The organism is Kribbella sp. NPDC051137, from assembly GCF_040682535.1.
GTDB classification, from domain to species: domain Bacteria; phylum Actinomycetota; class Actinomycetes; order Propionibacteriales; family Kribbellaceae; genus Kribbella; species Kribbella karoonensis.
Genome location: NZ_JBFBBI010000002.1, coordinates 700,848 through 756,387, shown reverse-complemented (window position 1 = coordinate 756,387; position 55,540 = coordinate 700,848). Strand labels below are relative to the sequence as shown.

Below are 55,540 nucleotides of genomic sequence, written 5' to 3'. Positions count from 1 at the left end.
GCGGTGACTCGATCAGCGCCGTGATCCTTGCCGACGGCACCTTTTCCAGTACGGCGTGCACGTCCGCGGCGCTCTCCACCTTCGGCACCCGCAACCGGACCGACGGTACGGCGGAGATCGCGGCCAGGTCGTCCGCGATCCACGGTGAGCGCAACGCGTTCACCCGGATCTCCACCGGCCGCTGCGCGTTCGCGGCGACCCAGGCCACCGCCCAGCCGCGGGCGTCCGCCTTGTCGGCGACCGGTACCGCGTCCTCCAGGTCGAACACCACCAGGTCGGGCCCGGCGGCAACAGCCTTCGCGAACCGGTCCGGCCGGTTGGCCGGGACGTACAGTGCGGTCAGCACCCGGAACTCCCCCTCACACGACTCCTGCTGCTCGCAATGCGGCGAGCTGGTCGGGCGTGACGCCGATCTCGGCGAGCACCTCGTCGGTGTTCGCGCCGTGCGAGCGCCCGGCCCACTTGATCTCCCCCGGCGACTCCGACAGCCGGAACAGTACGTTCTGCATCTCGACCGGACCGCCGAGCTCGTCGTCGTCCACGCTGACGATCGTCCCGAGTGCGGCGTACTGCGGATCGCTGACGATGCCGCGGATGTCGTGCACCGGCCCGACCGCGGCCTCGGCCTTCTCGAACTCCGCCATCACGACGTCCAGCGGCCGCGCCGCGATCCACGACCCGACCGCGTCGTCCAGCTCGTCGGCGTGCTGGGCGCGCTCGCGCCCGGTCGCGAACCACGGCTGCGCGACCAGGTCCGGGCGCCCGACCAGCGTCACCACCCGCTCGGCGATGCTCTGCGAACTCGTCGACACCGCGACCCACCGGCCGTCGGCGGTCCGATACACGTTCCGCGGGGCGTTGTTCGACGACCGGTTCCCGAGCCGCGGCTGCACGTACCCGGTCTGCTGGTACGCCGTGATGCCGCCGCCGAGCATCATCAGGATCGGCTCGATGATCGCCATGTCGATCACCTGTCCCGCCCCGGACCGGTCCCGTTCGCGCAGCGCGACCAGGACCGCGTACGCCGTCGCCAGCGCCGTGATCCCGTCCGCGAGCCCGAACGGCGGCAGCGTCGGCGGACCGTCCGGCTCACCCGTGACCGCCGCGAACCCACTCATCGCCTCGGCCAGCGACCCGAATCCGGGCCGCCGCGACCACGGCCCGACCTGCCCGAAGGCCGTCACCCGCGCGATCACCAGCCGCGGGTTCGCCTCCAGCAAGACGTCCGGCCCGAGACCCCAACGCTCCAGCGTCCCCGGCCGGAAGTTCTCGACCAGCACGTCGTTCTGCTGAACCAGCGAGAGGAACACGTCCCGACCGCGCGACAGGTCCAGCGTCGCGAGCCGCTTGTTCCGGCCGAGGGTCTTGAACCACAGCCCGACCCCGTCCTTCGACGCGCCGTGCGTCCGCGCGGCATCGGGCCGGGACGGGTGCTCGATCTTCGTGACGTCGGCGCCGAAGTCGCCGAGGAAGGTCGCCGCCAGCGGTCCCGCGAACAGCGTCGCCGCCTCCAGCACCTTCACACCGTCGAGGGCAGCAGGTCTCATCCCGCGCACCGGAAGCCGATGTTCGCCGAGCGGTCCAGCCCGCCGCCGGTGAGCACGAGCTTGAAGCTGACCTCCGGCTCCTGCGGCCCGCCGTCGGCGTACCAGTCGGAGCCTTCGGCCAGATAATGCGAACCGCCCTTGAGTATGCAGAACCGGCTGCGGCCGTCGCGGTACTCGCTCTCGGTCAGGTTCCACACCAACGGGTCCAGGCGCCGGAACCCGTCAAGCCCGGCCGCGACCTGCCACTCGTCCTCGGTAGGCAGCCGGCCTCCGCGCCACGCGGCGTAGGCCCGCGCGTCCGGCAGTTCGACGTACGTCACCGGCCGGTCCTCGGTGCCGGGCTCCGGCGCGCCGTCGACCCAGTGCTGCAGGAACCGGTTCGCGACGAGCGGCCGGTAGCCGGTCGCACGCACGAACTCGAAGTACTCCCCGTTGGTCACCTCGGCCACGGCGACCGAGATCCCCGGCAGCGAGACCTCGCGGGTGACGGTCTGGAGGTCGTGCAGACGAGGCGGCAGCGGCTTCCATTCCTCGACGTACGGCGCGGTGTCGTACAGCCCGGTCTCGCGTCGGCGATGTTTCACCGTCAAGGTGCGAGGGCCGGCGGGTACGTCGACGGTCGCACCGATCGACGCGTCACCGGAGACCGCCGGTACGGCGACCAGCGCGGCCGGCCGCATCGGGAACGCGGACTCCGGCACGTGCGCCCGCGGCAGCGTCCCGAGCCGGCGTGCGGTCGCCCGGCAGGAGGCCCCGGCGGTCGCGCCGACCCGGACGATCCCGGCCACGCCGCGACCCGGTACGACGAGGTGCACGCCGTCGTCGTCGGCGGTGATCGGGACGCCCGACGTCACGTCGTACCAGTCCCCGACCTGGTCCTCGGAGCGCAGCACGATGCCCTCGAAGTCCTCCTCGTCGCGGTTGATCAACGTCCAGAACGTGATGTCGGCGAGGTCGAACCGGGAGCCGTAGACGCCGTGCGCGCGGGCCTTGTCCGGGATCTCCGGGGTCAGCTGGATCCAGTCGCCGTCGATCAGCACCGGCGCGAACGCCCGCTGCGCGGCGACCATCCGGCGCAGCGTCGCGCGGTCCCGGGCGTTCCAGCCGACCCAGGCCGAGAACACCGACTCCCAGACCAGCATGCCGACGCCGTTCACCCAGGCGGACTGCAGCTCGTCGCTGTGGTCGCGGTTCCAGCGGCGGGTGTGGTGCATCATGTGCCGGCGCTCGAACAGGTGCGCGCGCAGGACGCCGGGCGCGTGCGTGTCGGCGAACCACTGCGCCCAGGACAGCGCGTGGTCCCCGATCCTTGCCATCGGCAACCGTGACTCGCCCTCCAGGGCGATCGCCGGGTTCGCCGCCCGGATCGCCCGCGCGAACGCCGGGTCGCCCTCCTTCAGCGTGTCCAGGAAGACGCCGTCAACGTTGTAGTCGGTGACCAGCGCCGCGAACTCGTCCGCGTCCAGGCGGGCCGCCCGGCGGGTGCCGACGTCCCACGGGTTGTAGTCGAAGAACACCTTCAGACCGAGCTCGTGCAGGTCGTCGACCAACTGGCGCAGCCCGGGGACGTCGCGGTAGAAGTCGAACTGGTTCCGGTCGTCGATCCCGATCACCGGGTACGCGTGCCAGAGCACGATCGCGTCGTACCCGCCGAACTCCGCGACGCCGTGCTCGACGAACTTCCGCGGCGTGAACCTCCCGGTCCCCACGTCGTACAGCAGGTCGTCCCAGAGCCAGACGAGCGCCACCGAGTACGCCGTCTGGGTCCACTCGCGACCGGGCTCCGCATAGTGCGAACCGTCGTACCGGGTCCGGTCGAGAGCGCCGGCCTTCCACTCCGCGAGCGTGGCCCGCCACCGCGGCAGCTCGGCCGGGTCCTCCGGGGCGCCGATGATCTTGGCGTCGTCCAGGAAGGACACGTCGGCCGTCGGGTCCACCAGGGTCGGTAGATCGATCGGCCGCGGTTCGAGCGGGTTCACAGGTATACCTCCGCATAACGCGCGTCGATTGCATCCCCGTGAGGCACCGAGGAAATCGCCCCCGCGGCCTGAACACTTAATGAAGCAGCAACGTTAGCGCGTCGGACCGCGTTCGTCAGGTCGCTTGTCGTGACCGAGTCGTTAGCTGACGCGGCAGCCAAAGCCGCGGCCAGTACCCCGCAGAACGTGTCGCCGGCGGCCGTGGTGTCGACCACCTCGACCGGTACGCCGGGGACCGCGATCTCGGCGGCGTCCCGGATCAGGATCACCGCGCCCGCGCCACCCAGCGTGACCACCGCGGCCGGCACCTTCCGGAGCAGCGCGGACCGGTCCGGCCCGGCGATCGCCTCGGCCTCGGTCTCGTTCACCACCAGCAGGTCGACCTCGGCGAGCAGTTCGTCGGACAGCTCCGCGGCCGGCGCCGCGTTCAGGATGAAGTACGGCGCCGCCGCGGCCGCCGCCTGGACAGTGCCGAACGGGATCTCCAGCTGGGCCAGCACGACCTTGGCCCGACCGATCGCGGCCAGCGCGTCGCCAGACAGCGTCAGCTCCCCGTTCGCGCCGGGTGCGACGACGATCGAGTTCTCGCCGCTGTCCTCGACGGTGATGATCGCCGTACCGGTCGGGGCCTTGCTCGTGGTCGCCAGCGACAGGTCCACGCCGTCGAGCGCGTCCCGGAGCAGCGCACCGCCCTCGTCGTCGCCCAGCGCCACCACCATCGCCGTACGGGCGCCGGCCCGCACGGCCGCGACCGCCTGGTTGGCGCCCTTACCGCCCGGGCCGCGGGTCATCGGCCCCGCGAGCACCGTCTCTCCCGGCCGCGGGATCCGCTGCACCGGCAGCACGAGGTCGACATTCGCGCTACCTACTACAACAACTTCTGGCACCACCTCAGGCTCCACCCCGGGCCACCTCCACAGTCCGCCGCGCCAGCTCGTCGATCGCGATCTGGTTCATTCCGGGAAGGCTGGTGGCCACCCGGTTGTCCAGTGGTCCCGACCACTCTGCCGGAACCCCGCGCGTGGCGCCAAAAACCGCGCCCACGGTGGCGCCGGCCGAATCCGTGTCCCAGCCACCCATGACGGCGCGGCCGACCGCGGTCCCGAAGTCCGGAGCCGTCAGGGCGTAGGCGGTGAGAGCGGTGTTGTTCACCGCGTGCACCCAGTGCAGGTCGCCGTACTCCGCATGCAACGCGTCCAGTGCCTCGTCGAGACCGGCGTCCGCGAGCGACAGCCCGAAGCGGACCGCACGGGCGATCGCGCCCTGGGCGTCGACCGCCTCCAGGCCGGCGGTCGCGGCCTTCACCGGATCGTCCAGGACCACGGCCGCCGCGGACATCGCGGCCACCCAGAGCGCGCCGTCGACACCGGCGCCGGTGTGGCTGAGCCGGGCGTCGACGAGCGCCAGCCGGGCCGCCGCCGTCCTGTCGCCGGGATGCGCCCAGCCGTACGCGTCGGTCCGGATCTGCGCGCCGATCCACTCCCGGAACGGGTTGCCGACCACACCAGCCCGAGCGGGCTCGACGCCTTCGAGGAGGTTGCGGTAGGCAACACGCTCGGCGGTGAACACGCGGCCGGCCGGCAGGTCGCCGAGCCAGCTCTGCGCCACGTCCTCGGTGGTCAGGCCGGGCCCGAAACGCTCCATCATCAGCAGCGCGAGGATCGCGAAGTTGATGTCGTCGTCCTCGGGCATCCCGTCGATGACCTCGCGCAGGCTGGTCGGCCTCGACCGCCGGTTCCACGGCCAGCGCCGCTGGATCGCGTCCGGCACGCCGACCGCGGTGATGTACTGCGAGAGCGGCCACTGGCCGGAGCTCTCCAGGATCTCCCGGATGCCCGCACGCGGGATCTTCTCGACCGGCTTGCCCAGCAGGTTGCCGGCGCACCGGCCGAGCCACGCGGCCAGCGTGCGGCTCTCCAGGTCGCTCGGCTCCCCGAGCACCGGCAGCTCCGGGATCGTGGGCTCACGCCATTCCCCTGTCCTGGCGTCGAGCACCTCCAGCAACTCCCGGGCGAGCGCCCGCAGTGCGGGGGCGGCCGGCTCGTCGGAGGCACCCGACACCGGCGCGTCCGTCGTACCTCCGGCCGCCAGCCAGCGCGCCTGCACATCGGTGACGTCGATCCCCTCGGACCGCGCCTGGACCAGCTGGTGCGGCAGAAGGTCCTCCGGCTGCACCCAGGTCAATCTCATCGGGCCTCTTCCTTCCCCTGTTGCGCCAGGCGAAACGCACACCTGGATCGTCGCCTCGACACGGGCAGATACTCCCTGGCATGCCTCGAACAGCTGTCTCCCGCCGCAGCTTGCTGACCGCCACGGGCGCCGCCGCCGCGCTCGCCCTCACCGGTAACCTCCCCGATCTCGCCGATGCGGCAGGTATATCGCGCCGCACCGACAAAAGGCCGCTCTTCACCCTCGGCGTCGCCTCCGGCGACCCACTGCCGGACGCGGTGGTGATCTGGACCCGGCTCGCGCCCGGTCCGCTCGAGCCGTTCGGCGGCATGGACGACCGCGCCGTGAACGTGGACTGGGAGGTCGCCGAGGACGAGGCGTTCCGCACGGTGGTCCGGCGGGGTACGGCGCACGCGCGCCCGGAGTACGCCCACACGGTGCACGTCGACGTCCGCGGCCTGCGTCCGTGGCGGCACTACTTCTACCGGTTCCGCGCCGCCGGGCAGATCAGCCCGGTCGGCCGCACGCGTACCGCGCCGGCGCCGGCGGACGAGCCGGGTGTGACGATGGCGGTCGCGTCCTGTCAGGCGTTCTACGACGGCTTCTACACGGCCTACCAGGACGTCGTACGGCGGGAGCACGACGTCGTGCTGTTCCTCGGCGACTACATCTACGAGGTCGGCGTCGGCCCCACGGCCGGCGTCCGGAACCAGGCGGTCCCGGTGGACTTCGCCGGCGAGATCTTCACGCTCGACGAGTACCGGGCGCGGTACGCGCTGCACAAGACCGACCCGGACCTGCAGGCCGCGCACGCGGCGGCGCCGTGGGTGGTCACGCTCGACGACCACGAGGTCGAGGGCAACTGGGCCGGGTACGTCTCCGAGGACGGTCTGCCGTACGACGACTTCCTGGTCCGCCGCGCGAACGGCTTCCGCGCGTACTGGGAGCACATGCCGCTGCGCCTCGACCAGTCCCCCGACGGCCCGTCGATCCGCCTGTACCGGCACCTGCGCTACGGACGCACCGCCGACCTGAGCATCCTGGACACGCGGCAGTTCCGCGACGACCAGACGAGCACCGGCGGGTGGCTGCCGCCGGACCAGGTGTCGACCGATCCCGCGCGCACGATCACCGGCGACGCCCAGGAACGCTGGCTCCTGGACACGCTCGGCCGCTCGACCAGCCGGTGGAACGTCGTCGCCCAGCAGGTCGCGATGGCACAGCTCGACCGCAAGACCGGACCGGAGCTCGAGCTCCCGATGGACACCTGGAACGGGTACACCGCGTCCCGCGACCGCGTGCTCTCCGGCGTCCGCGACCGGAACGTGCAGAACTTCGTGGTACTCACCGGAGACCTGCACCGCAGCGTCGCCTCCGACCTCCGGGTGAACTTCGCGGACCCGGCCACGCCGGCGATCGGCACCGAGTTCGTCACGACGTCGATCTCGTCCGGCAAGGACGGTGTCGACGCGGACGCCACCGGTCGCGCACTGCTCGCCGAGAACCCGCACATCAAGTTCCAGAACGTGCAGCGCGGCTACCTCAGCTGCCGGCTCGACCGCACCGCGTGGACGTCGGAGTTCCGCATCGTCGACCGCGTCACCACCCGCGGCGGTACGGCGTCCACGCGCGCCACCCTGGTCGTCGAGAACGGCCGTCCCGGAACCCACCTCGCCTGAACGGACCAGCCGATGCCCCGACCCCGCAGTACCGTCCTGCTCGCCCTTCCCCTGGCCCTCCTGGTCCCGGCCGCCGCCGTTGCCAGCAGCAACGACCACGTCGAGATCAGCGCCACCCCGCAACCGGTCGAGGTCGTTCCGCTGCCGTGCTTCCCGTCCGGCAAGCTGACGCTCGGAATGACCAACACGGGCCGGAAGCCGACGATCGCCGACATGCACGTCTCCGGAGACCTGGCACTGACCTTGTCCCGGCACCAGTTCTCCAGCTACCTGCCGGTCGGCCAACTGGTGAAGGCGCCGCTCGAGATCACCGTTCCGCGCGGCACCGCGCCGGCGAACCACACCGTCGACCTCAGCATCGACCGGGACCACCTGAAGGTACCGGTCGTCGTCCAGCCGGTGCCGGTACGGGACAACGTGCTGCTCGGTGAGCAAGCCGTCGCCTCGTCCACCAACGGCGACATGAAGCTGTGCGGCGGCGTCGACGGCAACACCGACTCCGAACAATGGGGCGCCAGCGGCTGGCACGACGCCACCAAGGGCGTCTTCCCCGACACGTACGGCGTCGACCTCGTACAGCCGACCACGATCCGCCGGATCGTCCTGCAGACCCTCGACTCCCGGCGCTATCCGGCGGCCGTGATGGGCCTGCGGGACTTCGACGTCCAGGTCCGCGCGACCCAGGGCGGTCCGTGGACCACCGTCCAGGAGTTCCGCGGCAACACCACCGGCCGGCTCACCGTCACCTTCGAACCGATGGCGGTCGTCGCCGTCCAGGTGGTCGTCCACGACTCCAACGACCACGGCTACTCCCGGATCATCGAGCTCGAGGCCTACGACAACTGACATTCAGACCAGCACGTCCAGCACGGCCGTCCGCCGGGCCCAGCGCTCGGCGTCGGCCGCGCGGATGTCCTGCGCGACCGCCGCCATCACCCGTCCGGGCTGCACGAGATCGGTCTTGCTCGCCGTACCGATCTCCGTCACCCAGTCCTGCGGTACGCCGTCCAGGCCCTGGAGCGCACCGGTGACCGCGCCGGCCATCGAGGCGATCGAGTCCGCGTCGCGGCCGTAGTTCGTGCCGCCGAGGACTGCCCGGCGTACGTCGCCCTCGGAGACGAGCACGAACCCGAGCGCCACCGGCAGCTCCTCGATCGCCTTCGTGCGGCTGGGCCGCCGCGCGTCCATGGACAGCTCGCGGTAGTTCGGGCCGACGGTGTCGTACGGCTCGATCGCCTTCCGGAGTACCGGGATCGCCTGCTCCCAGTCGGTGATGCCCTGGGCCGCTTCGGCGACCGCCTCGACGGCCCTCCGAGTGCCGTCCTTGGCCAGTGCCGCCGCGGCCTCCACCGCGGACGCGGCCGTTGCCCCGGGCACCATCGCGGCGGCGACGGCGGCCGCGAACACGCCGGCCGCCTCCCGCCCGTAGCTCGACTGGTGCGCACCCGCGACGTCCAGCGCCTCGGCGTACGCCCCCTCGGGATCGCCCGCGTTCGCGATCCCGACCGGCGCCATGTACATCGCGGCGCCGCAGTTCACGATGTTGCCGACGCCGGCCTCGCGCGGATCGACGTGCCCGTAGTGCAGCCGCGCGACCAGCCACTTCTCGGCCAGGAACACCCGCTGCAGCAGCAACGCGTCCGCCTCGAGCTCCGGGACCCAGCGGGTCCCGTTCAGCATCTTCGGCACCAGCGACTCGGCCACCGCGTAGGCGTCCAGGTGCGTCCGGCGTTCGTCGTACACCTCGACCAGCGCGTGCGTCATCAAGGTGTCGTCGGTGATGTGCCCGTCGCCCTTGTGGTACGGCGCGATCGGACGCGCGGTCCGCCAGTCGTCGTACCACGGGCCGACGATGCCGGTCACCCAGCCGCCGTGCCGCTCCCGGATCGCCTCCGGGGTCCAGCCCTCGACGGCACCACCGATCGCGTCACCGACCGCGGCCCCGGCGAGGACCCCCGTTGCCTTCTCCTCGATCAAGGACATCAGTTGTTGACCTGACCCCATCCGTCGCTCAGCTTCTTGCCCAACGCCTGCAGATCGGTCTTGTTCGCCAGGAACTCCTGGAACGCCGGCGTCGCGATCTGGTCCTTCCACTTCGGGTAGTTGTCCACGCTCTGGAACGGCGCCTTGGTGAGCTCGGTGCCGGAGGCAAGCGTCTGCTCCCAGCCGTTCTTCCCGCCGGTCGCCTTCTGGATCGCGTCCCGGGCCGCCTGGGTGCTCGGGATCAGCTGGTCGCCCTGACCGACCGCGGCCAGGTTCTCGGCCTTCATGAAGTAGTCGATGAACTTCGCCGACTGCTCGACGTGCTTGCCCTCGGCCGGCACCGACAGCGTCTGCGGGTTCGCGGCCTGCTTGGTGCTGGTGCCCTTCAGCGGCGGCAGCACCTCCCACTGGAAGCCCTTCGGAGCCTCGGAGAGGATCTGCTGCGCGACGTAGTTGCCGGCCACGATCATCCCGTACTTGCCGGCGTAGAACCCGGGCAGTACGTCGGTGCCGCCCTGGGTCAGCGAGGTCGGGTCGATCGACTTGTCGTCGTACGCCATCGCGTGGATCCGCTTCGGGACCTCGAGCTCCGCATCGCCGACGACCGCCTTCGCGTCCTGGCCGGAGCCGTCGAAGTACTTCGCGTCGAAGTTCAGGCCGAGGTTCAGCATCGTCGCGGTCGGGCTCTTCAGACCCCAGCCGAGACCGTACTTGCCGCCCTTGGTCAGCTTCTTCGCGTCCGCGGCCAGGTCGTCCCAGCTCAGCGAGTCACCGGTCGCGGTGATCCCGGCGGCCTTGAGCATCGCCGTGTTGCCGAACACGACGTACGACTGCAGCAGCGTCGGCGCACCGTAGATCTTGCCGTCCTTGGAGACCGTGTCCCAGACGCCCTGGGAGACGGCGTCCTTGGTCTGCTGGCTGAGGTACGGCGAGAGGTCCGCCAGGTAGCCCTGGTTGATGAACCCGGTGATGTCGGCGGACTCGTCGTGAATGATGTCCGGCGCGGTGCCGCCCTGGAACTGGGTGACCAGCTGGTCGTGCACCGAGTCCCAGCTGCCCTGGACGTACTCGACCTGGATGTTCGGGTTGGCCGCGTTCCAGTCGTCGACGATCTTCTTCGTCGCGGCGACCGTGGTCTTCTGGAAGGCGAGGCTCTGGAACTTGAGCGTGACCTTCTCGTTCGAACCGCCCGAGCTGCTGTTGTCGTTGCTGTTGCCCCCACACGCCGCGAGCGCCACCAGTGCACCCGCCGCGAACAACGCGGTCATGACCTTCTTCATTACCTCTCCTAACCTTTCACTGCGCCGCTCAGCAGGCCGGACGTCAGCCGGCGCTGGAGGAAGGCGAAGAACACCAGACTTGGCACGGTCGCCAGCACCGAGGCGGCGGCGAGCGGGCCGAACTGCACCTGGCCCTCGGCACCGACGAAGCGGGCGAGTACCAGCGGGAGTGTCTTGAGCTGCGGGTCCTGCAGCAGGACCAGGGCGAAGAAGAACTCGTTCCACGCCGAGATGAAGGTGAACATCGCGGTCGCGATCAGCCCTGGCCGGAGCAGCGGCATCACGATCGACACGATCGTCCGCAGCCGGGAAGCGCCGTCCACGGACGCTGCCTCTTCCAGCTCACGCGGTACGGCGGCGACGTACCCCTGCAGCATCCACAGCGCGAACGGGAGCGACCAGACCATGTACACGATCACCACGCCGGGGATCGTGTTCGTCAGGTGCAGCGGGCGCAGGATCATGAACAGCGGGATCACGATCAGGATCACCGGGAACACCTGGCTGACCAGGATCCAGCCGTTCGTCAGCGGCCGCAGCCGGCTGCGGAAACGGGCCAGCGCGTACGAGACCGGGAGCGCGACGATCAGCACCAGGATCGTGCTGTAGATCGAGATCTGCAGGCTGTTGCCGAGACCGCGGACCAGGCCCTGCTCGCTCAGCGCGTCGCTGTAGTTCGACAGGTCGAAGTGCTTCGGCAGGATCGACGGCGTGATGCTCGCGAACTCCTGCGGCGACTTCAGCGAGCTGGAGATCAGCCACAGCAACGGGAAGCCGAGGAACACCAGGTAGCAGACGACCGCGACGTACTGCAGGAAGCGGGTTGCGGGTCTCGTCCTCATGCTTCGCTCCGGAGCCGGTTCCGCAGGTAGAAGAACAGGAACAGGATGATGATGACCACCATCACGTCACCCATCGCGGCGGCCATCCCGAAGTTGCCGTAGCGGAACGCCTCGTTGTACGCGAACAGCATCGGCAGCATGGTCTTGCCGCCCGGGCCGCCGGCGGTCAGCACGTAGACCAGGCCGAACGAGTTGAAGTTCCAGATCATGTCCAGGCTGGTGATCGCGACGATCACGGTCTTCAGCTGCGGCAGCGTGATGTTCCAGAACTGGCTCCACGCGCCGGCGCCGTCGACCGCGGCCGCTTCGTACAGCGTGCGGTCGATGCCCTGCAGGCCGGCGAGCAGCGTGACCGTGGTCATCGGCATGCCGACCCAGATCCCGACCACGATCACGGCCGGCAGCGCCGTGCTGAAGTCGCCGAGGAAGTTGATCGGGTGGTCGGTGAGGTGCAGCTTCTGCAGGATCTCGTTGACCGGGCCGTTCGTCGGGTGCAGCAGCAGCCGCCACATGATCGCGACCACCACCGGGGGCATCGCCCACGGGATCAACGCGAGCGTACGGGCGACGCCGCGGAACTTGAGGTCGGTGTTCAGCAGCAGCGCCAGGCCGAGCGCGGCGACGAACTGCAGAATCGTCACCGACAGCGTCCAGATCACGCCGATCCGGAACGAGTCCCAGAACAGGTTGTTGTGCAGGAGCTTGGCGAAGTTGCCGAAGCCGACGAAGTTCGTCTCGACGTGCAGTCCGGCGCGGGCGTCGGTGAAGCCGAGCGCGATGCCGCGGATCAGCGGGTAGACGCTGAGGATCAGCACCGGCAGCAGCGCAGGCAGGAACAGCAGGATCGCTTCCCTGTTCTGCTTGGGTTTCCCCGCCTTCTTCTTCACCGGCGCCGGCGCGGTCAACGTGGCCGTCACGGGGTGGACCTCCTGATACTCAAGGACGGCTGTACGACGATCCGCCGCGGCGTCCGGTCGTTGTCGTCGATCCTTGCCAGCAGCAACTCGGCGGCCCGCCGCCCCCGCTCCGCGGACCCCAGGTTCACGCTCGTCAACGGCGGGAAACTCTGCTCGGCCAGCTCACTGTCGTCCATCCCGACCACAGCCACGTCGTTCGGTACGTCGAGCCCGGCCGCCGCCAGCTCGTGCATCAAACCCACCGCGAGCAGGTCGTTCGCACAGATCACCGCGTTCGGCTTGGCACGCAGCACGTCACCGCTTACCCTCCGGCCGGCGGCGAACGTGAAGTCTGCGGCCTCGGCCACTGCGATCGGCTCGAGATCGTGGGCCCTCAGCGCTTCGGCGAAGCCCTTCGCACGCGCCGCGCCGGGGACCGTGTCGGCAGGCCCGTTCAGGAAGGCGATACGCCTGCGGCCGCAGTACGTCAGGTGGTCGACGGCGAGCAGCATGCCCTTCGGGGAGTTCGCCCGCACCGTGTCGACGCCCGCCTTGGACGGCACGCTACCGGCGACGACCACCGGCACCTCGCACGCGCGGATCGCCTTCACCAGGTCCTCGTCGACGCGGATCGGGCTGATCAGCAGACCGTCGGCGTACCCGCGGGCCATCCCCTGCACCAGCGCGACCTCGTCGACCACGTCCGGCCCGGTCGTCGTCACCACCAGCCGGTACCCGGCGGCGGACACGACCTCCTCGACCGCGCGCATCATCGTCACGTACACCGGGTTGCCGACGTCGGCGACCGCCAGCGTGAGCTGGAACGTCCGCCCGACCTTCAGCGACCGCGCCCGCGCGTCCGGCACGTACCCGAGCTCGGCGACGGCGCGCCGTACCCGCTCGGTCATCTCCTCGGTGGCCGGCAGCCCGTTCAGCACGCGCGACACCGACGCCACCGAGACCCCGGCTGCCCGGGCCACCCCAGCGATCGTCGGACGACTCACGCCGACCTCCTGTAATCGTTCTTGTAATCGTTTACAGGCCAGAGCCTAGGTCGCTGTCCGAGTCCCGTCAACACCGCACGGCCCGCAGCGGGCGTCGCTGCGGGCCGTGCGATCGAACTGTTGTCTCACCCCTTGCTCAACACCGCGTCCTCAGTTGCGGGTTCGGGAGTACCGGGCTCGTCGACGTGCCGCCGAACCGGGCCAGGTCCGGCGTGCCGTACTGCGCGGTCTTGCCGAAGTCCCGCACGGTCCGGTGCTTGATCACGTTGCCGAAGTTCCACGTACAGATTCCGGATCCCAGCGACGACCGGCCCAGACTCCAGAACGGGTAGAACGCGGCCCCTTGCGGGGGCGTCGTACAGCCGGCCCCGGTCTGGGTGTTGCAGAGGATCTCCGACGCGCCGACGTTCGTCTCGAACTGCACGGACGGATACGTGTGCCCGCCGCCGGTGAACGGCCCGAGATACTCGAACGAGGTCGGATGACCACGCGTACCGTCCGGCCAGTCGGCCTGGTACGACGACCCGTCGAAGTCCAGGTCGCCGTTCTGGAACACGTTCTCCTGGCACCCCGCGATCGGCCACCGATCGACCACCGCCTTGCCGTTCACCGTCGTGATCCGCGGACCCGCGATCATGCAGTTCGCACCGGAGAACTCACAGTTCACGCCACTCGCCGAGTCGTTGGTCGGACAGGCCGCACCGGTCTCGGTGGTCGCGTTCTGGCAGAGCCCGGTCGCCGGGTCGCACGGACCCTCGCCGGAACCGTTGCCCTCGGCACCACCGTTGCAGACCTGGTAGACGGTCGGATCCGAGAAGCTCTGCCCGTTCGCGAAGGTCGCGCTGACCGGCAACCGGCTCGACACGCTGGAGCACGCCTCGAAGTGCCCGAGCTCGTCCTGCATCAGCACGCCGCCTTCCAGCGCCGCCCACGGGACCTGGTTCTGCTGCTGCGCGCTGCTGAACTCCGGGTGGAAGTCGAACGGCGTGCCGCTGCAGTCGGCGATGTTGGTGTTCATGAACCCGTTCGCGGCACTGGCCACGATCGACCCGCTGCGACCGGTACTCAGATCGTCGATTCTCGCCAGCAGGCCGTGCGCGGTGTCGCGCATCACCACCCGGAGTACGTCGCCCTGCCCCATCTTCAGGGTCCGGTGGTTCCCCGTCAGCGTGGACACGTCGGTGAGCTGCGGACTCGGCGGCCCGGCCGGTACGCCGTCGGTCTGCAGGAACGCGAAGTTCACCGGCTCGATGCAGTTGTTGTTGCAGGTCGCGAACCCGAACGTGCAGGACAGGCTGTCGATCGTCAACGCCGCGCACCACTTGTTCGCGTCACAGCTCGGCGCGTCGATGAACGGAGTGAACCCCGGCGGGTAGAACTGCAGCTCCATGAACGCGGAGCCGGCCCCGTTCGGGTCGTCGATCGCGGAGCTGTTGGTGTCGCTGTCCGGCCTACACGGGTTCTGCGGGTACGACTTCGGGTCGCACAGCGGCAGCCCGAACCACGGCGCCGGGCTGAGCTCGGCGTACTTGCTCACCGCCGGGCTGTTCACGGTCGGTGTCGCGTGCGGATCCCTGGACAGCCGCATCAGATAGCTGATGTCGTTCGCGCTACCCGGCCGGCTGGAGATGAACTTGACCGACGGTTCGTCGTGACCGATGTAGTGCTCGTTGTCCTCGAAGCGCCAGGGCACCCCGTTCTTGTCGACGGCGACCGGGTCCGTACACAGCCCGCCCAGCCCGTTCTTCACCGACTTGTACTTCGGGCTGAACCCGTTGCAGTCCATCATCCCGATCGCGTTCGGCTTGACCGTGGCCGGAGCCGCGGCGGTTGCCTGCCACCCCAGAGCCGGCAGCATCGCGATCGCGAGTGTGACGACCGCGGCCCCTATGCCCCAGCGATTTCTCCACCGACTACTCGATCTGCGCATCGGCGTGCCTCCACCCCGCAGCAGGGGCCCGAGGCTGGGCCGGCGACGGCTCAGGGCCCCCTAGTGGACCGCCGTCGGTGCAACAAGGCCAGGCTTATTCCTCGTGTTCACCCGCTGTCAATAGGTGAACACGCTTCTCAGCGGGCGCTCAGGCGCCTGCTCAGTCCTCGTCTTCCTCGGCACCCGGACGCTCGGCCCACGGGCTCTCCTTGGCCGGCCGGACGACGATCAGTTTGTCGCCCGCGGCAAGCACCGAGACGTTCGAGTCGTAGTACCGGTGCACCTTGCCGTCCCGGACCACCGACACCACCCGGTCCGGCAGCGCCGACGGCGGCTTGCCGACCTCGCGCCCGAGCACCGGGCGCTCGGCGACCTCGAGGCCCTCGCCGTACGTCAGCAGGTCCTCCATCACCTCACCGAGGTTCGGGCTGACCGAGGTCAGGCCGAGCAGCCGGCCGACCGCCTCCGACGAGGTGACGACCGCGTCCGCGCCGCTCTGCCGGAGCAGCGGGACGTTGTCCTCCTCGCGGACCGCGACCACGACGTGCGCGTTCGGGTTCAGTTGCCGGACCGCCAGCGTGACCAGCACGGCCGAGTCGTCCCGGTCGGTCGTCACGATCACCTCGCGCGCGGTCATCACCTCGGCACGCCGCAGTACCGTCCTGTTGGTCGCGTCGCCGTGGAACGCGGCCATCTGGTCGTTGCCCGCGTCCCCGATCGCCTGCGCCCGCGGGTCGATCACCACGATGCTGTCGCGCTTCACCCCGTTGCTGATCAGCGTCTGCACCGCTGACCGGCCCTTGGTGCCGTAGCCGACGACGATGGTGTGGTCCTTCATCCGTTTCCTCCAGCGCGTGTCGCGCATGATCCGGCGACCCTCGTTGGCCAGCACTTCCAGTGTCGTACCGACCAGAACCACCAGGAACGCGATCCGCAGCGGCGTCACGATGAAGGCGTTCACCAGCCGGGCACCGGGCGACACCGGCGTGATGTCGCCGTACCCGGTCGTGGTGAGCGTGACGGTCGCGTAGTAGATGCTGTCGATCAGCCCGACTTTGTCGTCGTAGCTGTCGCGGTACCCGTCACGGTCGACCACCACGATCAGCACCATCACGGTCAGCAGCCCCAGCGCGATCAGGAACCGCGTGAAGAGCTGAAAGAGCGGCGAGCGTGTGCTCGCGGGCAGATTGACCAGGAGACCATGAGGGTTCCGACCGGGGGGAAGGGGTGGCACGATGACGACGATATTCCACCGCGGGCCGATCCACCTCATGCGACAGGCTCCGGTCGGACAGTGCGACACTCACCATCAGGCTGTCGCCGTCGCGGACCACCCGCGAACGCATCCGCAACCGCTCCAACGTCCGGAGCATCGCGTGGTTCTCCGGCTGCACCATGCACACGATCCGGTCCGCGCCGCGGGTGCGCGCCCCGTCGACCACCTCGCGCAGCAGCCGCAGCCCGAGCCCCTGGCCCTGCCAGCCGTCCTCGACCAGCACTGCGACCTCCATCGTCGTACTGCCGAGCTCCTCCCACGGCGCCGCCGTCGCCATCCCGATCACCGCGTCGCCGACGCACGCCACGATCGACACGCCGCCGGCCGGAGCGGACAGGTGCCGCGCCGTCCGGGCGGTGAGCTTCGGCATCGGCACGTGGTAGCGGCGCGTGCGGCTCTCGTACGAGCACCGGTCGTGCATCGCGACGACCGCGTCGGCGTCGTCGACGGTCGCGATCCTGGTGATCGGTACGCCGCTGCCGGGGCGCGGGCCCTCCGGCGTCTCGAAGCGCTCGGCCAACCGCCCCGCGATCTCCACCAGTACGTCGGCCCGCGCCCACTCCGCCGGCGTGTACTCGTCGAACCCCTGCAGGGCGCCGAGCTCGTCGTCGACCGACACCGGGTCGTCGATCAACCGCAGTACGGCGCGCAGGTACCGGGTCGGGGCGTCGTGGAGTACGGCGGCCTGGCACGGGCGGACCGTCGTACGGACGCATCCCGCCTCCGCGACCAGCGCGGCCAGGTCGTCGGCGGTCCAGCCGACACCGGTGGAGACGACCAGTTCGTCGATCGCACCGGTCTCGGAGGTGAAAACCTCCAGGTGAAGGATGTTGATGTCGTCCGCACCACACCGTGCAGCGAGTTCGGCCAGCGCACCGGGCCGGTCGGCGAGTTCGGTCCTGATCTTCCAGAGCATGCGGACGCCCTCCCTCGTGGAAACGTGCTTTCCACTCTGCGTCCGGCCTGTTGCCCCGCCGGGTCCGGGATGTTACGCCCGCGTCAACGTTTGCGCCGGATCCTCGGCAGGTGCGGGCGACTTCTGGGCAGCACGACCGGGGTCTCGCGTTTGTCGAGGTCGGCGTGCCGCAGCAGCTCCGGGTAGGTGGCCTGCGGTGCGGCGGGGTACGTCGTCACGATCGCGTCGCCGGAGAACACGAAGAAGATCGCCTGACCCTCCTTGATCACCTTCAGCAGCGTCCCGTCGCGGACCGTCAGCGCGTGCTCGAAAGCCTTCCGGCGCGCGGTCCGCTTCGCCCAGGCGGCCTGGACCGCCTGCTGCGCGGGCTCCCGCCCGTGCCGGACCGCCTCGACGAACAACGGGCCGTACCGCACGCCGTACTTCACCAGATTCTTGGCCAGTTTCCCGTTGGCTTTCCCCGCGCCTGCCATGGTTCGAGCGTACAGACCTCGACGGCCAGGACGGTCAGACGGCGGGCTTCCAGATGTACGGGACGGTGACCGACACCGGGCGAAGGCCGAGCCGGGCGAGGATGCCGCGGCTGTCCGGCGACGCGTCGACCTGCAGGTACTTGTAGCCGCGCTCGGCCGCGAGGTTCCGCCGGTAGGCGACGTGCGCGCGGTAGATGCCCTTGCCGCGCCACTCCGGCAGCGTCGAACCGCCCCACAGCGAGGCGAAGTCCGTACCCCGGTGCAACCGGATCCAGGACCCGCAGACCATCTTCGGGTCCTCCTCGTCGGTCTCCGCCACCAGCACCGTGCCCGGCTCGTCCGCGTTCGCGATGTCCGCGCTCAACGCGTCCGGCAGCCAGTCGTGCGAGTAGCCCCAGACCTCCTCCTCCATCGCCTGCATGCGTTCGAGGTCGGCGTACTCCGTGATCTCCCGCAGCCGGATGCCCTCCGGGAGCACGACCTCGGACGCCAGCTCGGCGATGTCACCGATCAGCAGGCACTCCTCGTCCTCCGGGACGAAGCCGGCCTTGGTCAGCCGCTGCGGGAGGTCCTCCGGCAGGTCGTGGGTGTAGTACTTCCACTCGAACTTGGTCCCGCGCTCCCCGAAGAACGTGACCTGGTCGGCGATCAGCTGGTCCAGCTCCGGGCCGTCGACGCCGCCGAGGTACTGGAGGAACCCGTTGCCTTCGATGCCGATACTGCGGATCACCGCACCGACCTGCTCCACGGTGTCGCGGCCCTTCCGGGTGCGGATCTGCTGGTCGTACGCGGTCCGGAGCGCGACGGCCTCCGGCGAAGTGTCGAGAGGAATCACGGGATCAGTAGACCAGGTGGCCGCAACCCGATATTTCGCGCGTCGGCATGCGGCTGTCGGTGGCGTCAGGCACCATGGAGGCCGTGAGTACGCCCAATCCGCGTCGGCCGGTCATGCCCGGCAACAAGCTGTTCGAGTCGCTGCCCGGTGCCGCCGACCCGGCCACCGTGACCGAGGCCGCGCACCGGACCGCCGAACTGCTGGTCCGCGGGGTGCGGAAGTCGGAGGACGCCGAAGTCCACGCCCGGGTGGTCAAACTCGCCGACGAGTACGGCCTCGACGAACTCGCCGAACTCTGGTCCGACTCCCCCGCCGACTCCCTGCCCGGCGCACTCTGGCGGCTGTACGTCCTGCGCTCCTGGGTGCACGCGAACGCCGACGAGGTCTCCCGCGAGTTCAGCACCGGCCGTTCGTACGCCGAAGTACACGCCGTCGTCGCCGGCGTCGCCGAACCCCCAGGTCCGCGCGAGGTCCGCGACATGGTCGACGCCGTCCTGCGCGGCGTCGCCACCGGCGACTTCGCCACCACCCTGGACCGCGCCGCCGCCTTCGCCCGCATCATCGCCACCGGCCGCGCCCACCTGGCCGACGACGGCCACGACCGCGTCCTGTCCGCCGCCAAACTGGTCGAGACCGCAGACCAGCTACAGACCGCCGCCCGGGCGGAACGCGCCGGACAACTCTGGTAGTTGCACGTCGGCCGAACGGATGCTATGGCGTCCCGAACCGCGAAATCCCAACAGGACAAGGCGTTTGAGCACCCGCTACACTGTTCGAGGTGCCGGGCCGGTGCAAGCCCCGGGTCCCAAATTAAGCCGCTACGAGCGGCCACGCGCCGTGAGGCGCTTCCCGGCCCGGCACCACCAAACCGCGATGGGCCACCTGATCTGCGTAGTTCTACCCAAGCGCCTAACCCCCCGCGCTGTTAGCTTCGTCGGCTGTGAAGCGGATTGCGGCAGGTGCGATGGTGCTGATACTGGCGGGCTGTTCGACCGTGCAGTCGAAGGACGTGCGGACGAGCGGAATCACCGCCACCTACGTCGTCACGCTCCCGGAAACAACCGAGGTCGCGGACGTGAGTGCGTCGTACCGGGTGGGCACGCTCACCTTCATCGAGCTCGGCGACGGTGAGTCGGTCACGACGTCCGGCGGTGGCAAGGAGGTCAAGCTCAAGCACCACAAGTCCGTGGGCGTCACCGACTACGACGGACAGCTCGACGGTGTGGTGGCCGCGGGGACCGAGATCACGTTCGACCTCACCCGAGGAAAGGCCGACGGCTCCGCGCCCAAGTCCACGGTCAAGCTCCCGGAACGAGTGAAGCTCACCGCACCCCAGACCGGTACGACGTACTCCCGCCGCGCCGCACTCCCCGTCCGCTTCGACAGCGGCCCGTCCGACCTGCCGTCGCTGGTCTCCTGGGCGGGCGACTGCATCCAGGCCGGCAGCCTGCAACTCGAAGCAGGCCGTACGTCGGTCAGCATCCCGCCCGGCTCGATCCACCCCGTCACCGGAACCCCCACCCCCGGCCGCAAGCCACCGACCACGTGCGACGTCACCCTCAGCCTCACCCGCCGTACCGCAGGCACCCTGGACCCCGCCTTCAAGGACGGCTCCATCACCGCTCAGAGCGAGTCCACCCGTCAAATCACCTCCGCACCCTGACCCCTTCGGGACAGACGGACAGGACATGTCCACCGGCTGGGTAGTGCACCCGAGCGTGATCCGGTCCGCGCGTACACCGTCTCGCGGGTGCACTACCTGTCGAGGTGGCACGGTCAGGGTCTGACCTCCGTCACGGTGGTGACGTCCTCGCCCCTGCGGAGGGCCTTGCGCTGTTTGATCGCGCCGTTCCCTTCTTTGAACGCACGGGCGATTCCGTCGCTCACCAGGTCCACCGCGTCGAGCTCGTGCAGGGCCGGCTCGACGCTCTCACGCAACTGGTCGATCACCTGTCGCATCGGCATCGCTTCGGCATGGAGTACGTCGAGACCTCGTGCGGTGAGACCGTCCCGCGCGGCCAGCCAGTACCCGGCCCGCAGTACCTCAGGTTCCAGCTTCGGTCCCCTCGTTCCGTCCGCCAGCGCGGTCATCACCACGGCCCGGACCAGCGTCGCGAGCAACACTGTCTCGTCCACCGTGAGCGGTACGTCGCTGACCCGTACCTCGACCGTCGGCAGATGGGACGACGGCCTGATGTCCCAGTAGACCATCTGCTCGTCGATCAGCGTCCCGGCCGCCAGGTGCATCGCGACCAATGCGTCGTAGTGCTCGACCGATTCCAGGTACGGCGGGGCGCCGGCGCTCGGCCACCGCGTCGTCATCAACCATCGCCAGCTGGCGAATCCGGTGTCCTGGCCGAGATAGACCGGTGAGTTGGCGGTGAGCGCGAGGAACGCGGGCAACCACGGACGAAGGTGGTTGCTGACCTTGGTGGCGGTGTCCCTGTCCGGCACCTCCACGTGCACGTGACAACCGCAAACACCTTGCTCCCGCGCCAGCAAACCCCATTCGCGGGCCAGCGCCTGGTACCGCGGCTTCTTCGTGATCGACTGCGCGGCGCGTCCCTGCGGAGGTACGGCGATCGCCAGCAACCGCGCGTCTTCCGCCGCCGCCGCGGCCGCCAGCTGCGACCGCATGTGCACGAGGTGGTCGTGGAGCTCGGTCGCGGACTGGCAGACCGGGGTGTTGATCTCCACCATCGCCCTGGTCAGCTCGAGCGCGACATCAAGTTCTCCCACGTCCGCGACCACGGCCTTGCTCCGCGGCAGCGGATCACCCGTGGCGGACACGAGGAGTAGTTCTTCCTCAACACCGAAGGACGGAGGCTTCACGCAGCACCAGTACCCATGCCCTAAGCTCTCGGGCGTGAGTTTGCCTGTGGTTACCGCGACACGGTACGTGTTGCCGCTGCGTGAAGGCGGGTCGCTGCCTGGAGTTGTCGAGGGCAACGATCTCGGCACGTACGTGATCAAGTTCCACGGCGCAGGCCAGGGGCCGAAGGCGCTGGTGGCCGAGGTGATCGTCGGGGAGTTGTTCCGGCGGCTCGGGCTGCGGGTGCCGGAGCTGAAACTGATCGAGCTCGACCCGGCGATCGGCAGGTCGGAGCCGGACTTCGAGATCCAGGAGCTGCTGATCCGGAGTGCGGGGCTGAACCTGGCCGTCGACTTCCTGCCGGGGTCCTTCGGGTACGACGGATCGGCCGGCAACCCGGGCGACGACGCGATGGCGCGGATCCTCTGGCTGGACGCGTTCGTCGCGAACGTGGACCGGTCGTGGCGGAACACGAACATGCTGGTCTGGCACAAGAACCTGTGGCTGATCGACCATGGCGCGGCGCTGTACTTCCACCACTCGTGGATGTCCGCGGAGAAGTTCGCGAGCCAGCCGTACGACGCGTCCGACCACGTGTTCTCGGTCGCCGTACCGGACGTGGCGAAGGTGGATGCCGAACTGGCCGCGGCGATCACGCCGGAACTGCTGACGGAAGTGATCGGGCTGGTGCCGAACGAGTGGATCCAGGACGGTGACCGGGAGCGCTACCTCGGGCACCTGCTCAAGCGCCTGGAGCATCGGTCCGCGTGGGTGCCGGGAGGTGCGCGGTGAAGCCTTTCGACTACGTGATCCTGCGGGCGGCGCCGCGTATCCAGCGCGGCGAGTTCATCAACGTCGGCGCTGTGCTCTACTGCCGCGCCCTGGACTACCTGGGCGCTGGATGGGACGTGAACCCGGACCGGCTGCGCGCCTTGGACCCTGCAGTGGACGTGGATGTCGTCTGTGCGGCCCTGGAGCAGGTCAGGGCGATCTGCGCGGGTGAGCCGGCAGGCGGACCGGCAGCGGCCACCAAGATCGGCGAGCGGTTCCGGTGGCTGGCTGCGCCTCGCAGTACCGTCGTACATCCCGGCCCGATCCACAGCGGGATCACCACGGACCCCGCTGCGGAGCTGGAGCGGCTGCTCGAATCGTTCGTGCGTTAGGGCATGTCTCCTGATCCCAAGGCCTTGGACACCACGTCCCGTGCTTGGGTGAAGACCTCCTCCAGGTGGTCCGCGCCCTTGAAGGACTCGCCGTAGATCTTGTAGAGGTCCTCGGTGCCCGACGGGCGGGCGGCGAACCAGGCCGACTCGGTAGTGACCTTGAGCCCGCCGATAGCGGCACCGTTGCCAGGAGCGTGTGTGAGCCGGTCGACGATCGGCTCCCCCGCCAACTCGGTCGCCGTGACCGCTTCTGGCGTCAAAGCCGCCAGCTTGGCCTTCTCTTCGCGCGTGGCCGGTGCGTCCACCCGGGAGTACGCCGACGCGCCGAATCGGTCCACGAGCTTCGCGTGGGCCTGTGACGGCGTCTCCCCCGTCACCGCGGTGATCTCACTCGCCAGCAACGCCAGCAGGATCCCGTCCTTGTCCGTGGTCCACACCGTGCCGTCGAAGCGCAAGAAGCTGGCGCCTGCCGACTCTTCACCGCCGAACCCGACAGAACCGTCGACCAGCCCCGGCACGAACCACTTGAACCCGACAGGCACCTCCCACAGCCGCCGCCCGAGGTCCGCCACCACACGGTCGATCAGCGACGACGACACCAGCGTCTTCCCGACAGCGACGTCCGCACCCCACTGGCGGTTGCTGAACAGGTACGAGATCGCCACGGCCAGGTAGTGGTTCGGGTTCATCAGCCCGGCGTCCGGCGTCACGATGCCGTGCCGGTCGGCGTCCGCGTCGTTCCCGGTCGCCAGGTCGTACTTGTCCCGCTGCGCGACCAGCGAGGCCATCGCGTACGGCGAGGAGCAGTCCATCCGGATCTTGCCGTCGTGGTCCAGCGTCATGAACGACCAGGCCGGGTCCACCCGCGGGTTCACCACGGTAAGGTCGAGCCCGTGCCGCTCGGCGATCGCGGCCCAGTAGTCGACACTCGCACCGCCGAGCGGGTCGGCCCCGATCTTCAGGCCCGCGTCCCGGATCGCGGCCAGGTTCACCACCGACGGCAGGTCGTCGACGTAGTGCCCGAGGAAGTCGTAGTCTCCCGCGTGCTGACGCGCCTGCTCGAACGGCTTCCGGCGTACCTCGCGGTTGCCCGCGGCGATCAGCGCGTTGGCGCGGTTCGCGATCCAGCTGGTGGCGTCGGAGTCGGCCGGGCCGCCGTGCGGCGGGTTGTACTTGATGCCGCCGTCCCGCGGCGGGTTGTGCGACGGCGTGATCACGATGCCGTCCGCGTCCGCACCGCCGTCGCGGTTCAGCCGCAGGATCGCGTGCGACACGGCGGGCGTCGGCGTGAGCCGGTCCGCGCTGTCCACCAACGTCTGTACGTCGTTACCGGCCAGCACCTCCAGCACGGTGCGCCAGGCCGGCTCCGAGAGCCCGTGGCTGTCACGGCCGACCAGCAGCGGCCCCGTCGTACCCTGGCCGGCCCGGTACTCGCAGACGGCCTGCGTGATCGCCAGGATGTGCGCCTCGTTGAACGCCCCGTCGAGACTCGAGCCCCGGTGACCCGACGTACCGAAGACGACCTTCTGAGCCGGGTTCTCGACGTCCGGGGTGATGTCGCCGTACGCCGCCAGCATGGCGTCGACGTCGACGAGGTCCTCGGGCTGTGCTGGCTGACCTGCGCGTGGGTGCATGCCCACATGCAATCACAAGACCGGCGAGCGCAGTACGGGGTGACGTACGGGGTGACAATGGTTCGGTGACGGACCCGAGACGAAGCGCGGAGCTGTACCACGAAGGGCGTGAACGGATGGCCGCCGCGGTGCGGGGCCTCAGTCGGGAGGACCTGGACCGGCAGGTGCCCGCCTGTCCGCAGTGGAGCGTGCAAGATCTCATCGCGCACCTCACCGGCGTTGCTGCCGACTTCGCGGCCGGCAAGGTCGCCGGGGCGCCACATCCGCCCTGGACCGCGGCCCAGGTCGCGACGCGACGGAACCTGCCGATCGCCGAGGTGCTCGACGAATGGGCGACCGCGGGATCGGCCCTGGAAGCGGTGATCGTCGGCGGTACGACGTCTCATCCGCTGGTGTGCAACCCGTACGTCGACGCCGCCGTCCACGAGGCGGACCTGCACGGCGCGATCGGCAGCGGGCGCCCGCCCGCGGAACTGTGGCTGGCCGCGCTGGACTGGATGCTCGACGAGCCCGGGCCGCTGACGGTCATCACGCCGGACGGCACGTACTCAGCCGGCTCCGACGAGCCGGAGGCGACCGTCCGCACCAGCTCGTACGAGCTGTTCCGCACCATCTTCGGCCGCCGCAGCACAGCGCAGATCGAGCGGTGGGACTGGGACGATCCGGCACACGCCCGCACCTGGACCCCAGCACCCTCCTGGTTCCCGCAGACGTCGATCTCGCTGAACGACTAGGGCAGGTCCTGAACCTCGTCCAGGCGGGCGATCAGGGTCTTCGGGGCGATCTGGCGGTACGCGTTCTCGACCAGGTCCTCGAAGTGGTCCCAGTCGACGTCCACGTCCAGGAAGACGCCGAGCCAGCCGCGGTGGCCGACGTACGGCGGCCGGTAGAAGTGCTCGGGATCGTCCGCGACCAGGGACTCCTGGACACCGGGTGGTGCCGCCATCCACACGCCGAGGCGGTCGTCGTGGTGGTGGTCGGCGTACATCACGAACGTCTTCTTGTCCCGGACGAACCACGTCGGCTCACCGTGGCTCGGCCGCTCGGTCACTTCGGGCAGTGCAAGGCACAGGCTGCGTACGCGTTCCAGAACGTCCATATGCCTAGTGTCGCGGACCAGGGACCACTACGCCTGATTCATAGGCGTAAACGACGGCCTGTGCGCGGTCCCGCAGATCCAGCTTGGTCAGGACGTTGCTGACGTGGCTCTTGACGGTCTGCTCGGCCAGCACGAGCTCTTCGGCGATCTGCCGGTTGGACAGCCCTCTGGCGACCAGCCGCAGTACGTCGGTCTCCCGAGGGGTCAGCCGGTCCGGTGTCACCTGTACGACGGGTTGTGCGCGAGCGAAGTCCTCCACGAGCCGGCGGGTAACAGACGGAGCCAGTAGCGCGTCCCCGGCCGCAACGACCCGTACGGCGGCTGCCAGTTCGTCCGGCGTCGAGTGCTTCAACAAGAACCCGCTGGCACCAGCACGGAGTGCGGCGTACACGTAGTCGTCCAGGTCGAACGTTGTCAGCATCACGACCCGCGGCGGCTCACCAGGCGTGCTCCCGGCGAGGATGCGCCGCGTAGCCGCGAGACCGTCGAGCACAGGCATCCGTACGTCCATGAGAATCACGTCCGGCTTCAGCTCAGCGGCCAACTCGACCGCCTGGGCACCGTCACCGGCCTGCCCTACCACCTGTATGTCGGGCTGCGCGTCGAGCAGCGCGCCGAACCCGGCCCGCACCATCTCCTGGTCGTCAACCACCATGACCGTGATCGCCACCCGCCACCTCCTGTCCGACCGGTATCACTGCCTGGACCAGATAACCGCCTTCGGGGGTCGGACCGGTGCGCACCGTCCCGTCGACCAACGCGACCCGCTCGCGCATCCCCGCCAGCCCCTGCCCGCTGCCAGGAGCCGGCACGACGGGGCGCGGCGGCTTCGCGTTCTGCACAGTGACCTCCAGCTCCCCCGCCGAACGACGTACGGCAACCTCCACCACCGCATGCAATGCGTGCCGTACTGCGTTGCTGATCCCCTCCTGCACAACGCGGTACGCCGTGAGCTCAACGGCCGGGTCGAACCCGCTCGGCAGCTCACTGGTCAGCCGTACGTCGGCGCCGGCCCGCCTGGTGCTCTCCACCAGCTCAGCAACGTCACGGAGACCCGGCTGCGGCCCCAGCTCCTGCGGCTGATCCACGGGCTCACGCAGCAGCCGCAGTACGCGCCGCATCTCCGTCAGCGAGGCCCGCGCCTCATCGGCAATACCCGCGAACTCAGCACGCGCCTCATCCGGTACGTCGGCCAGCCGGTGCGGGGCACTGTCCGCGCGGACGACCACCACGGACAGGTGGTGCGCAACGACGTCATGGAGCTCGCGGGCGATCCGGGCGCGTTCCTGCAGCCGCTCCCGCTCCGCACGCTCGCTCTTGCCGATCGTCTCCTGCTCCAGGAGGAGGCGGTTCGTCTCGCGGCGAGAACGGAGCAGGTCGCCCACTACGACCGCTACCGCGGACAGGACGGCCATGGTGATCAGCCCGCGCCAACCGCCACGCTCCGGTGCCAGGGCGATCGCAACGAGCCCGAGAGCCTGCGTACCGACCCACCAGCCCACCTGCTCGCGACGGCCGAGGCCACGGGCTCCAGCAATCGCGATGACAAAGGAGTGACCGAAGGCAGCCGTCGTACCCCACGGCCACGGTTCACTCGCACTGACCGGGGTTGTGAGCGCTGCTGTGACAGCCGTAGTCACAAGCGAGACCACCACTGCAGCTCGAGGCCGCAGCCACGACAGGCTCAGGGCCAACGCACGTGCGATGGCCAACGCCAGGACAGCCCCGAGAGCCACCTCGTAGTGCTGTGCGAGGTCAAGAACGGTCAGGAAGAGCAGAGCGACAACGCCCAGGCCCGCAACCCATCTCCGCATCTGCACAGTTGGACCCTACTCACACCTGCTGCAGCCAGGCCCAGAAGAACGCGACAGTACCGCCGGCCACCACGATAGTTGCCGGAAGCACCCACTTGCGCGTCCCCTGGAGCAGGAGCGCCTGCAGCCCCGCGACACCACGCAGTACGAACAGAAACGCGACTATGCACGGGACCGCGAGCACACCGTGCGTCGCCCAGGCGCCGGCGCGGCTCGGGCCGCCCCACGTGCCCGGCTCGACCGGGCCGTGCTCGACGAGGCCCCAGAACGGGCCACGCACCACGGCCAGCACGGTCAGGAACAGTACGAACAGACTCGCCAGTCCAAGTGCGGCGCTGAGCAGACCGTTACCGAAGGTACGTGCCTTGCTTTTCGGAGCCGCAGTCGCGCCCAGGCGATTCCAGCGGCGCGCTGCCGTCTCCGGCTCACCCAGGACGGCGTCCGCCATCGTCAGCAGGCCGGTCGGCAGCAGCAACGCGTCGTACACCAGCCAGCCCCCGAAGCGCCTGGCGCGGTGTCGCCGCACCTTCGCGACGGGCTCGGTCAGCGTCTCTGTCATGGTCTCTCCCTCGGTCTGAACGACTGAGGTCGAGCGTAGGAATCCGGCGCCGCCGGCACCTCCGGCCAGAGAGCCGAATCCGGACCAGTACCCGGGTAGGGGGTGCGATGTGATTCAGGTCACAGTGACCACGATACGTGCCGCCGCGTTACACGGTCAGTGCCGGTCGGGTTGCCCCGGCGGCGCGAGGACGGGGATTTTCGTCCAACAGGAGGTGTTCATGCGCAAGCGGAACCTGGCCGTGGCCGTCACACTGCTTCCGGTCTTGCTGCTCCAGGGGTGCGGTACCGACAGCGGCATCGCCGCGGCGGCGCCTGCCGCCCACAAGGCGGCCCGGGCCGCGACCGGCGACATCGGCTCCGACGACCCGGTGCTCAACGCCTACTACGCGTACCGCGTCGCGCTCGACGTGATGATGCGCAGCGGCGGCAGCAAGACCGAGCAGCTCCGGCAGGTGATGACGCCGAAGATGTACCAGGCGATCACTGCGCAGGCGAAGTACTTCCGGACCAACAAGCTGCACAACACCGGCCTCACCAAGGTCGTCTGGGCCAAGCGCACGCTCGCGTCGAACGGCGTCCTGGTCAGCGCCTGCTACGACACGACCTCCGCCCGCACCGTGAACGCCCGCGGCCGCGGCGTCCTGCCGAACACCACCCCGACCCGCTGGCTCGACCAGATGCGCGTCGTCACGCAGGACTCGAAGTGGATCGTCGACGGCGGCACCACCACCCCGACCGCCTGCTGATCACCTCAACTTTGTGGCGGTGCGATCACGATCGCGCGCACACCGGATTCCCGCGGACCAGCCTGGGCAGACTTCCCTCTGAGTGCCGAGTAGGTCGAGGGGTCCACCGATGATCGACACACACATCCGCAGTCTGCTGCCGTCCTGGCTCGGCGGCCGCGGCCAGGAGACGCTGCGGCCGCGCGGTACGAGCTCGCGCGTCAGCCGGCTCGCGGCGGAGTACGACGCCGAGGTCGACGCCGCACTGCAGCGGCTCTGGCCGAAGGCGCGGATCTACCACGATCGCGAGTTCACCCGGGACCGCGCCGACTTCCTGCTCGTGGTCCGCGGGCGCGGCGTGATGATCGAGACCAAGGTGAAGAGCGATCCGGGCGTGTTCCGCGGCTCCACGCTGCCGCCGCTGCTGGACCGGCTGCAACGCGACGGCCGGCGGCTCGTCGTGCTCGTCAACCAGGGTGACCCGGCGCCGGCCCGCGACCTGATCAGCACCAAACTCGGCGACCGCGGCCGGATCGTGGTCTGGTCCGGTCCACACCACGACTCCGACCTCCACCAAGCAGTCGAAGCTCTCCTCCACCAAACCACCCGCCACGCCTGACCCGCTCCGCGTGGGGACCTGGGGCACGTGACGGTGTGTCCGAGGTCCCCAGTGCTCGTCCGCCGTCAGGCGGCCTTGATGGCCGACACCTCGAGCTCCAGCGTGACCTTCTCGCTGACCAGTACGCCGCCGCCCTCGAGCGCCGCGTTCCAGCTCACGCCGAAGTCCTTGCGGTTGATCACCACCGAACCCTCGAGCCCGACCCGCTGGTTGCCGAACGGGTCGGTCGCCGTACCGGTGTACTCGAACGTGACGTCCACCGGCTTGGTCACGCCGCGGATCGTCAGATCGCCGGTGACCACGAACTCCGCGTCACCCGCCTTCCTGACCGCGGTGGACGCGAACGTGATCTCCGGGTGCTCGTCCATCGCCAGGAAGTCGTTGCTGCGCAGGTGCTCGTCGCGCTGGTTGTTGCGGGTGTTGATGCTCTTCGCCTGGATCGTCACCTTGCCCGAGGAGTTCTCCGGGTTCTCGCCGTCGATGTGGAACGAGCCCTCGAACTCGTCGAACGCACCGCGGACCTTGGTCACCATCGCATGCCGGGCACTGAAGCCGATCCGGGTGTGGGAGGCGTCGAGAGTGTAGTCGCCGCTCAGTGCGGCATACTCGCTGGACATCGAGGATTCCTCCAGAGTTAACTAGTTGAACTTTTCACAGTACAGATTTCACCTTCCCTGGGCAGAAGTCCACCCCGCCCCCGGCGTGTCCGTGTCCTGGACCCGATCAGCCCGGAGAATGGACTGGTCCGGATCAGCACGGTTGGTAGGTATCAGGGGTGGCGGGGTGGCAGAGCAGAAGGTGTACTGCGCGTCGGCGGCGAGCGACGTGTACCGGGCGATCAGTACGGTCCTCGGCCGCGAACGGTTCTGGGCCGAGCAGGCAGCGGAGTCCGACGGGGTGATCTCGTTCGTGCTCGCCGACGGCCGGAAGGACGAGAGCCGGATCGAGCGCGCCGTCCAGGACCAGCTGTACGAGCTGAGCTACTTCGGCCGCACGCTGACGTTCCGGCTGGCACCGGCCTCGGCCGGCACCGACCTGACATTGGCCTCCGACGGCGCCGACGACGCACCCGAGCTGGTCTCGCTGCTGCTCCGGCTGAAGGCCTCGGTAGACTTCGGCGTCGACCTCCGCAACCACGACGCGAGCCGCAGCACGCACTACGCCGACGCCTGACAGTTGCTTGCGGCAACTTGATTAACAGGTTGCGCGGCGGCCCGGCGAGCGGGTCTCATGGGCCTTCGAAGGATCGGAGGACCCACCGTGGAACCGCTCAGCGCCGACGAGATCAGGCGCTCGTTCGTCAACTCGACCAAGAGCCAGGTCAAGGCGATGGCGTTGCCGCCGCGGTTCACCGAGTTGCCGTGGGAGTCGCTGGACTTCCTCGGCTGGCGTGACGCCAAGGCACCGAACCGGGGTTACCTGGTCGTCCGCCGGGACGGCGGCGTCACCGGGATCGCGGTGAGCACCCAGGCGTCCGGTGCGGCGCGCCGTTTCGCCGGGCTGTGCGACCTGTGCAACACCGCGCACCATGTCAGCGACGTCGCGCTGTTCGCCGCCCGGCGCGCGGGCACGGCCGGGCGCGAGGGCAACACGGTCGGGATGTACGTGTGCGCCGATCTCGCCTGCTCGCTGTACATCCGCGGGCTGAAAGAGCTCGACGTACCGCAGGGCGAGACGGCCACACCCGACGTCCGTGCGGAGCGGCTCGCGACACGACTCGAGAGCTTCGTGCAGCGGGTCCTCAGGTAGCGTCTCGCGCACTATCCTGGAGATCCCTGCCGGCCCGCGTCGAGCGCGCAAGAAAGCGAGTCGTGAATGACCGAGTTCCGCATCACGCATGACATCGCCCAGGCCCACCCGGACATCCGCGAGCGACTCACCGCCACCACGATCGAGGCGATCAACGAGTCCAGCGCCCGCTCCGCGGACGACGCGGCCCGGATCCTGCGGCACAAGCTCGGCGAGATCGGCGTCCACATCAGCGAGGCCGCCTGCCTGTCGGCGATCGAACGCATCCGGTCCGGCAAGCAGCTGCACTTCGAGATCGAGCCGGCGCCCGACGAGGACTGATCGCCGCCGGATAAGGTGCGTGGTGTGGAACTTGCTGAGTTGGGGCGCCGAGTCAACGCAACCGCACATCTGACCGGCGACTTCGTACTCCGGTCCGGGCAGACGACCACGGAGTACTTCGACAAGTACTCCTTCGAGGCCGATCCGGTCTTGCTGGACGAGGTCGCGGCCGCCATGGTCCCGCTCGTCCCGGCGGGCACCGAAGTACTCGCCGGTCTGGAGATGGGCGGGATCCCGGTCGTCACCGCGCTCGGACGGCACACCGGCCTGCCGTGCGCGTTCGTCCGCAAGCAGGCCAAGTCCTACGGCACCCGCCGGCTGGCCGAAGGCGCCGAGACCAAGGGCCGCCGGGTCACGATCGTCGAGGACGTCGTCACCACCGGCGGTCAGATCGTCCTGTCCGCCAACGAACTCCGGGCCCTCGGCGCCACCATCACCGATGCCGTCTGCGTGATCAACCGCAACGACGGCACCCCGGACCCGCTCACCGAGGCCGGCCTGACCCTGCACGCCCTGCTCACCCGGGAACACCTGGCTGCCTGACCCGCTCGTCCGCCGGCAGCAACCGGCGGAAGTCCTCGGCCGAGATGATCGGTACGCCGAACTCCCGGGCCGCCCGGGCCTTCACCGACAGGCTGTCGACGTCCGCCGCCACCACGAACGTCGTGTCCGGCCGGACCGCCTCCTGGGGCGCGAACCCGGCCGCGACCGCGCGGTCCCACCACACCTCCCGCGGCTCGACCATGTCCCCGGTGAACACCAGCGTGCTCCCCGGCGGGAACCCGCGCGCCCCGGGACGATCCGGGACGACGTACCTTCCGTTGCTCGCGCGCAGCAGCGCCTCGTCGACGTCGGACGCCCGCTGCCCGAGCATCACCGCGACCTGGTCGAGGTCGTTGCGCTGATCGGGTGTGACGCCGGTCGCCCAGGACGCGTCCGCCAGCGCGGACACGTAGTACCGATGGAGGTGGTCCACCTGCGGGCGGGTCATGCCGAGCTCATTCGCCACCTGCACCAGTTGGTCGGCGTCGGCGGCGGTGATCTCGCGGTTGGCGAGGATCGTGTCCAGCAGCACCAGGTACGAGTCGGCCTGCGGCGGCTCCGGCACGCGGGGCAGCTGGTCGACGAGTCGACTCATCCACCCGTGCCGGCCACCCGCGTGCACCGGCCGCACGACCGGCGCCGCGCTCGTCCCGGGGAGCTCCGGCCACGGCAGCCGCCGCACCTCCTCATAAGCCCATTGCCACGGCGGCGGCGCCGCGAACGCGCCCAGATACTGCGCGAACAGCTCCGCGGTGGCCCGGGTGTCCGCCAGCGCCGAGTGCCAGCCCTCGATCGAGATCCCCGCGGCCGCACAGCAGGCGCCGAGCGTCCGCTTCGCGCCCGGATGCAGGTAGCCGGCCAGCGCCATCGTGCACATCGACCGCTCGGTGATCAGCGGCACCGAGACACCGAGCCGCGCGAACTCCGCCCGCAGGAACCCGAGGTCGAACTCGACGTTGTGCCCGACAACCATCCGCCCGGCGAGCAGCTCACCCAGCTGCGCCGCCACGTCGGCGAACTCCGGCGCCGCCAGAACGTCGGCGGTAAGGATCCCGTGGATGTGCTGCGGACCGAGATCGCGCTGCGGATTCAGCAACGTCACCCACTCGCGCTCGACCTGTCCGCGGGCGTCCAGCAGCACGACCGCGATCTCGATGACCCGGTGCCGATGGCTCGGCAACAGGCCGGTCGTCTCGGTGTCGATGACGGCGTACATCCAGGTCCTCCTCCGGTCGATGACCGACTGGAACAAGCCAATCACGGGCCGCCGACAGTTTTTGCCGGATCAGGATTCCGGCAGCTCCACCGCGATCTCCGCGCCGAGCTTCGCGCCGTGCGCGAGCTGCAGTTCGTCGCCGCTCCAGAAGCGTCCCGGGTCGTACCAGTTCGGGCGCCGGCCGCGGAGCAGGCCCATCGCCTCGTACGTCAGCGCGACCACCTCGGCGCAGTACGCCGACTCGAGCTCCGGCGAGCCCTTCCGCAGCGCCGGCATCCGCCCGCGGACCCAACGCGACGCGAGCCGCGCCGTCGACGGGAACGGCGTACCGTCGAGCCGCGCGACCGTCTTCAGTACGGAATCCTCCATGTCGCGCGTCACCGGGTGGTCCAGCTGCCGCAACCAGGCGCGCTGACCGTACTTGTTGCCCCACACCAGCACCGCGTCCCGAAGGTCGTGCAGCTGTACGCCGCGGTGGTGCGTACCGGTCCACATGTCCGGCAGCGAACGGCCCAGCTCCGCGTGCCACATCAGCGGCGGCAGGTCCTCGACGACGATCGCCATCCCGACGTGGTTCACCGGGCTGTTCGTGGTCAGCCGGATCGCGCGATCCGCCGCGCTCGCACCGCGGAACAGCCAAATGTCACCTGTTCGTGTCAGTTCCGTAGCGTCATCCAAGGAAATCCGGCTGTTCACGTCGCTAGGTTAGTCGTCATGAAGGTATGGAAGGTGGTAGGGCTTGCGGGGCTCGTCGGCGTGGCTGCCACGGGCGTTGTGGTCGCGCGGGGCGAGCGGAAGCGCCGCGCGTACACGCCGGAAGAGGTCCGCGATCGCCTCAAAACCAGGGTCAAGGAAGCAGCGAACGCCTGACCCGGCCAACGTCGGCCGGGCACGTGTGGGTGCGCCGTAACTCGGTGGTACGGCGTCGACCACACGTGCCCGGCCGTCTGCCGTTCTAAAGGTTGTGCAAGGCAACTTCTTCCAGGCGCCCGGCGGTGATCGTCGCGGTCTGGTAGGTGCAGTGCGGCTGCCGCCGGCGATCCGTCGGCGATCCCGGGTTCAGCAGCCGCAGTCCGCCGGCGCTCGTGGTGTCCCACGGGATGTGACTGTGCCCGAACACGAGCAGATCCACCCCCGGGTACGCCGCCTCGCAGCGCTCCTCACGCCCCTTGGCCGGGCCGGTCTCGTGGACGACCGCGACCGACAACCCGTCGAGCGTCGCCCGCGCGACCTCCGGCAGCCGCGCCCGCAGCTCCGGGCCGTCGTTGTTGCCCCAGCACCCGATCAGCCGGGCGGCACGGGACTCCAACTCGTCCAGCAGCCCGACGCTCACCCAGTCCCCAGCATGGATGACCACGTCGGCCCGCTCGACCGCCTCCCACACCGGCGCCGGCAACTTCTTCGCCCGCACCGGCAGATGAGTGTCCGAGATCAGCGTCAGGCGCATGCGCCCACTCTCTATGCCTTCAGTGCCTCGATCAACTCCTTCTCCTTCGCGAGGCTCAGGCCGGCGCGGCGCTCGCGGTCCAGGCCGAGCTCGCGCTCCCAGGCGAGAGTGTCCGCCATGAAGTCCCTCCGCGATCGGTGCGTCAGCCCGGCGGCCGCGGCGGCCGCGCCGCTGCGCTCCGACCAGCCCTCGTACCCGGGCTCGGTGATCCACATCGTCAGCGACTCCGGCCCCATGTACTGCTCGACCTTCTGCTCCTCCAGCCACTCCCGCGGCGCCGGTACCACCGGCCCGGTGTGACCGCCGACCTCGCGCGCCGTCGCGATCCACTCGCCGAACGGCACGACCGGCCCGTACGTGTCGAAGATCCCGGTCCGCCCGTGCTCCGCGTTGTCGAGCAGCCAGCCGGCCAGATCCCGGACGTCGATGACCGCCGTCGCCAGATCGGGCGTGTCGGGCACCAGCAACGGCTCCTCCGGCGCCAGCGCCGCCCGCGCGACCCACGCACCTGCCCGGTCGCTGGTGTCCCCCGGCCCGCCGATCAGGCCGGCGCGGGCGATCACCAGCCGGTCCCCGACCGCGTCGAGCGAGGCCTTCTCACAGGCCGCCTTCGCCTCGCCGTACTGCTCCCGCTCCGCGACGTCGCCCTCGACCGGCTCCCGCAGTACCGCGGACTCGTCCGCGCCCGGCGTGTCGTACTTCTCGTACACGTTGCCGGAAGAGACGTATGTCCAGTGCTTCGCCCGCGCCCCGAACGCGGCCAGCGCGCCCTTCACGAACCCCGGCTGCCACGAGACCTCGAACACCGCGTCCCAGTCGCGTGCTGGAACCGCGTCGTACGCATCCGGACGGCTCCGATCGGTGCCGACCAGCGTCGCGCCGTCCGCGACCGCGCCGCTCTCACCACGCGCCACACACGTCACCGCATGCCCGCGGGCGAGTGCCTGCGTCGCGATCTCCCGACCGAGGAACGCCGTACCACCGAGGATCAGAATCTCCATGCCGGCCAGCCAATCAGGCCGCGCCGACAATTCCCAGGCACCTCTGCCGAGGGCAGAAACGAACGGCCTGTGATCCACCGCCCTCGTCAGGTCACCGTAAGCCGTCCGCCCTTGTCAGCCAGGCGATCCGGGCGCACTGTCGGAGCAGGAGACACCCAGGGGTGAGTGTCGATTCACAACCAGGGGGCAGAGATGGCTGGTTTCGTTCAGATCATCGAGTACCGGACCTCGAAACCGGACGAGGTGGCGGCTCTGATGGAGGAGTTCCGCGCGAAACGCGAAGCCGAGGGCAGCGGGCCGGCGCCGGTCCGCGGCACCAGTTGTGCCGACCGGGACGAGCCGGGGCGGTACTTCTCGATCATCGAGTTCAACTCCTACGAGGAGGCGATGGAGAACTCGCAGCGCCCCGACACCACCGAGATGTCGGAGCGGATGATGGCCCTGTGCGACGGGCCCGGCACCTTCTACAACCTCGACGTGCAGAACCGGATGGAGTTCGGCTGAGGTTCCTCAGGTACGGCGTACTCCGGCTCGCCCAGGAGTACGCCGTACCGAGGGTGACCGGTGCCGGGGAGGGGGGTGGAAACCCGGCACCGGTGGATCGGATACCTCAGCGGAAGACGCGGTGCGACGACCAGGGCGGTGCCGCACCCGGTGCCGCGCCGTGATCACGCTCGGAGTGCAACGGGTCGGGGTCCTGGCGCTCGACCGACGAGTGCAGGTCCGGCCAGGGACGGGGTGGAAGGGACTCGCGGGGCGGAAGCCGGAGGTCGGGGTCGGGACCCGGCTCGGGGTCCAGCCACTCGACCACGGTGGCCCCGCCGTGACCGTGGATCGCGACGACGGACTCGATGCCGTCCCACACGGTCGTGGTCGGATAGTCGCCGTACCAGCGGAGCGCGACCGACCCGTCGGTGAACTGCACACCCTCGGCGACCGGCCCGGTGCCGCTGACACCGGAGACGTCCTGATGCCGGATCAGCCGGAAACGACGCGAACTCATGACGGCGCCACCTCCCAGAGCCGCTCCCCCGGCAACCTCCGGTCCGGCCCCGGATCGAGCTCGGACAACGGCTCGCTGGTCACCCGCAACCCGGCGAACCTCCGCGACATGGCCTCGGCGTACCGCTCCGCCAGCTCGGCCTCGGCGCAGTAGTCGGCCACCACATGTTCCCCGAACCAGACCCGCACCCGCCGCCGCTCGACCCGTACCGCGACCGGCCGCGGACAATCACCGTCGGCCATCTCAATACACCCGGCACCGAGTCGAGCCGGATCCCATCAGCGACCTCGCAAGACAACCCTTCACGTCAATCACTTCCACTTCCCTGTGGGGATGGGTTCACAGGTAGTGACGTGCGGCTCACGGCTTCATGACGCGATTCCCCAGAAAAATCTCACACCCCGTGAGAATCCCCCTCAACCCACGCCCGCCAGACGACAAGATCCACCACATCGGGCGTGATCCGCCCCCGCCCCGTCACCCGAACAGCCTCGTCTTTGTGCATGAGATCCGTACCGATCCGGCGCAGCGGCGCGGATCCGGTGCACAAAGACGAGTGGGCGGACCCACCTGCCGGCGGTCAGACTCAGGTGACGACCCAGCGGCACCAGGTGTCGATGTCCTCGACATCCAGGCTGGTGCCGGGCGGGAAGACCTGAGTGCCGACGGCCGGCAGGTACGCCGCGACTGCGAACGCCATGTTGTGGCTCAGGATCACGCCACATCGGGCCGTGCGCCAACCAGTTCCTCGTACAGCGCCCGCGCCTCGTGTGCCTGAAGCTCTTCGTCCTTCGTACCCACGCAGCGGATGCCGACCACCGCGTCAGACCGGTCGATCGCCGAAACATCCTCAGGTTCCGGGTCCGCCTCGCCGTACACATTCGGCTCGAGCACGACGAAGAGGTCACCGCTCACGGACCGCGCACGACCACGGAACAGGAACGCATCGTCCTTCAGGTCCGGGTTTTCGACAGGCTCCAACGACAAAGCTTCAGCAAGCCACCCAGCCACCTCACGAAGCGGTTTACGGGTGGCGAGAAAGATGTTGTCATCGCTCGACATCAGGAGAGGACCCACCGCCGCCAGATGTCGATGTCGTCCGCATCCAGTGACGTGTCGGCAGGGAACGTCTGCACACCGGTGCCCGGCAGATAGGCCGCGATGATCGTGGACATCGCATGTACCAGGACGAGCGCCACCGCCGGCTGCGCCTCCGCGAGTTCGTCGAAGACCGCACTGGCCTCGCGCAGCTGCCTTTCCTCGTTCCTGGAACCGGCAATCCGTACGTCGACCACCGCGCTGTAGCGATCGATCGCGGACACGTCCTCCGGCTCTGGATCGTCCTCACCGTAGACGTTCGGTCCAACCACCAGAAGAACCGTCCCGTCGACAGTCCGCGCCCGCCCCCGAAAGAAGTGCTGACCTTCCTTCAGATCAGGATCGTCGACACGCTCCAACCGCAGGTCGCACGCGATCCACCCGACCGTCTCGTCGAGCGATTCGCTCGCGGCAAGGAAGATGGTGTCGCTGTTGGACATCACTTTCTCCTCGGACACTTGCGACCAGCCACGGACTCAGGTGACGACCCATGGTCGCCAGGTGTCGACGTCTTCGACATCCAGGCTGGTGCCGGGTGGGAAGACCTGAGCGCCGACGCCCGGCAGGTACGCCGCGACGGCCAGCGCCATGTTGTGACTCAGGACCATCGCGACGCTGTGTCCCCGGTCGGCCAGCTCGTCGAACAGCGCGCGCGCCTCTCTCGCCTGGAGCTCCTCGTCCTTGGCGCCCGCGTACCGGACGTCGACCACACTCTGATACCTGTCGATGGCTGAGACATCCTCAGGTTCTGGGTCCGCCTCGCCGTACACGTTCGGCTGAACCACAACGTAAAGCTCGCCGTCGACGGACCGCGCACGGCCACGGAACAGGTACACGCCGTCCTTCAGGTCCGGTTCGTCGACAGGTTCGAGCGAAAGCGCCTCAGAGAGCCATCCCGCCACCTCACCAAGCGGCGCATCGGCCGCGAGAAAGATGTTGTCGTCGGTCGACATCACTGCTCCTTGGTAAAGGTGACGAGGCTACCGTCACCGAGGATGACACGAACCACGGGTGCGACGGTGGACCCAGGCTGTCCAAGGGCCCTGCGAAACGATCGTGACGCAGTCTCCTCGGAAACACCGACCGCGCGGCCGTCGATGACGACTTCATGCCGCGCACTGAGCGCTTGCGCCAGTTCGAACGCCTGCCCGCTCGCGGCCAGCATGTTCCGCTTCACCGCGTTGGAGGTGCCCCGGTCTTGTGTCTTGAACTCCGCGATCGACCCCTCATCGGCGTCCGATCTGCGAAGTATCACGTCAGGATTCTTCTTGTCCGAGCCGTGGTCCTCAGGCCGGGCGTCGATCCGCCAGCCCTCTTCTGCCAGGCGCTGCGCGATCTCACGTTCCTTGTCCAGGAATCGATGCATGGGGTCGTAGACGCCCGGAACGAAGTCTGCACCCAGGGGACCGAGGTGCGTCGCCGGATCGAAGTCGAGCGTCGGGTGCTCGGGGAGGTCGATATCGACGGCGACAGGCGCGAAATGAGGTTCTTCGGCGTAGTCGAAGGTGGCTTCGACCTTGTCCAGGGTGATCGTGAGGGTGGCGTGTTGCCATGCTTGGCCGTCGGATTCGGCCATGGCGGCGAGGAGGGTTTGCACCTGTTCGGCGAGGGCGACGTCGATCTCGTGGTCAGCGGTGAGGCGCTCCGCGCGCTTCTCCTCTTCCTTTTCATCGCGTTCTTCGAACTCAGGACGTTCTTCCTCGTCATCGCGATCAGGTACGAACTCGAAGTCGCGCGTGAGGCGCTCCTCGCGCTTCGCCTCTTCCTTCTCGTCGCGTTCCTCGTACTCGGGCGGCTCGTCCCGGTCGTCGCGGTCGGGCGCGAACTCGAAGTCGCGGGTCAGCCGCTCCTCGCGCTTCGCCTCCTCCTTCTTGTCGCGTTCTTCGAGGATCAGTTCGCCGGTTTCGGTGACGGTGATCTCGACCTCGAGGGGTTCCTGGTTCTCGGTGTCCCGCTCGTCTGCCTCGCGGTACTTCTCGAAGGCCTTGCGGGCGACCGTCACCAGTGGGGGTTCGTTGTCTTCGGCAACTTCCAGGTCTTCGTACGTCGCCGTCAGCCGCGTCGTACGGATTCGGACGCCCGTGCCGCTGGTCGACTTGTTGCGCTTGGCCGAGTCCGAGGACGGACGGTTCGTGGACGGGCCGGCCTCGCCGATCAGGCCCTCGGCCCAGCCGCGGGCCTTGGGGGGTGCCATCGAGAGGTAGTGGGCGGCCGCCTCGCAGGCGCGGGCGGCGGCGTCGAGTTGCTGGGCGGCGACGGTCGCCTGACCCCGGGACGCGATCAGCGCGAGTTGGGCGTTCTCGCGGCAGCGGGCCGCCGTACGCACCAACTGGTCGACCACACGAGGGACCTCGTCGAAGCAGTCGACCAGGCCGCGCGCGACCCGCTGCAGCTCGGAGGGCACGTGCGGGTCAGATCTGGTCGGCGTAGTTCTTGCAGCCGGCGGACGCGATCTCGAGCGCCTCGGCGGCTTGCTCCACCGCCTTGCTCGCGGCCTCGAGGATCTCGGTGATGTCGCGGTCGATACCGGTCGCGGTGCCGGCGATCAGGCTCTCCACCAGCTGACTGTGCTGGGTGAAGCGGAGCTTGAACCCGGCCAGTCCCCCGGCTGCCTGCTTGGCCTCCATCGAGACCTGGTGCAGCTGTTCCTTGAGCCGCAGTACGTCGGACACCTCAACCCACTCCCAAACTAGTTGCGCTTCTTCGGCAGCACGATCGCCGTACCGGCCACCACGACCGGCACCAGGATCCCGAGCCACCACGGCAGCCCCGCCGCCATCAGGACGAACACCAACGCGGCACCGCCCCAGCCCCACCAGCGCGCGACGGGTAGCCGCGGCAGGCCGAGCACGCGGGACGCGGCCAGCATCGTCAGGGCAGCGATCGCGGCGGCCTCGACCCCAGCCAGGAACGAGCGGCTGAAAATCCACACCAGCACGAACCCGACCAGCGCCAGGACCGCGCTGATGGTACGCCGCCGGCGGAGTTCCTGAAGCCGCCGGGCAGACGTCCGCAGTTCTTCGAGTTGGTCGACCGACTCGGCGAGCTGTTCGGTGATCCGTTCCGCGACGGTCTCGATGTCGTTCAGCGCGCGGATCTCGGGGAGCGAGTGGTTGGCCCGCTTGCCGTCGGCGGGCAGCCCGGCGCGTTGCAGGCTCTCGGCGGCCTTGTCGGCGAGAGCGTTCAGCCGGGTCTGCAGCCTCCGGCCGCGCTCGGCCATCGCGTCGGCCTCGGCCGCGGCGGTCGCCTCGGCCTTCGACTTGTGCGCCGTGACCCGGTCCTGCGCCTGCTGCGCCTCGGTCCGCGCCATCGCGACCGTCCGCAACGCCCGCACGTACTCGGACCACACCTGCTCGTCGGTCTTCATCGCCGTACCAACTCCACCGCACGCTCGACCTCGTCCGCGCGCAAAGCGGCGAACGGTACGACGACCTGCGCCTCCGGATGCAACCCGTCCCACAGCAACGCCCGGTGCGGCTCGGACGCCCAGCGCACCAGCGGACCGGCCACCGCGCGGACGCCGTCCTGCGGATGCCGGAGGAAGAGGTGGGTCGCGACATTCCCGCGCCCGTACCCGAGCTGCTCGGTGCACACGTGCAGCCGGTTCCACCACCCGTACGTGATCAACCCTTGAGCGGGGCCGTCCCGCACGATCTCCTGCAGCGCGTTCGCCGGACTCTCGAAGTACCCCTCGGCATGTACCTGCATCCGCGGTACGCCGTGGAACCCGAATCCGAGCAGGTACGTCCCGCCCGCCTGCCCGCTCCGCATCTGGTCCCGGAGCGCGAACAACCGCGGCGCGATGTCGTCGTGCTTGTCCACCGTCTCGACCTCGCAGCCGAGCTCCCGCAGCACCTGCACCAACGCATCCTTGCCCTCGGCAACGGACGGCGCCGAGTTCGTCCCGTCGACGAACACGAACCGTGGGGGCTCCACCGAACCGGCCGCCGTCGACACGGCCAACCCGGTCAGCACGCCCAACGCGTCGACCGGCCCGTCTCCCAGCACCAAGACACCCGCGCCGGGCTCCGGCCGTACTTCGACAGCGACAGGCTCCTCGGTCACCGCGATCGGCAACCCGGTCCACGGCCGGCCCAGCTCGGGCTGCACCGCGCTCGCTGTGTCCGTCAGCCGGGCCGGCTCGGCCAGGTGGAACACCCTCGGCGGACGTACGGCGTCCCCGGCGCGCGTCCACAGCTCCGCGCGCAACGAGTCCAGCACGACCTTGTCCGCGAAGCTCACCAGTACGTGCTGGTTGTCGTCGGGCGATCCGAAGTTCGCGTTCAGCACCGCCTCGCCGCGGAACTGCAGCTCGGCGGCCGCGGTGTTCCCGCTGCGCAGGATCGCCTGCGAGTCGGCCGGTGTGGTCTTCAGCGCGATCCGGTACGGCACCTGACCGAAGATCGAGTCCCGCCGCGTCGACAGCCGCTTCACGCCCTCGATCGTCTGCGTCGCGAGCACCACGTGCACGCCGTACGCACGGCCCAGCCGGACCAGCCGCTCCAGCAGCTTCGCGGCCTCGTCCGCCAGCTCGTCGTCGTCCTCGAGCAGCACCTGGAACTCGTCCAGTACGACGAGGATCCGCGGCGGCCGCTCCGGACCGGGCGGGAGCTCCGCGATGTCGGCGACGTTCCCGTGTGACTTGAACACCTCGCTGCGCCGGGCCAGCTCATCGGACAGATGCCGCAGTACGGCCAGGCCGAACGCGCGGTCGCTGTGTACGCCGAGCACCCGGATCTGCGGCAGCCAGTGCGGCCGCTCCGGCCCGGGACCGAGCGCGGAGAACTCGACACCGTGCTTGAAGTCGAGCAGGTACATCTCCAGGTCCGCCGGCGAGTAGCGCGCGGCCAGGCCGTGGATCATCACGAGCAGCAGGTTCGACTTGCCCTGCCCGACGGCGCCGCCGACCAGTACGTGCGGCAGCGCCGGGTTGCCGCTGCGCAACCGCACCAGCGCCGGCGTGCGGTCGTCGTACCCGATCACCGTGCCGATCTCGTCCTTGACCGGTTGCCACCAGGTCGGCCGATCCGGCAGCGTGCGCTCGAAGTCGATGGTCGGCAGTACGGCGATCTCGGCCTGCTCGGCGATCACGTCACAGATGCCCGCGGCGACGGACGCGTCGAACGGAGGGTCCAGCCGGGCCGGCGGCAGCTGCGCGACCTCGACCCGATCGTTGACGACGGCAACCGGATTGAGGAGCTCGAGCAACTGTTTCGAGTCGACGTCCAGCTCGGCGGCCGTGGACGCGTCGTAGTGCACGAGGAAACACAGCCCTCGTTTGCCCGCGGTCGCCGCCAGCCGGAGCAGGTCGCGCTGCGCGAGCGTGTCGATCCCGAACGGGTAGTCGAACAGGATCACCACCCGATACGGATCGGTGACCTGGCCGGTCTCCTTGAGCAGGTCCTCGAACCGCTCGTGCCCGAGCTGCGCCTGCCGACTGGCCCGCAGCGACGACACGTCGACCAGCCCGGACAGTACCGTGTGCAGCTGCTCCGCGGTGTGCGTTGCCCTAGGCACCAATTGCGGGTACTTCGTGGTCAGATGGCCGAGCAGCCCCATCGTCCCGGTGAGTTTCGGGTCGAACGCGTCGATGCGCAGCCGGAAAGGTTCCGCGGCAGCGACCAGCCGGAGCGCGACACTCTGCAGCAGCCGGCGGGCGGCCTCGTTGCGGTCGGCGGTCACCTTCCAGCCGTTGGTCCGCAGCAGCGGCGCGACCACCGGCGTACCGGCCTCGAGCTCGCCGACCCGGACGTACGCCGGAACTCCGGCGCCGACGAGTTGCCGGGAACGCCAGCGCGCGTCGTTCGGCGGGACCGCGGCCAGACCGGGCGCGAGCCGATCGGCGAGCAGCCGGGCCTTCGGCTCGGCCTCCGACAGCGCCTCGGCAGTCTTCGCATCGACCAGCGACCGCGACTCCCGACGGGCCGCCGCGGTCTGCTCCTGCAGCTGCCGATGCAGCTGCACGGCGCGCTGGTGCTCGCCGTACGTCAACCGCCGCGCGTTGTCCAGCAACTGCCCGAGCGCGTGCTGCAAACCGCGGATCCGCGCTTCCAGGACCTCCGGCGCAGCCGGATTCCCGTCAGGCTTCTCCGTCACGAGCATCGTCCTTCCACACCTGGCCCCGCGACTACGTTCTTGCCTCGGGTAATCGTGTCACACCACTGGCCCCACTGGTCACTCCAGGTATCAGTCGTCTCAAGGGGCGACGATCTCGAGCTCGTAACCGTCGTCGTTGTACAGGAAGGCGGCGTAATGCTGCGGGCCGCCGGCGTACGGATGCCGGTCCGCGAACATCAGCGTCCAGCCGTGCGCGCCGGCCTCGGACACGATCGCGTCGACCTCCGCGCGGCTGCCCGCGTTCAGTGCCAGGTGGTTCATCCCGGGACGCATCCGGTCGTGCTCGGCCGCCGACATCGCGGGGCTCTGCTCGACCACGACGTAGCTGCCGTCCGGTGCCGTCCAGGTCATCCCGCCCGGCCAGCCGTCACCGTCCTTCCAGCCCAGCCGGCCGAGGACCCAGCCCCAGCTCGCAACGGCCCGGGACAGGTCCGGGACCCAGATCTCGACGTGATGCACCGCGGCAGCCATCGGAGCATTATCGGGGCCCGTCATTTCTATATTGTGCGAGGGCCGCCGCGGGCCGCGCAGAAACCTTGGCGTTTCGCGCCCCTTCAGCTTTCTGTCCGTGGCAGGGTCTACCGTCTGCGGTGACAGTCGAGAGACCGGGAGTTCGGCCCATGAGCAGCACGCGCATCGAGAGCACGGCGTACGGCGCCGCGGCTCTGGAACGCCTGCAGGCAGTGGTCGCACGGCTCAAGGCCGACGACCCGATGACACCCGTAACGCTGCTGCTGCCGAACAACCTGTCCGGCGTGATCGCCCGCCGGCACCTGGCCAGGGAATCGATCGGCGGTCTGTACCTCGCGACCCTCGAGCGGCTCGCCGAGCAGATCGCGGCCGGCTCACTGGCACCGCGCCGGCCCGCGACCCGTCCCATCGTCGCCGCCACCTGGCGTACGGCGCTGGCGAAGGCTCCGGGCATCTTCGACGAGGTCGCGGAGCACCCGTCGACCATTCAAGCGCTCGCTGCCGCGCACAACGAGCTCCGCGACCTCAGCGATCCCGCGCTGGACAAGGTGGCGGAGGCGTCCGCGCTCGGCCCCGACCTGGTCCGGCTGCACCGTCAGGTGACCGCCGAGCTCGGCGCGGACTGGTACGACGCGACCGATCTGCTGCGCGCCGCCGCGGCCGCCGTCACGTCGGCGACGGTCAGCGAGCTGGGCGCGCTCGTCCTCTACCTTCCGCAGGAGCTGACCCAGTCCGAGGCCGCGTTCGTCGCCGCGCTCGGGGACGCCGCCGCCGATCTGACCGTGATCGTCGGACTGACGGACGTCCGCCGTGCCGACCGCACCGTCCGCCGATCGCTCGAACGGATCGGGATCGACCTGCCGACGTCGATCTCGAAGAACTACCCGGTCGCCACCGAGATCCTGAACGCGTCCGACGCCGATGACGAGGTGCGGTGCGTGGTCCGCGACGTGGTGTCCGCGCTGGAGCAGACACCTGCGCACCGGATCGCAGTCCTGTACGCCGCCGCCTCGCCGTACGCGCGTCTCCTGCACGAGCACCTTTCCGCCGCGCACATCGAGGTCAACGGGCCCGGGACGCGCCCGGTGCACGAGCGGGCGATCGCGCGGACACTGCTCGAAGTGCTGGCGCTCGTCGATCACGACCTGCCCCGCGCGGACGTGTTCCGGGCGCTGGCGAACGCGCCGACGCGGGACTTCGGTGGCGATCGGATCCCGGTGCCGCAGTGGGAGCGGATGTCGCGCGCGGCCGGTGTGGTGCGCGGCGACGACTGGGACACCCGGTTGGCGCGGTACGCCGAGTCCGAGCGGCGGACCGCCGACCAGGAGGAGGCGGCCGACGATCCACGACCGGCCGCGGTGCGGCGAGCGCAGTACAACGCGACCACCGCGGAGCGGCTGCACGCGTTCGCCTCCACGTTGCGCCGGCGGCTGGCCGACCTTGCCGCGCTCGACACCTGGTTCGACCTGTCCGCGGGCGTGCTGCAGCTCTTCCATGATCTGCTCGGCGACTACTCGTCCTTGCCGATCGAGGAGCAGTACGCCGCGGCCGCGGTCGAGGGTTCGCTCAAGGGCCTGTCGACGTTGGACGAGCTCGGCACTCCGGCGAGTCTCGCCGTACTGCGTGATGTCCTCGACCTGGAGCTGCAGCAGTCGCTGCCGCGGGTCGGGACGTTCGGCACCGGGGTGCTGGTAGCGCCGTTGTCGGCGAGCATCGGGTTGTCGGCGGACGTCGTGTACGTCGTCGGTCTGTCGGAGGACCTGTATCCGGGGCGTGTGCACGAGGACGCGCTGCTCCCCCATCGGGTGCGGGAGGCGGCAGCGCCGGAGCTGGCGTCGTTCCGGGATCGGCTGGACGAGAAGCAGCGGCATCTGCTGGTCGCGTTCTCCGCGGGTGCGCGGGTGGTGGCGTCGTTCCCGCGCGGCGATCTGCGCCGGTCGTCGCGGCGGTTGCCGACGCGCTGGCTGCTCGGTTCGCTGCGCGAGCTGACCGGCGACCACGCGCTGCCCGCGACCCAGTGGGACAGGTACGGAGAGGTCCTGCGGACGTCCGCGTCGTACGCCGGTTCGTTGACGACAGCAACGATGCCGGCGACCGAGCAGGAGTGGCAGACACGGGCCGCGGCGGCCCGGCTGTGGGTGCACGACGGCGTCCTCGTGCGAGCGCGGGAGTTGTTGCGCGGCCGCGCGTCGATGGCGTTCACGCGGTTCGACGGGGATCTGTCGGGGGTCTCGGGCCTGCCGGAGTTCGCGATCGAGGACCGGATCGCATCGCCGACCTCGTTGGAGTCGTACGCGACCTGTCCGCACGCGTACTTCGTCAAGCGGCTGCTCCAGGTGGAGCCGCTGGAGGCGCCGGAGGACCTGCTGGTCATCTCGCCGGTGCAGATCGGGAACCTGATCCACAACAGCCTGGATGCTTTCGTGTCACGGCTCGCGGGTTCGCTGCCCGGGTACGGGGAGCCGTGGACGGACGAGCAGCGGTCGCTGTTGCTCGCGATCGGGGCGGATCTCGCGGACCAGTTCGAGGCGGAGGGGCTGACCGGGCATCCGCGGTTGTGGCAGCGCGAGCGGTTGCGGATCCTCGGCGATCTGATGGTGCTGCTGACGGACGACGACCGGTGGCGCGCCGAGCGGAACGCTTCGGTGGTGGCCAGCGAGCTGCGGTTCGGGTTCGACGGCGAGCCTCCGGTGGAGATCCCGGTGCCGTCCGGTCGGGTCCTGCTGCGCGGTTCCGCGGACAAGGTCGACCTCGGCGCGGACGGGACGATCTACGTCACCGATGTGAAGACCGGCGGCTTCTCGCGGTACGAAGGGATCGAGTCCGACCCGGTCGCGGGCGGCACCAAGCTGCAGCTTCCGGTCTACGCGTACGCCGCCCGCGCGCGGCTGGGCGAGGCCTCCACCCCGGTCGAGGCGTCGTACTGGTTCGTCCGCCGGGGCGGCAAACGGATCCCGGTCCCGCTGACGCCGGAGGTCGAGCAGCGGTACGTCGACACGCTGGACGTGATCGTGTCCTCGATCGCGGCCGGATACTTCCCGCCGAAGGCGCCCGAGGTCCCGGACTTCCTGTGGGTGCAGTGCCCGTACTGCAACCCGGACGGCCTGGGGCACAGCGAGGTGCGGGCGCGGTGGGACCGCAAACGGCACGACCCGACGCTCGAACGCCTGGTCCGCCTCGTCGACCCCAGCGCTTTGGAGGCTGCGGATGAGTGAGCAACTGCTGGACCGGGACGCCCGGGAGCGGATTCGCACCGACACCGAGGCGACCCTGTTCGTCGAGGCCGGCGCCGGATCAGGGAAGACGCACGCACTGGTCGAGCGGGTGCGGACTCTGGTGCTGCGGGACGGCGTACCGCTGCGGAAGATCGCGGCGGTGACGTTCACCGAGAAGGCCGGGGCGGAGCTGCGGGACCGGTTGCGGGTCGAGTTCGAGAAGGCACGGCGTACGGACGTCGGTCAGCTCGCGGACACGGCGCTGGACGACCTGGACTCGGCGTCGATCGGTACGCTGCACGCGTTCGCGCAGCAGATCCTGCTCGCGCATCCGATCGAGGCCGGCCTGCCGCCGCTGATCGACGTACTGGACGAGGTCGGGTCGTCGGTCGCGTTCGAGGAGCGGTGGGCCGAGCTGCAGCAGCAACTGCTCGACGACGACACGATCGCCGAGCCGCTGCTGCTCGCGATGGCGGTCGGTGTCGAGCTGAAGCATCTGCGGTCGCTGGCGCGGCTGTTCGGCAACGACTGGGACCTGATCGCGGACCGGGTGCTCGTCGAGCCGCCGGACCTGGTGGCGATGCCGGACCTGACCGGGCTGATCGCGGCGGCCGCGCAGATCGGCGGGCTGGCAGAGACGTGCCTGGACCCCGAGGACCGGCTGCTGCCGAAGGTGGTGCAGATCCGCGAGCTCGGGCTGATGCTGGAGTCCGCGTCGGACCAGGAGACGCAGCTGTCGTTCCTGCAGGCGCTGCGCGGGCTGAAGGTCGGCCGGATCGGGCGCAAGGAGAACTGGCCGGACATCACGAAGACGCGCGCGGACTGCACCGAGGTCGTCGAGGTCGCCGGTTCGCTGGTCGAGCTGCTCCTTGATGCTTGCCTTCGGCACCTTTCGCACTGGATCGCGGAGCGGGTGCTGGAGTCGGCCGAGCTGCGGCGTGCGGACGGGCGGCTCGAGTTCCACGACCTGCTGGTGCTGGCCCGCGACCTGCTGCGGCGCGACGCCGGCGTACGGGAGGAACTGCAGGACCGGTTCGAGCGGTTGCTGCTGGACGAGTTCCAGGACACGGACCCGATCCAGATCGAGCTGGCCGTCCGGATCGCCGGCGGCGCGGAGGCATCCGCTGCCGACTGGCACGACGTCGAGGTCCCCGAGGGCCGGCTGTTCGTCGTCGGCGACCCGAAGCAGTCGATCTATCGGTTCCGCCGCGCCAACATCGCGACGTACCTCACCGCCCAGGAACTCCTCGGCGAAACCGTCGCTCTGACCACCAACTTCCGGACGGTCCCACCCATCCTCCAGTGGATCAACACGGTCTTCACCACCCTGATCCAGCCGCAGGAATCCGCCCAACCCGCCTACCAGTCCCTCTCCCCCCACCGCACCAACCCAGGCACCCCACCAGCCACCTCCTGTGCGCCGACCACCTCCGCCGCGCCAGCCACCTCCGCGGGACCGGCCACCTCCGGCGGACCGGGCGCCCCGCCGCACCCCGGCGCACCGGGCGCTCCGCCGCACCCCGGCACCCGCGCTCACGTCGGCGACCGGCCCGGCGTCGTCTCCCGCCCCGGGGCCGCGGCGCCGGGCCGGGCCGCGGCGACGCCTGACCCGACGCCTGTCGAGGGCGACCAACTCTCGATCTTCGACGACCCCACCCTCTTCGACGAACCCGACTCAACCGACGCCCCGGACTCGACCAACGGCCCGGGCCCGACCGATACCGCCGACACGGCCGACACCGTCGACCAGCTCGCCGACCTCGCCGAGGTCCTCCCGTTCCGCCGGCGCGGCGACACCGTCGACGTTCCGGTCGACGCCGCACCCCCCGAAGACCCCGCCGCCGGCCCCGCCGTCACGATCCTCGGCGCGACCCCGCACGACGATCTCCCCCGCGCCCAAGCCTCGGTCCTCCGCGAACGCGAGGCCACCGACGTCGCCGCCGTCATCGAGGAAGCCCTCCGCGACGGCTGGCTCGTGTACGACGACCGCGCCGAGACCTGGCGTCCCGCCGAAGCCGGCGACATCGCCGTACTCGTCCCCGCCCGCACCTCGCTCCCGTTCCTCGAGGACGCCCTCGACCGCGCCGACATCCCGTACCGCGCCGAAGCCAGCTCGCTCGTCTACCAGACCGCCGAGGTCCGCGACCTGCTCGCCTGCGCCCGCGCCCTCGGCGACCCGAGCGACCAGCTCGCGCTCGTCACCACCCTCCGTTCACCCCTCTTCGGCTGCGGCGACGACGACCTGTTCACCTGGAAGCGCAACGGCGGCAGCTTCACCCTCACCGCGCCGGTTCCCGACCAGCTGCTGACGCACCCGGTCGGCGACGCGATGGAGTGGCTCCGCCGCACGTACTACGCGGCCCGCTGGCTCACGCCCAGCGAAGTACTCGCGAAGATCGTCGCCGACCGCCGGATGCTCGAGGTCGCCGCGATCGGCCCGCGGGCCCGCGACGCCTGGCGGCGCATCCGGTTCGTCGTCGACCAGGCCCGCGCCTGGTCCGAGGTCGAGCACGGCGGACTCCGCTCGTACCTTGCCTGGGCCGCTCACCAGGGCGAGGAGACGTCCCGCGTCGCCGAAGCCGTCCTGCCGGAGACCGACGCCGACGCGGTCCGGGTGATGACGATCCACGCCGCGAAGGGGCTCGAGTTCCCGATCGTGATCCTGTCCGGCATGACCGCGTCGCCGAACCGCCAACGTGGAGTGCAGGTGCTGTGGCCGCAGTCCGGCGGGTATGCGGTCAAGCTCAAGTCCTCCGTCCAGACCGAGGACTTCGACCTGGTCCAGCCCGTCGACGAGCAGATGGACGACTACGAACGCCGCCGCCTGCTGTACGTCGCCGCGACCCGCGCGCGGGATCACCTGGTCGTCTCGCTGCATCGCTCCGGCAACCGCCGGCACACGAGCAACGCCGAGCTCCTCGCCACCGCCGGCGGCGTCGAGGCCCCGAACTCGACCCTCTTCACCGGCCCACCGGTCCCCGACCGCGAGCCGGCCGCGGCCCCCGACGTCACCCCGCCGATCTCCCGCACCGAATGGGAATCGCGGGCCGCCGCCGCGCAGGCCGCCAGCCGGTTCCGCTCCGCCCAGAGCGCCTCCGGCTTGGAAGGCACCGGCCCGGACGTCACCCTCACCGATGTCGACCCTGGTACTGCGAAGGGCGCCCGCGACGTCGAGCTCCCGCCGTGGTCGAAGGGCCGCTACGGCACCGCGATCGGCCGCGCCGTCCACGCCGTACTGCAGGTCGTCGACCTCTCCACCGGCGCCGGCCTCGATGCCGCGGTGTCGACGCAATGCCTCGCCGAGGGCGTCCTCGAGTTCACCGACGTCGTCACCGCCCTCGTCCGGTCCGCGCTGGCGTCCGACGTCGTACGACGCGCCGCGGCCCGCGAACACTGGCGCGAGTCGTACGTCGGCACGGTGCAGCCCGACGGCACCGTCCTCGAGGGTTTCGTCGACCTGATCTACCGCGAGGACGACGGCCGCCTGACCATCGTCGACTACAAGACCGACGCCATCCCCGCCGCCGCGTTGGACAGCCGCGTCGCGTACTACGCGCCGCAACTCCAGGCGTACGCGCGGATCCTCCCCAACACCGGCCCGCCGATCCTGCTGTTCCTCAACCCGGGCACAGCGGTCGAGCGCGTCGTCTAGCTCAAACCGCCGCGAAGCACCTCGATCCAGCCCTCGAACGCATCGAGATGCGCGTCGTGACTTCCCCCGGCGATCACAGCGCGCGCAGTCTGCGGACGCCGGCGAATCAACTCGTCCTGCTGCTCTCGAGTGAACATGCCGTGCTCGGCAAAGACCGCGAGCGTGGGCGGTTCGAGCTGCTCCCATTCCGCCCAGCGATCCTCCTGCAGCGCAGCGATCGTCGCCTCCATCACGTCCGCGTCGAACCGCGGGCGCAACCCGTCGGCCGCCCGCTCGAGATCGTTGCACCAGGCAACCGCCAACGGCCGGTCCCCGAGGAACTCCCGCGCCGCGACCTCATCGGCGAACGGCACGGGCCAGGATGCGAAGTACTGACCGATCTTGCGAGCTTCCTCGGGCCGGTCGTCCCCAGCCGCGATGCCCTCAAGCATCACCAGCCGATCAACAAGATCCGGCCGCGCCGCCGCCGTGAGCATCGCCGTATGCGCACCCATCGACTGCCCCACCAACCTCACCCGCTGCCCCGGGACGACCTCCTCGACAACAGCAACCACATCATCGACGTACGCCGCCCGGGAAACGTCCGCCGGCCGCCGGGTACTACGCCCATGCCCGCGCTGATCGATCAGCAACACCCGGAAGCTGTCACCCAACGCATCCGCCGTCGCCACAAACTCACGCGAACTCCCGGCCAACCCATGCAGCAGCACAACCACCGGCCCATCGCCACCGCGGTCGTCCACCGCGATCTCCACATCTCCACGGCGAACCATCACACCCACATCCTCGACCACTCAGCGCATCCCCATCCCGACGCCTCCACCAATCACCCGCTCAGCCCGCCCAACCGAACCACCATCCGCGCCACAAGCCCGACAGCAAGCCCTCTCGGCACCGTCGCCGATCGCCCGCCCTCGGCTACACCACCAGCCGCACCGCAAGAACGACGATGAGCATGCTCGAAGCCAACGCCGTCGCGAGCCGGCCGCGTGCGCCGGTCAGTACCCGTCCGAGCAGCGCCCCGCCGCCCGCGAGCAGCAGTTGCCAACTCGCCGAGGCCACGAACGCCGCCACCACGAACACGATCCGCCCACCGACCCCCGCGACGCCCGACCCCCCGAGCACGAGGGCCGCGAAGTAGATCACCGTCCACGGGTTCAGCATCGTCATCCCGAGCATCCCGAGGTACGCCGTCCACGGGCCGAGCGGGGTTTCCTGTTGCAGAGCGACGATCCGCTGCTCGCGGTACCGCCGTACCGCCTTGGCCGCCCCCATCACCGCAAGCCCGACCAGCACCAGAACCGATGCCCAACGCAACGGTCCGACGATCGGCACCAGCAACGGCGCGAGCACCGAACCGGCTCCCGCAGCGACCGCCGCGTACACCCCGTCGGCCGACGCCACCCCGAGCGCGGCGAACGCTCCGATCCGCAACGAACTCCGCGCCGTCAGCGCCACCAGATAGGTCCCGACAGGCCCGACCGGCACGGCAACGCCGTACCCGGCCAAGAGCCCCGCGACCACCAGCCCGATCACGACTGACCGAGCATCGACCCCCACCAGAGAACGGTCTGCTGCTGAACCCGAGCCGCCGAGGCCGCAGGTCCCATCCGCAACAGTCCAAGAGTCGTAGTCATGTCCCCATCATGCGGACGCGGTCAACCCAATTTGCCGCCCACTTGATTAACCGGACCGGAGTCCGTATCGTCTTTTCGTGTAACCGGACCACAGTCCGATAAAACTGAAAGGCATCATCATGAGCACCCTGCTGCACATCGCGTCGTCGCCCCGTGGAGACAAGTCGGAGTCGTTGCGGATCGCCGACACGTTCGTCGACGTGTACCGCGAGACGCACCCCGACGACGAGGTCGTCACCTGGAATCTGTGGGACGGCACGCTTCCCGAGTTCGGTCCGGCGGCGGCCGGCGCCAAGATGACCTTCATCGCGGGCGAAGCCCTCCAGGGCGAGGAAGCCGCGGCCTGGGACGCCGTACAGGCAACCCTCCAACGCTTCCTGGCCGCCGACCGCCTCCTCTTCAGCGTCCCGATGTGGAACGCGGGCGTCCCCTACATCCTCAAACAGTTCATCGACGTGATCTCGCAGCCCGGCACCATCTGGGGCCTGGATCCCCACACCGGCTACCAACCCCTGCTCGCCAACACCGGCCGGAGGGCCGCCGTCATCTACACCAGCGGCGTCTGGGCTCCCCACCTCGGCCCCGCCTTCGGCACCGACTTCCACTCCACCTTCTTCAACGACTGGCTCCGCTGGACCGGCATCACCGACATCACCGAGATCCGCCACCACCCCACCCTCACCGGCGACCTCCTCCAGTCCCGCGAAGAAGCCCTCTCCACCACCCGCACCACCGCCAAAACCTTCTGACGCGCGCGGACCCGGTTGACGAGCAAGGAGACCCCAACGGGCCGGGCCCAGCGCGGGATCTGCCAAGCCACCCGATCGCCGCAGGCACCCTCACGTAGCCGTGCCTGTCACAGGCAACCACAGGCAGCCGCGCGGGTCAGCGGTTCGGGTGTGCTCCGGGGGTCGCGGCGATCCGGGCAGCCAGTTCGTCGGAGATCGGGTACGGGCGCTCCGCTGGCAACGCCGCCTGCGCCGCATCCCTCGACGTACGGGCGAGATCTCGCACCTGCTGCATCTCCGCAGTCACGTCCTCCATGCCCACTATCCACTCGTCCACATACCGCCGTACCGCGTCCCCCGACAACCCGATCTGGATCGACCGCACCTGAGGCTGCGGTGTCAGCGTCACCGCCTGCTCAGGATCCCACTGAATCCGCACCGGTGCCCCCGACAACGACTGCTTCCACGCCGCCTCGGACTCATGAAACCGAGCCTGGTAATGCGAAAGCACCCCACGCCCCAACGCCCACTCGAACCCGTCGCGCCGGATCCGGATCCGCAACACCCGCGTCTGCCCCGGCTTCGTCCCCCACCTCGACCGATAAGCCATCCACAAGTACGACGGCTTGATCCAAGTCATCCGTCCCATCCCGAACGGCTCCACAAACGTCCCCGCCCGCAACGCCGGCTCCGCAATCTCCGGCGAATACGCCTGATAAACCGCCACCGACCCCTCGTCGTACAACGCCCGGGCCTGCCGAAGCACACCGCTCTCCATGCTCCGAGATCCTAGACGCGCCTCTGGTCCGCACCTGCCCACGACGTCCTGGACCGCCACCACTCCGTCTCCCGCTCCGCCCGATCCGACCCCCCATCCACAAACGCACCAGCCTCCGACCACCCCTCAGCTCCCGGTCCGTTCCAATGTCCGATCAACCTCAGCCGCCCAAGCCCCGCAGCGTTCCACCGCCACCTACTCCATTTCGCAGATCGCCAGGCTGACGTTGTATCGACCGCACACATCTGATCCAGACTCGGACCGCGCGGAAACCGGATCCCATCCTAGGGTTAGCGCTCCCCATCACCTCGCGGTACACCTGCGGCGGTTACCGGCGCAAGCTAGGTCGCGTCGGCGAGGCCTTGGGCGTGGTGTCTGAGCGTCTCCAATTGCTGGTCCGAGATCGGCGAAACAGGCCCGTTCGGATCCACCTGACACTCGAACTGTCCATCGGCTGTCATCCAGGCCAGCACACCCCCCGACATACATCTGGAGTCGAACAGACGCGGCGGGTCGCAGAACGGAAGTCCTTCGGCGCCGATCCACGCGACCGGGCACCCCGCCTCAATGAGCGCAGCAAGCGAGGCGTGGATCGCTGATCCCAGCTCCTTGGCAGCCGGCCAGACGAGAATCGGCAGGTCCAAGGTCGTGATCTCCCAGGCGTCCCCATGCAGTACGAACTCCTCGACGGCGGGAGCACCAATCCACACATCAGCGGGAAATGCCACCGGCCGTCGCCGGCCACGGCTCGCGAGCCCGTACACGGTGATGCCAGGCACCTCTTCACCATCAGCTAGGACGACCAGAACGTCCCGGGCACACTTTGCCGTCACCCTATCCCCCACTTCTTCAGCTGGTTTTCGGACGGTTTTGACGAGGATGCAAGTTGCCCAGCGTACGGACCGTCTTTGTACACGAAGATCGCGACTCGCTGTCCGTTGATGTCGCCGAGGAATCCCTTGACTTGATGGTTGCCGAGTTGGTGGTCAACAGTCGCTGTCGGATGTTCGAGTATCGGGACGAATGCGCGTTTGATGGCCTCCGGGCTGGTCTTTCCCGACCACGTTGGCAACAACCCCGCCTTCACAAGATGTTTGGTCCCATGCTGCAGGCGGTTCGGCGTCAACGCGCTCTCGCCGGCGCCTTCGGCATAACCCAGTGCAGGCGTGACCGTTTCCAGACCGGAGCGCGCGCGGCCGACCATGGGGATGCGGCTGGCAACGAGACCGACCGCTATATCTGCGACGAGTTGGGAGCAGTTGCCCTTCAGGACGCAGGCTTGGGAGTCGAGGATGCCGGCGGCGCCGGCGGCGATTACTCCGGTGGCT

59 protein-coding genes (2 of these 59 only partly in view) are annotated in these 55,540 nt (G+C 69.5%); 18 read left to right on the top strand and 41 right to left on the bottom strand.

Translation table 11 applies throughout. The features are described from left to right. The 5 genes in view from AB0M51_RS11055 to AB0M51_RS11035 are tightly spaced (at most 13 nt apart) and all read right to left on the bottom strand, a layout consistent with a single transcriptional unit that may run on beyond the window. A protein-coding gene (locus AB0M51_RS11055) for a CoA ester lyase (protein WP_344187922.1) crosses the window boundary here: on the bottom strand, nt 1-346 show its 5' end (the start). It extends 527 nt beyond the left edge of the window; 346 of the gene's 873 nt are visible here — the first part of the coding sequence; the start codon lies at nt 344-346; its stop codon lies off the left edge, out of view. Between the two features lie 13 nt (nt 347-359). Further along, nucleotides 360-1,547, bottom strand: a complete 1,188-nt coding sequence (locus AB0M51_RS11050) for a CoA transferase (protein ID WP_363748992.1) — start codon at nt 1,545-1,547, stop codon at nt 360-362. Next, on the bottom strand, nt 1,544-3,526 hold the full coding sequence (locus AB0M51_RS11045; RefSeq protein WP_363748990.1) for an SUMF1/EgtB/PvdO family nonheme iron enzyme: 1,983 nt from the start codon (nt 3,524-3,526) through the stop codon (nt 1,544-1,546). The genes AB0M51_RS11050 and AB0M51_RS11045 overlap by 4 nt, the downstream gene beginning before the upstream one ends. Next, the gene (locus AB0M51_RS11040) at nt 3,523-4,428 is read right to left on the bottom strand and encodes a ribokinase (protein WP_344187925.1); all 906 of its coding nucleotides are present in this window, start codon (nt 4,426-4,428) and stop codon (nt 3,523-3,525) included. Before AB0M51_RS11040 ends, AB0M51_RS11045 begins: the two co-directional genes overlap by 4 nt. Beyond that, entirely contained in the window at nt 4,418-5,716 is a 1,299-nt protein-coding gene (locus AB0M51_RS11035) for an ADP-ribosylglycohydrolase family protein (protein ID WP_344187926.1), read from the bottom strand. The genes AB0M51_RS11040 and AB0M51_RS11035 overlap by 11 nt, the downstream gene beginning before the upstream one ends. An 80-nt stretch (nt 5,717-5,796) precedes the next feature. Between AB0M51_RS11035 and AB0M51_RS11030 the strand changes: the two genes are divergently transcribed. Continuing rightward, nucleotides 5,797-7,374, top strand: a complete 1,578-nt coding sequence (locus AB0M51_RS11030; RefSeq protein WP_363748987.1) for an alkaline phosphatase D family protein — start codon at nt 5,797-5,799, stop codon at nt 7,372-7,374. A 12-nt stretch (nt 7,375-7,386) separates the two neighbouring features. Beyond that, nucleotides 7,387-8,220: a discoidin domain-containing protein gene (locus AB0M51_RS11025; RefSeq protein ID WP_363748985.1), complete on the top strand. Its 834-nt coding sequence runs from the start codon at nt 7,387-7,389 to the stop codon at nt 8,218-8,220. Between the two features lie 3 nt (nt 8,221-8,223). Here the strand turns inward: AB0M51_RS11025 and AB0M51_RS11020 are convergent, their stop codons facing one another. From AB0M51_RS11020 to AB0M51_RS10975, 10 genes are all read right to left on the bottom strand, one after another. Next, on the bottom strand, nt 8,224-9,357 hold the full coding sequence (locus AB0M51_RS11020) for an ADP-ribosylglycohydrolase family protein (protein ID WP_363748983.1): 1,134 nt from the start codon (nt 9,355-9,357) through the stop codon (nt 8,224-8,226). Further along, a complete protein-coding gene (locus tag AB0M51_RS11015) occupies nt 9,357-10,637 on the bottom strand; it encodes a sugar ABC transporter substrate-binding protein (protein ID WP_363748981.1) in 1,281 nt (426 codons plus the stop codon). The genes AB0M51_RS11020 and AB0M51_RS11015 overlap by 1 nt, the downstream gene beginning before the upstream one ends. A gap of 8 nt (nt 10,638-10,645) precedes the next feature. Next, on the bottom strand, nt 10,646-11,479 hold the full coding sequence (locus AB0M51_RS11010; protein ID WP_344187931.1) for a carbohydrate ABC transporter permease: 834 nt from the start codon (nt 11,477-11,479) through the stop codon (nt 10,646-10,648). Next, a complete protein-coding gene (locus AB0M51_RS11005) occupies nt 11,476-12,396 on the bottom strand; it encodes a sugar ABC transporter permease (RefSeq protein WP_363748979.1) in 921 nt (306 codons plus the stop codon). Before AB0M51_RS11005 ends, AB0M51_RS11010 begins: the two co-directional genes overlap by 4 nt. Then, on the bottom strand, nt 12,393-13,379 hold the full coding sequence (locus AB0M51_RS11000) for a LacI family DNA-binding transcriptional regulator (RefSeq protein ID WP_344187933.1): 987 nt from the start codon (nt 13,377-13,379) through the stop codon (nt 12,393-12,395). The genes AB0M51_RS11005 and AB0M51_RS11000 overlap by 4 nt, the downstream gene beginning before the upstream one ends. Before the next feature lie 136 nt (nt 13,380-13,515). Next, nucleotides 13,516-15,237: a hypothetical protein gene (locus tag AB0M51_RS10995; protein ID WP_363748976.1), complete on the bottom strand. Its 1,722-nt coding sequence runs from the start codon at nt 15,235-15,237 to the stop codon at nt 13,516-13,518. 232 nt (nt 15,238-15,469) lie between these two features. After that, nucleotides 15,470-16,420: a potassium channel family protein gene (locus AB0M51_RS10990; RefSeq protein ID WP_344187935.1), complete on the bottom strand. Its 951-nt coding sequence runs from the start codon at nt 16,418-16,420 to the stop codon at nt 15,470-15,472. Continuing rightward, a complete protein-coding gene (locus AB0M51_RS10985) occupies nt 16,392-17,501 on the bottom strand; it encodes a GNAT family N-acetyltransferase (RefSeq protein WP_363748974.1) in 1,110 nt (369 codons plus the stop codon). The genes AB0M51_RS10990 and AB0M51_RS10985 overlap by 29 nt, the downstream gene beginning before the upstream one ends. A gap of 83 nt (nt 17,502-17,584) precedes the next feature. Then, entirely contained in the window at nt 17,585-17,974 is a 390-nt protein-coding gene (locus AB0M51_RS10980; protein ID WP_344187937.1) for a hypothetical protein, read from the bottom strand. A 34-nt stretch (nt 17,975-18,008) separates the two neighbouring features. Continuing rightward, complete coding sequence (locus AB0M51_RS10975; RefSeq protein ID WP_363748972.1) at nt 18,009-18,809, bottom strand: GNAT family N-acetyltransferase; 801 nt, start codon at nt 18,807-18,809, stop codon at nt 18,009-18,011. A gap of 74 nt (nt 18,810-18,883) precedes the next feature. Here AB0M51_RS10975 and AB0M51_RS10970 point away from each other — a divergent pair, with 74 nt between their 5' ends. Both AB0M51_RS10970 and AB0M51_RS10965 read left to right on the top strand, forming a co-directional pair. Next, the gene (locus AB0M51_RS10970; protein ID WP_344187939.1) at nt 18,884-19,498 is read left to right on the top strand and encodes a hypothetical protein; all 615 of its coding nucleotides are present in this window, start codon (nt 18,884-18,886) and stop codon (nt 19,496-19,498) included. 251 nt (nt 19,499-19,749) lie between these two features. Continuing rightward, entirely contained in the window at nt 19,750-20,472 is a 723-nt protein-coding gene (locus tag AB0M51_RS10965) for a hypothetical protein (protein WP_344187940.1), read from the top strand. 113 nt (nt 20,473-20,585) lie between these two features. Here AB0M51_RS10965 and AB0M51_RS10960 read toward each other — a convergent pair whose 3' ends face one another. Beyond that, entirely contained in the window at nt 20,586-21,641 is a 1,056-nt protein-coding gene (locus AB0M51_RS10960; protein ID WP_363748969.1) for a glutamate--cysteine ligase, read from the bottom strand. A 34-nt stretch (nt 21,642-21,675) separates the two neighbouring features. On the opposite strand from AB0M51_RS10960, the gene AB0M51_RS10955 reads away from it, so the two are divergent. Next, on the top strand, nt 21,676-22,413 hold the full coding sequence (locus AB0M51_RS10955) for a HipA family kinase (protein WP_363748967.1): 738 nt from the start codon (nt 21,676-21,678) through the stop codon (nt 22,411-22,413). Continuing rightward, nucleotides 22,410-22,784 carry a DUF3037 domain-containing protein gene (locus AB0M51_RS10950; RefSeq protein WP_363748965.1) on the top strand — a complete coding sequence of 125 codons (375 nt, stop codon included), beginning with the start codon at nt 22,410-22,412 and terminating at the stop codon, nt 22,782-22,784. Before AB0M51_RS10955 ends, AB0M51_RS10950 begins: the two co-directional genes overlap by 4 nt. Here AB0M51_RS10950 and pgm read toward each other — a convergent pair. Beyond that, nucleotides 22,781-24,418 (bottom strand): phosphoglucomutase (alpha-D-glucose-1,6-bisphosphate-dependent), encoded by a 1,638-nt coding sequence (gene pgm, locus AB0M51_RS10945; protein ID WP_363748963.1) that lies wholly within the window; start codon nt 24,416-24,418, stop codon nt 22,781-22,783. The two genes, AB0M51_RS10950 and pgm, sit on opposite strands and share 4 nt — an antisense overlap. Before the next feature lie 65 nt (nt 24,419-24,483). On the opposite strand from pgm, the gene AB0M51_RS10940 reads away from it, so the two are divergent. Next, on the top strand, nt 24,484-25,152 hold the full coding sequence (locus AB0M51_RS10940) for a maleylpyruvate isomerase family mycothiol-dependent enzyme (RefSeq protein ID WP_363748961.1): 669 nt from the start codon (nt 24,484-24,486) through the stop codon (nt 25,150-25,152). On the opposite strand, the gene AB0M51_RS10935 is transcribed toward AB0M51_RS10940, so the two are convergent. The 4 genes from AB0M51_RS10935 to AB0M51_RS10920 all read right to left on the bottom strand — a co-directional run bounded on the left by AB0M51_RS10935 (nt 25,149) and on the right by AB0M51_RS10920 (nt 27,890). Beyond that, nucleotides 25,149-25,517: an MmcQ/YjbR family DNA-binding protein gene (locus AB0M51_RS10935; RefSeq protein WP_363748959.1), complete on the bottom strand. Its 369-nt coding sequence runs from the start codon at nt 25,515-25,517 to the stop codon at nt 25,149-25,151. The two genes, AB0M51_RS10940 and AB0M51_RS10935, sit on opposite strands and share 4 nt — an antisense overlap. A gap of 4 nt (nt 25,518-25,521) precedes the next feature. Continuing rightward, nucleotides 25,522-26,187 (bottom strand): response regulator transcription factor, encoded by a 666-nt coding sequence (locus tag AB0M51_RS10930; RefSeq protein ID WP_363748957.1) that lies wholly within the window; start codon nt 26,185-26,187, stop codon nt 25,522-25,524. Beyond that, on the bottom strand, nt 26,162-27,157 hold the full coding sequence (locus AB0M51_RS10925; RefSeq protein ID WP_363748955.1) for a histidine kinase: 996 nt from the start codon (nt 27,155-27,157) through the stop codon (nt 26,162-26,164). Before AB0M51_RS10925 ends, AB0M51_RS10930 begins: the two co-directional genes overlap by 26 nt. A 193-nt stretch (nt 27,158-27,350) precedes the next feature. Beyond that, nucleotides 27,351-27,890: a hypothetical protein gene (locus AB0M51_RS10920; RefSeq protein WP_363748953.1), complete on the bottom strand. Its 540-nt coding sequence runs from the start codon at nt 27,888-27,890 to the stop codon at nt 27,351-27,353. Between the two features lie 220 nt (nt 27,891-28,110). Here AB0M51_RS10920 and AB0M51_RS10915 point away from each other — a divergent pair, with 220 nt between their 5' ends. Together AB0M51_RS10915 and AB0M51_RS10910 are read left to right on the top strand one after the other, a co-directional pair. Next, nucleotides 28,111-28,638, top strand: coding sequence for a hypothetical protein (locus AB0M51_RS10915; RefSeq protein WP_363748951.1), 528 nt, complete (start codon nt 28,111-28,113; stop codon nt 28,636-28,638). 109 nt (nt 28,639-28,747) lie between these two features. After that, nucleotides 28,748-29,236 carry a hypothetical protein gene (locus AB0M51_RS10910; RefSeq protein WP_344187951.1) on the top strand — a complete coding sequence of 163 codons (489 nt, stop codon included), beginning with the start codon at nt 28,748-28,750 and terminating at the stop codon, nt 29,234-29,236. A gap of 65 nt (nt 29,237-29,301) precedes the next feature. Here the strand turns inward: AB0M51_RS10910 and AB0M51_RS10905 are convergent, their stop codons facing one another. After that, nucleotides 29,302-29,853: a YceI family protein gene (locus AB0M51_RS10905; protein ID WP_344187952.1), complete on the bottom strand. Its 552-nt coding sequence runs from the start codon at nt 29,851-29,853 to the stop codon at nt 29,302-29,304. A gap of 166 nt (nt 29,854-30,019) precedes the next feature. Between AB0M51_RS10905 and AB0M51_RS10900 the strand changes: the two genes are divergently transcribed. From AB0M51_RS10900 to AB0M51_RS10885, 4 genes are all read left to right on the top strand, one after another. After that, nucleotides 30,020-30,409: a hypothetical protein gene (locus tag AB0M51_RS10900; RefSeq protein ID WP_344187954.1), complete on the top strand. Its 390-nt coding sequence runs from the start codon at nt 30,020-30,022 to the stop codon at nt 30,407-30,409. A gap of 87 nt (nt 30,410-30,496) precedes the next feature. Beyond that, nucleotides 30,497-30,985, top strand: a complete 489-nt coding sequence (locus tag AB0M51_RS10895) for an FBP domain-containing protein (RefSeq protein ID WP_363748948.1) — start codon at nt 30,497-30,499, stop codon at nt 30,983-30,985. A 66-nt stretch (nt 30,986-31,051) separates the two neighbouring features. Next, nucleotides 31,052-31,306: a hypothetical protein gene (locus AB0M51_RS10890; RefSeq protein ID WP_344187956.1), complete on the top strand. Its 255-nt coding sequence runs from the start codon at nt 31,052-31,054 to the stop codon at nt 31,304-31,306. 24 nt (nt 31,307-31,330) lie between these two features. Next, complete coding sequence (locus AB0M51_RS10885; protein WP_363748946.1) at nt 31,331-31,849, top strand: phosphoribosyltransferase family protein; 519 nt, start codon at nt 31,331-31,333, stop codon at nt 31,847-31,849. Here the strand turns inward: AB0M51_RS10885 and AB0M51_RS10880 are convergent. Beyond that, complete coding sequence (locus tag AB0M51_RS10880; RefSeq protein WP_344187958.1) at nt 31,824-33,065, bottom strand: exonuclease domain-containing protein; 1,242 nt, start codon at nt 33,063-33,065, stop codon at nt 31,824-31,826. The genes AB0M51_RS10885 and AB0M51_RS10880 overlap by 26 nt on opposite strands. A gap of 69 nt (nt 33,066-33,134) precedes the next feature. After that, nucleotides 33,135-33,761: a hypothetical protein gene (locus AB0M51_RS10875; protein WP_344187959.1), complete on the bottom strand. Its 627-nt coding sequence runs from the start codon at nt 33,759-33,761 to the stop codon at nt 33,135-33,137. Nucleotides 33,762-33,779: 18 nt separating this feature from the next. Here AB0M51_RS10875 and AB0M51_RS10870 point away from each other — a divergent pair, with 18 nt between their 5' ends. Further along, nucleotides 33,780-33,935: a hypothetical protein gene (locus AB0M51_RS10870; RefSeq protein WP_166677970.1), complete on the top strand. Its 156-nt coding sequence runs from the start codon at nt 33,780-33,782 to the stop codon at nt 33,933-33,935. Between the two features lie 85 nt (nt 33,936-34,020). On the opposite strand, the gene AB0M51_RS10865 is transcribed toward AB0M51_RS10870, so the two are convergent. Both AB0M51_RS10865 and AB0M51_RS10860 read right to left on the bottom strand, forming a co-directional pair. Continuing rightward, complete coding sequence (locus AB0M51_RS10865) at nt 34,021-34,512, bottom strand: metallophosphoesterase (protein ID WP_363748943.1); 492 nt, start codon at nt 34,510-34,512, stop codon at nt 34,021-34,023. 11 nt (nt 34,513-34,523) lie between these two features. Further along, the gene (locus AB0M51_RS10860; RefSeq protein ID WP_363748941.1) at nt 34,524-35,513 is read right to left on the bottom strand and encodes an NAD-dependent epimerase/dehydratase family protein; all 990 of its coding nucleotides are present in this window, start codon (nt 35,511-35,513) and stop codon (nt 34,524-34,526) included. A gap of 192 nt (nt 35,514-35,705) precedes the next feature. Here AB0M51_RS10860 and AB0M51_RS10855 point away from each other — a divergent pair, with 192 nt between their 5' ends. Then, nucleotides 35,706-36,017, top strand: coding sequence for a hypothetical protein (locus AB0M51_RS10855; RefSeq protein ID WP_344187962.1), 312 nt, complete (start codon nt 35,706-35,708; stop codon nt 36,015-36,017). A gap of 106 nt (nt 36,018-36,123) precedes the next feature. Here AB0M51_RS10855 and AB0M51_RS10850 read toward each other — a convergent pair whose 3' ends face one another. From AB0M51_RS10850 to AB0M51_RS10805, 10 genes are all read right to left on the bottom strand, one after another. Next, nucleotides 36,124-36,516 carry a hypothetical protein gene (locus AB0M51_RS10850; protein WP_344187963.1) on the bottom strand — a complete coding sequence of 131 codons (393 nt, stop codon included), beginning with the start codon at nt 36,514-36,516 and terminating at the stop codon, nt 36,124-36,126. Further along, nucleotides 36,513-36,758, bottom strand: a complete 246-nt coding sequence (locus tag AB0M51_RS10845; protein ID WP_363748938.1) for a hypothetical protein — start codon at nt 36,756-36,758, stop codon at nt 36,513-36,515. The genes AB0M51_RS10850 and AB0M51_RS10845 overlap by 4 nt, the downstream gene beginning before the upstream one ends. Before the next feature lie 472 nt (nt 36,759-37,230). Further along, complete coding sequence (locus tag AB0M51_RS10840; RefSeq protein WP_363748936.1) at nt 37,231-37,578, bottom strand: hypothetical protein; 348 nt, start codon at nt 37,576-37,578, stop codon at nt 37,231-37,233. After that, nucleotides 37,578-38,054, bottom strand: coding sequence for a hypothetical protein (locus tag AB0M51_RS10835; protein ID WP_363748934.1), 477 nt, complete (start codon nt 38,052-38,054; stop codon nt 37,578-37,580). Before AB0M51_RS10835 ends, AB0M51_RS10840 begins: the two co-directional genes overlap by 1 nt. A 36-nt stretch (nt 38,055-38,090) precedes the next feature. Then, nucleotides 38,091-38,567 carry a hypothetical protein gene (locus tag AB0M51_RS10830; protein WP_363748931.1) on the bottom strand — a complete coding sequence of 159 codons (477 nt, stop codon included), beginning with the start codon at nt 38,565-38,567 and terminating at the stop codon, nt 38,091-38,093. After that, entirely contained in the window at nt 38,567-39,955 is a 1,389-nt protein-coding gene (locus tag AB0M51_RS10825; RefSeq protein WP_363748929.1) for a hypothetical protein, read from the bottom strand. Before AB0M51_RS10825 ends, AB0M51_RS10830 begins: the two co-directional genes overlap by 1 nt. Nucleotides 39,956-40,025: 70 nt before the next feature. Beyond that, on the bottom strand, nt 40,026-40,286 hold the full coding sequence (locus AB0M51_RS10820; protein WP_130388988.1) for a hypothetical protein: 261 nt from the start codon (nt 40,284-40,286) through the stop codon (nt 40,026-40,028). A 17-nt stretch (nt 40,287-40,303) separates the two neighbouring features. Then, nucleotides 40,304-40,981, bottom strand: a complete 678-nt coding sequence (locus AB0M51_RS10815; RefSeq protein WP_363748927.1) for a hypothetical protein — start codon at nt 40,979-40,981, stop codon at nt 40,304-40,306. Continuing rightward, a complete protein-coding gene (locus AB0M51_RS10810; protein WP_363748925.1) occupies nt 40,978-43,710 on the bottom strand; it encodes an FtsK/SpoIIIE domain-containing protein in 2,733 nt (910 codons plus the stop codon). Before AB0M51_RS10810 ends, AB0M51_RS10815 begins: the two co-directional genes overlap by 4 nt. Before the next feature lie 99 nt (nt 43,711-43,809). Next, nucleotides 43,810-44,202, bottom strand: a complete 393-nt coding sequence (locus AB0M51_RS10805) for a VOC family protein (RefSeq protein WP_363748923.1) — start codon at nt 44,200-44,202, stop codon at nt 43,810-43,812. Between the two features lie 149 nt (nt 44,203-44,351). Here AB0M51_RS10805 and AB0M51_RS10800 point away from each other — a divergent pair, with 149 nt between their 5' ends. Continuing rightward, nucleotides 44,352-47,417 carry a PD-(D/E)XK nuclease family protein gene (locus AB0M51_RS10800; protein WP_363748921.1) on the top strand — a complete coding sequence of 1,022 codons (3,066 nt, stop codon included), beginning with the start codon at nt 44,352-44,354 and terminating at the stop codon, nt 47,415-47,417. After that, a complete protein-coding gene (locus AB0M51_RS10795; RefSeq protein WP_363748919.1) occupies nt 47,410-51,069 on the top strand; it encodes a UvrD-helicase domain-containing protein in 3,660 nt (1,219 codons plus the stop codon). The genes AB0M51_RS10800 and AB0M51_RS10795 overlap by 8 nt, the downstream gene beginning before the upstream one ends. Here AB0M51_RS10795 and AB0M51_RS10790 read toward each other — a convergent pair. Continuing rightward, on the bottom strand, nt 51,066-51,863 hold the full coding sequence (locus AB0M51_RS10790) for an alpha/beta fold hydrolase (RefSeq protein WP_363748917.1): 798 nt from the start codon (nt 51,861-51,863) through the stop codon (nt 51,066-51,068). The two genes, AB0M51_RS10795 and AB0M51_RS10790, sit on opposite strands and share 4 nt — an antisense overlap. Before the next feature lie 124 nt (nt 51,864-51,987). Then, complete coding sequence (locus AB0M51_RS10785) at nt 51,988-52,629, bottom strand: LysE family transporter (protein ID WP_363748915.1); 642 nt, start codon at nt 52,627-52,629, stop codon at nt 51,988-51,990. Nucleotides 52,630-52,825: 196 nt separating this feature from the next. Here AB0M51_RS10785 and AB0M51_RS10780 point away from each other — a divergent pair, with 196 nt between their 5' ends. After that, the gene (locus tag AB0M51_RS10780) at nt 52,826-53,455 is read left to right on the top strand and encodes an NAD(P)H-dependent oxidoreductase (protein ID WP_363748913.1); all 630 of its coding nucleotides are present in this window, start codon (nt 52,826-52,828) and stop codon (nt 53,453-53,455) included. A 136-nt stretch (nt 53,456-53,591) separates the two neighbouring features. Here the strand turns inward: AB0M51_RS10780 and AB0M51_RS10775 are convergent, their stop codons facing one another. The 3 genes from AB0M51_RS10775 to AB0M51_RS10765 all read right to left on the bottom strand — a co-directional run. After that, a complete protein-coding gene (locus tag AB0M51_RS10775; RefSeq protein ID WP_363748911.1) occupies nt 53,592-54,212 on the bottom strand; it encodes a DUF4291 domain-containing protein in 621 nt (206 codons plus the stop codon). Nucleotides 54,213-54,553: 341 nt separating this feature from the next. After that, a complete protein-coding gene (locus tag AB0M51_RS10770) occupies nt 54,554-54,991 on the bottom strand; it encodes a hypothetical protein (protein WP_363748909.1) in 438 nt (145 codons plus the stop codon). A 50-nt stretch (nt 54,992-55,041) separates the two neighbouring features. After that, nucleotides 55,042-55,540, bottom strand: the final stretch of a protein-coding gene (locus AB0M51_RS10765) for a DUF6531 domain-containing protein (RefSeq protein ID WP_363748907.1). The gene runs 3,611 nt beyond the window's last position; the window shows 499 of its 4,110 coding nt (coding positions 3,612-4,110); its start codon lies beyond the right edge, outside the window; its stop codon occupies nt 55,042-55,044.

Excerpts from the sequence above, each read along its gene's own strand:
- AB0M51_RS10835 (WP_363748934.1), bottom strand. The coding sequence starts at position 38,054 with ATGTCCAACAGCGACACCATCTTCCTTGCCGCGAGCGAATCGCTCGAC.
- AB0M51_RS10860 (WP_363748941.1), bottom strand. The coding sequence starts at position 35,513 with ATGGAGATTCTGATCCTCGGTGGTACGGCGTTCCTCGGTCGGGAGATC.
- AB0M51_RS11025 (WP_363748985.1), top strand. The coding sequence starts at position 7,387 with ATGCCCCGACCCCGCAGTACCGTCCTGCTCGCCCTTCCCCTGGCCCTC.
- AB0M51_RS10795 (WP_363748919.1), top strand. The coding sequence starts at position 47,410 with ATGAGTGAGCAACTGCTGGACCGGGACGCCCGGGAGCGGATTCGCACC.
- pgm (WP_363748963.1), bottom strand. The coding sequence starts at position 24,418 with ATGCACCCACGCGCAGGTCAGCCAGCACAGCCCGAGGACCTCGTCGAC.
- AB0M51_RS10855 (WP_344187962.1), top strand. The coding sequence starts at position 35,706 with ATGGCTGGTTTCGTTCAGATCATCGAGTACCGGACCTCGAAACCGGAC.
- AB0M51_RS10870 (WP_166677970.1), top strand. The coding sequence starts at position 33,780 with ATGAAGGTATGGAAGGTGGTAGGGCTTGCGGGGCTCGTCGGCGTGGCT.
- AB0M51_RS11015 (WP_363748981.1), bottom strand. The coding sequence starts at position 10,637 with ATGAAGAAGGTCATGACCGCGTTGTTCGCGGCGGGTGCACTGGTGGCG.
- AB0M51_RS10880 (WP_344187958.1), bottom strand. The coding sequence starts at position 33,065 with ATGTACGCCGTCATCGACACCGAGACGACCGGCCTGTTGCCGAGCCAT.
- AB0M51_RS11035 (WP_344187926.1), bottom strand. The coding sequence starts at position 5,716 with ATGAGATTGACCTGGGTGCAGCCGGAGGACCTTCTGCCGCACCAGCTG.
- AB0M51_RS10800 (WP_363748921.1), top strand. The coding sequence starts at position 44,352 with ATGAGCAGCACGCGCATCGAGAGCACGGCGTACGGCGCCGCGGCTCTG.
- AB0M51_RS10845 (WP_363748938.1), bottom strand. The coding sequence starts at position 36,758 with ATGGCCGACGGTGATTGTCCGCGGCCGGTCGCGGTACGGGTCGAGCGG.
- AB0M51_RS10920 (WP_363748953.1), bottom strand. The coding sequence starts at position 27,890 with ATGACAGAGACGCTGACCGAGCCCGTCGCGAAGGTGCGGCGACACCGC.
- AB0M51_RS11050 (WP_363748992.1), bottom strand. The coding sequence starts at position 1,547 with ATGAGACCTGCTGCCCTCGACGGTGTGAAGGTGCTGGAGGCGGCGACG.
- AB0M51_RS10905 (WP_344187952.1), bottom strand. The coding sequence starts at position 29,853 with ATGTCCAGCGAGTATGCCGCACTGAGCGGCGACTACACTCTCGACGCC.
- AB0M51_RS10775 (WP_363748911.1), bottom strand. The coding sequence starts at position 54,212 with ATGGAGAGCGGTGTGCTTCGGCAGGCCCGGGCGTTGTACGACGAGGGG.
- AB0M51_RS10980 (WP_344187937.1), bottom strand. The coding sequence starts at position 17,974 with ATGGCAGGCGCGGGGAAAGCCAACGGGAAACTGGCCAAGAATCTGGTG.
- AB0M51_RS10805 (WP_363748923.1), bottom strand. The coding sequence starts at position 44,202 with ATGGCTGCCGCGGTGCATCACGTCGAGATCTGGGTCCCGGACCTGTCC.
- AB0M51_RS10990 (WP_344187935.1), bottom strand. The coding sequence starts at position 16,420 with ATGGTGCTGATCGTGGTGGTCGACCGTGACGGGTACCGCGACAGCTAC.
- AB0M51_RS10865 (WP_363748943.1), bottom strand. The coding sequence starts at position 34,512 with ATGCGCCTGACGCTGATCTCGGACACTCATCTGCCGGTGCGGGCGAAG.
- AB0M51_RS10840 (WP_363748936.1), bottom strand. The coding sequence starts at position 37,578 with ATGTCGAGCGATGACAACATCTTTCTCGCCACCCGTAAACCGCTTCGT.
- AB0M51_RS11020 (WP_363748983.1), bottom strand. The coding sequence starts at position 9,357 with ATGTCCTTGATCGAGGAGAAGGCAACGGGGGTCCTCGCCGGGGCCGCG.
- AB0M51_RS10915 (WP_363748951.1), top strand. The coding sequence starts at position 28,111 with ATGCGCAAGCGGAACCTGGCCGTGGCCGTCACACTGCTTCCGGTCTTG.
- AB0M51_RS10910 (WP_344187951.1), top strand. The coding sequence starts at position 28,748 with ATGATCGACACACACATCCGCAGTCTGCTGCCGTCCTGGCTCGGCGGC.
- AB0M51_RS10985 (WP_363748974.1), bottom strand. The coding sequence starts at position 17,501 with ATGCTCTGGAAGATCAGGACCGAACTCGCCGACCGGCCCGGTGCGCTG.
- AB0M51_RS10850 (WP_344187963.1), bottom strand. The coding sequence starts at position 36,516 with ATGAGTTCGCGTCGTTTCCGGCTGATCCGGCATCAGGACGTCTCCGGT.
- AB0M51_RS10830 (WP_363748931.1), bottom strand. The coding sequence starts at position 38,567 with ATGTCGACCGACGACAACATCTTTCTCGCGGCCGATGCGCCGCTTGGT.
- AB0M51_RS11030 (WP_363748987.1), top strand. The coding sequence starts at position 5,797 with ATGCCTCGAACAGCTGTCTCCCGCCGCAGCTTGCTGACCGCCACGGGC.
- AB0M51_RS11010 (WP_344187931.1), bottom strand. The coding sequence starts at position 11,479 with ATGAGGACGAGACCCGCAACCCGCTTCCTGCAGTACGTCGCGGTCGTC.
- AB0M51_RS10935 (WP_363748959.1), bottom strand. The coding sequence starts at position 25,517 with ATGGACGTTCTGGAACGCGTACGCAGCCTGTGCCTTGCACTGCCCGAA.
- AB0M51_RS10970 (WP_344187939.1), top strand. The coding sequence starts at position 18,884 with ATGGAGGCCGTGAGTACGCCCAATCCGCGTCGGCCGGTCATGCCCGGC.
- AB0M51_RS10890 (WP_344187956.1), top strand. The coding sequence starts at position 31,052 with ATGACCGAGTTCCGCATCACGCATGACATCGCCCAGGCCCACCCGGAC.
- AB0M51_RS10780 (WP_363748913.1), top strand. The coding sequence starts at position 52,826 with ATGAGCACCCTGCTGCACATCGCGTCGTCGCCCCGTGGAGACAAGTCG.
- AB0M51_RS10995 (WP_363748976.1), bottom strand. The coding sequence starts at position 15,237 with ATGCTGCCGGCTCTGGGGTGGCAGGCAACCGCCGCGGCTCCGGCCACG.
- AB0M51_RS10815 (WP_363748927.1), bottom strand. The coding sequence starts at position 40,981 with ATGAAGACCGACGAGCAGGTGTGGTCCGAGTACGTGCGGGCGTTGCGG.